This window comes from Streptomyces desertarenae (assembly GCF_042681365.1).
Taxonomy (GTDB): Bacteria; Actinomycetota; Actinomycetes; order Streptomycetales; family Streptomycetaceae; genus Streptomyces; species Streptomyces desertarenae.
Genome location: NZ_JBHUFU010000020.1, coordinates 1 through 56,087, shown reverse-complemented (window position 1 = coordinate 56,087; position 56,087 = coordinate 1). Strand labels below are relative to the sequence as shown.

At 72.8% G+C, this 56,087-nt stretch carries 54 protein-coding genes and 1 pseudogene (1 of these 55 running past the window's edge); 13 read left to right on the top strand and 42 right to left on the bottom strand.

Annotation, left to right across the window (positions count from 1 at the left end; genetic code table 11):
* Positions 1–461, top strand: partial view of a TSUP family transporter gene (locus tag ACFSJS_RS24880; RefSeq protein WP_380904166.1) — the 3' portion only. It extends 319 nt beyond the left edge of the window; the window shows 461 of its 780 coding nt (coding positions 320–780); its start codon lies beyond the left edge, outside the window; the stop codon is at positions 459–461.
* Positions 462–509: 48 nt separating this feature from the next.
* Here ACFSJS_RS24880 and ACFSJS_RS24875 read toward each other — a convergent pair whose 3' ends face one another.
* From ACFSJS_RS24875 to ACFSJS_RS24830, 10 genes and pseudogenes are all read right to left on the bottom strand, one after another.
* Entirely contained in the window at positions 510–1,829 is a 1,320-nt protein-coding gene (locus ACFSJS_RS24875; protein WP_380904164.1) for a geranylgeranyl reductase family protein, read from the bottom strand.
* A 457-nt stretch (positions 1,830–2,286) separates the two neighbouring features.
* On the bottom strand, positions 2,287–2,979 hold the full coding sequence (locus tag ACFSJS_RS24870) for a demethylmenaquinone methyltransferase (RefSeq protein ID WP_380904162.1): 693 nt from the start codon (positions 2,977–2,979) through the stop codon (positions 2,287–2,289).
* Between the two features lie 486 nt (positions 2,980–3,465).
* Positions 3,466–4,065 (bottom strand): hypothetical protein, encoded by a 600-nt coding sequence (locus ACFSJS_RS24865; protein WP_380904160.1) that lies wholly within the window; start codon positions 4,063–4,065, stop codon positions 3,466–3,468.
* On the bottom strand, positions 4,058–5,776 hold the full coding sequence (locus ACFSJS_RS24860) for an alpha/beta hydrolase (protein ID WP_380904158.1): 1,719 nt from the start codon (positions 5,774–5,776) through the stop codon (positions 4,058–4,060). The genes ACFSJS_RS24865 and ACFSJS_RS24860 overlap by 8 nt, the downstream gene beginning before the upstream one ends.
* A gap of 112 nt (positions 5,777–5,888) precedes the next feature.
* Positions 5,889–6,233, bottom strand: coding sequence for a hypothetical protein (locus ACFSJS_RS24855; RefSeq protein WP_380904156.1), 345 nt, complete (start codon positions 6,231–6,233; stop codon positions 5,889–5,891).
* A 209-nt stretch (positions 6,234–6,442) separates the two neighbouring features.
* Positions 6,443–6,610: pseudogene (locus ACFSJS_RS24850) on the bottom strand (methyltransferase domain-containing protein); the annotation flags it as partial.
* 24 nt (positions 6,611–6,634) lie between these two features.
* The gene (locus ACFSJS_RS24845; protein ID WP_380904154.1) at positions 6,635–7,183 is read right to left on the bottom strand and encodes an imidazolonepropionase-like domain-containing protein; all 549 of its coding nucleotides are present in this window, start codon (positions 7,181–7,183) and stop codon (positions 6,635–6,637) included.
* 7 nt (positions 7,184–7,190) lie between these two features.
* Positions 7,191–8,390, bottom strand: coding sequence for a cyclic dehypoxanthinyl futalosine synthase (gene mqnC / locus ACFSJS_RS24840; RefSeq protein ID WP_380904152.1), 1,200 nt, complete (start codon positions 8,388–8,390; stop codon positions 7,191–7,193).
* Between the two features lie 87 nt (positions 8,391–8,477).
* Positions 8,478–8,630, bottom strand: a complete 153-nt coding sequence (locus ACFSJS_RS24835; protein WP_380904150.1) for a hypothetical protein — start codon at positions 8,628–8,630, stop codon at positions 8,478–8,480.
* A gap of 162 nt (positions 8,631–8,792) precedes the next feature.
* Positions 8,793–9,227 carry an Rrf2 family transcriptional regulator gene (locus tag ACFSJS_RS24830; RefSeq protein ID WP_380904148.1) on the bottom strand — a complete coding sequence of 145 codons (435 nt, stop codon included), beginning with the start codon at positions 9,225–9,227 and terminating at the stop codon, positions 8,793–8,795.
* Between the two features lie 128 nt (positions 9,228–9,355).
* Here ACFSJS_RS24830 and ACFSJS_RS24825 point away from each other — a divergent pair, with 128 nt between their 5' ends.
* Positions 9,356–10,105: an SDR family NAD(P)-dependent oxidoreductase gene (locus tag ACFSJS_RS24825; protein WP_380904146.1), complete on the top strand. Its 750-nt coding sequence runs from the start codon at positions 9,356–9,358 to the stop codon at positions 10,103–10,105.
* Between the two features lie 763 nt (positions 10,106–10,868).
* On the opposite strand, the gene ACFSJS_RS24820 is transcribed toward ACFSJS_RS24825, so the two are convergent.
* Complete coding sequence (locus tag ACFSJS_RS24820; protein WP_380904144.1) at positions 10,869–11,744, bottom strand: menaquinone biosynthetic enzyme MqnA/MqnD family protein; 876 nt, start codon at positions 11,742–11,744, stop codon at positions 10,869–10,871.
* A 318-nt stretch (positions 11,745–12,062) separates the two neighbouring features.
* Between ACFSJS_RS24820 and ACFSJS_RS24815 the strand changes: the two genes are divergently transcribed.
* Entirely contained in the window at positions 12,063–12,266 is a 204-nt protein-coding gene (locus ACFSJS_RS24815; protein ID WP_093660436.1) for a cold-shock protein, read from the top strand.
* Positions 12,267–12,602: 336 nt separating this feature from the next.
* Here ACFSJS_RS24815 and ACFSJS_RS24810 read toward each other — a convergent pair whose 3' ends face one another.
* The 6 genes from ACFSJS_RS24810 to ACFSJS_RS24785 form a co-directional block, all read right to left on the bottom strand.
* Positions 12,603–14,021, bottom strand: coding sequence for a dicarboxylate/amino acid:cation symporter (locus ACFSJS_RS24810; protein ID WP_380904141.1), 1,419 nt, complete (start codon positions 14,019–14,021; stop codon positions 12,603–12,605).
* Positions 14,022–14,424: 403 nt separating this feature from the next.
* Positions 14,425–14,817 carry a DUF4229 domain-containing protein gene (locus tag ACFSJS_RS24805; RefSeq protein WP_380904139.1) on the bottom strand — a complete coding sequence of 131 codons (393 nt, stop codon included), beginning with the start codon at positions 14,815–14,817 and terminating at the stop codon, positions 14,425–14,427.
* A 27-nt stretch (positions 14,818–14,844) separates the two neighbouring features.
* Positions 14,845–15,369: a GNAT family N-acetyltransferase gene (locus ACFSJS_RS24800; RefSeq protein WP_380904137.1), complete on the bottom strand. Its 525-nt coding sequence runs from the start codon at positions 15,367–15,369 to the stop codon at positions 14,845–14,847.
* A gap of 31 nt (positions 15,370–15,400) precedes the next feature.
* Positions 15,401–16,564, bottom strand: a complete 1,164-nt coding sequence (gene mqnE / locus ACFSJS_RS24795) for an aminofutalosine synthase MqnE (RefSeq protein ID WP_380904135.1) — start codon at positions 16,562–16,564, stop codon at positions 15,401–15,403.
* A gap of 123 nt (positions 16,565–16,687) precedes the next feature.
* Positions 16,688–17,155, bottom strand: a complete 468-nt coding sequence (locus ACFSJS_RS24790) for an Lrp/AsnC family transcriptional regulator (protein ID WP_380904133.1) — start codon at positions 17,153–17,155, stop codon at positions 16,688–16,690.
* Positions 17,156–17,291: 136 nt separating this feature from the next.
* Positions 17,292–18,029, bottom strand: a complete 738-nt coding sequence (locus ACFSJS_RS24785) for a UbiX family flavin prenyltransferase (protein ID WP_380904131.1) — start codon at positions 18,027–18,029, stop codon at positions 17,292–17,294.
* A gap of 101 nt (positions 18,030–18,130) precedes the next feature.
* Between ACFSJS_RS24785 and ACFSJS_RS24780 the strand changes: the two genes are divergently transcribed.
* Both ACFSJS_RS24780 and ACFSJS_RS24775 read left to right on the top strand, forming a co-directional pair.
* A complete protein-coding gene (locus ACFSJS_RS24780; RefSeq protein ID WP_380904129.1) occupies positions 18,131–19,222 on the top strand; it encodes a hypothetical protein in 1,092 nt (363 codons plus the stop codon).
* 142 nt (positions 19,223–19,364) lie between these two features.
* Positions 19,365–19,985 carry a rhomboid family intramembrane serine protease gene (locus ACFSJS_RS24775; protein WP_380904127.1) on the top strand — a complete coding sequence of 207 codons (621 nt, stop codon included), beginning with the start codon at positions 19,365–19,367 and terminating at the stop codon, positions 19,983–19,985.
* Between the two features lie 34 nt (positions 19,986–20,019).
* Here the strand turns inward: ACFSJS_RS24775 and mqnP are convergent, their stop codons facing one another.
* Positions 20,020–20,940: a menaquinone biosynthesis prenyltransferase MqnP gene (mqnP, locus tag ACFSJS_RS24770; protein WP_380904125.1), complete on the bottom strand. Its 921-nt coding sequence runs from the start codon at positions 20,938–20,940 to the stop codon at positions 20,020–20,022.
* The gene (locus tag ACFSJS_RS24765; protein ID WP_380904123.1) at positions 20,937–22,388 is read right to left on the bottom strand and encodes a menaquinone biosynthesis decarboxylase; all 1,452 of its coding nucleotides are present in this window, start codon (positions 22,386–22,388) and stop codon (positions 20,937–20,939) included. Before ACFSJS_RS24765 ends, mqnP begins: the two co-directional genes overlap by 4 nt.
* Before the next feature lie 130 nt (positions 22,389–22,518).
* Between ACFSJS_RS24765 and ACFSJS_RS24760 the strand changes: the two genes are divergently transcribed.
* Complete coding sequence (locus tag ACFSJS_RS24760; RefSeq protein WP_380904121.1) at positions 22,519–22,971, top strand: PLD nuclease N-terminal domain-containing protein; 453 nt, start codon at positions 22,519–22,521, stop codon at positions 22,969–22,971.
* A gap of 31 nt (positions 22,972–23,002) precedes the next feature.
* Here the strand turns inward: ACFSJS_RS24760 and ccsB are convergent, their stop codons facing one another.
* From ccsB to hemL, 6 genes are all read right to left on the bottom strand, one after another.
* Positions 23,003–24,121: a c-type cytochrome biogenesis protein CcsB gene (gene ccsB / locus ACFSJS_RS24755; RefSeq protein WP_380904119.1), complete on the bottom strand. Its 1,119-nt coding sequence runs from the start codon at positions 24,119–24,121 to the stop codon at positions 23,003–23,005.
* Positions 24,118–25,962, bottom strand: a complete 1,845-nt coding sequence (gene resB / locus ACFSJS_RS24750) for a cytochrome c biogenesis protein ResB (protein ID WP_380904117.1) — start codon at positions 25,960–25,962, stop codon at positions 24,118–24,120. Before resB ends, ccsB begins: the two co-directional genes overlap by 4 nt.
* 1 nt (position 25,963) lies before the next feature.
* Positions 25,964–26,728 (bottom strand): cytochrome c biogenesis CcdA family protein, encoded by a 765-nt coding sequence (locus ACFSJS_RS24745; protein ID WP_380904115.1) that lies wholly within the window; start codon positions 26,726–26,728, stop codon positions 25,964–25,966.
* Positions 26,729–26,733: 5 nt separating this feature from the next.
* The gene (locus tag ACFSJS_RS24740) at positions 26,734–27,348 is read right to left on the bottom strand and encodes a TlpA family protein disulfide reductase (RefSeq protein ID WP_380904113.1); all 615 of its coding nucleotides are present in this window, start codon (positions 27,346–27,348) and stop codon (positions 26,734–26,736) included.
* Positions 27,349–27,525: 177 nt separating this feature from the next.
* The gene (locus tag ACFSJS_RS24735; RefSeq protein ID WP_380904199.1) at positions 27,526–28,173 is read right to left on the bottom strand and encodes a histidine phosphatase family protein; all 648 of its coding nucleotides are present in this window, start codon (positions 28,171–28,173) and stop codon (positions 27,526–27,528) included.
* 134 nt (positions 28,174–28,307) lie between these two features.
* Positions 28,308–29,642 (bottom strand): glutamate-1-semialdehyde 2,1-aminomutase, encoded by a 1,335-nt coding sequence (hemL, locus tag ACFSJS_RS24730; protein ID WP_380904111.1) that lies wholly within the window; start codon positions 29,640–29,642, stop codon positions 28,308–28,310.
* A gap of 126 nt (positions 29,643–29,768) precedes the next feature.
* Here hemL and ACFSJS_RS24725 point away from each other — a divergent pair, with 126 nt between their 5' ends.
* Both ACFSJS_RS24725 and ACFSJS_RS24720 read left to right on the top strand, forming a co-directional pair.
* The gene (locus ACFSJS_RS24725) at positions 29,769–30,362 is read left to right on the top strand and encodes a hypothetical protein (RefSeq protein WP_380904109.1); all 594 of its coding nucleotides are present in this window, start codon (positions 29,769–29,771) and stop codon (positions 30,360–30,362) included.
* A gap of 160 nt (positions 30,363–30,522) precedes the next feature.
* Positions 30,523–31,320, top strand: coding sequence for an SDR family NAD(P)-dependent oxidoreductase (locus ACFSJS_RS24720; RefSeq protein ID WP_380904107.1), 798 nt, complete (start codon positions 30,523–30,525; stop codon positions 31,318–31,320).
* Positions 31,321–31,411: 91 nt separating this feature from the next.
* On the opposite strand, the gene argS is transcribed toward ACFSJS_RS24720, so the two are convergent.
* A complete protein-coding gene (gene argS / locus ACFSJS_RS24715; protein ID WP_380904105.1) occupies positions 31,412–33,193 on the bottom strand; it encodes an arginine--tRNA ligase in 1,782 nt (593 codons plus the stop codon).
* Positions 33,194–33,376: 183 nt separating this feature from the next.
* Here argS and lysS point away from each other — a divergent pair, with 183 nt between their 5' ends.
* Complete coding sequence (lysS, locus tag ACFSJS_RS24710) at positions 33,377–35,119, top strand: lysine--tRNA ligase (RefSeq protein WP_380904103.1); 1,743 nt, start codon at positions 33,377–33,379, stop codon at positions 35,117–35,119.
* An 84-nt stretch (positions 35,120–35,203) separates the two neighbouring features.
* Here the strand turns inward: lysS and ACFSJS_RS24705 are convergent, their stop codons facing one another.
* From ACFSJS_RS24705 to ACFSJS_RS24695, 3 genes are all read right to left on the bottom strand, one after another.
* Complete coding sequence (locus tag ACFSJS_RS24705) at positions 35,204–36,649, bottom strand: DUF2637 domain-containing protein (protein ID WP_380904197.1); 1,446 nt, start codon at positions 36,647–36,649, stop codon at positions 35,204–35,206.
* 156 nt (positions 36,650–36,805) lie between these two features.
* Entirely contained in the window at positions 36,806–37,495 is a 690-nt protein-coding gene (locus ACFSJS_RS24700; protein ID WP_380904101.1) for a DUF3558 family protein, read from the bottom strand.
* A gap of 170 nt (positions 37,496–37,665) precedes the next feature.
* Positions 37,666–38,595, bottom strand: a complete 930-nt coding sequence (locus ACFSJS_RS24695; protein WP_380904099.1) for a hypothetical protein — start codon at positions 38,593–38,595, stop codon at positions 37,666–37,668.
* 235 nt (positions 38,596–38,830) lie between these two features.
* Between ACFSJS_RS24695 and ACFSJS_RS24690 the strand changes: the two genes are divergently transcribed.
* The gene (locus ACFSJS_RS24690) at positions 38,831–40,024 is read left to right on the top strand and encodes an RtcB family protein (RefSeq protein ID WP_380904097.1); all 1,194 of its coding nucleotides are present in this window, start codon (positions 38,831–38,833) and stop codon (positions 40,022–40,024) included.
* A gap of 33 nt (positions 40,025–40,057) precedes the next feature.
* On the opposite strand, the gene hemB is transcribed toward ACFSJS_RS24690, so the two are convergent.
* The 6 genes from hemB to ACFSJS_RS24660 form a co-directional block, all read right to left on the bottom strand.
* Positions 40,058–41,086: a porphobilinogen synthase gene (gene hemB, locus ACFSJS_RS24685; RefSeq protein WP_380904095.1), complete on the bottom strand. Its 1,029-nt coding sequence runs from the start codon at positions 41,084–41,086 to the stop codon at positions 40,058–40,060.
* On the bottom strand, positions 41,083–42,729 hold the full coding sequence (locus tag ACFSJS_RS24680; protein WP_380904093.1) for a bifunctional uroporphyrinogen-III C-methyltransferase/uroporphyrinogen-III synthase: 1,647 nt from the start codon (positions 42,727–42,729) through the stop codon (positions 41,083–41,085). The genes hemB and ACFSJS_RS24680 overlap by 4 nt, the downstream gene beginning before the upstream one ends.
* Positions 42,726–43,706 (bottom strand): hydroxymethylbilane synthase, encoded by a 981-nt coding sequence (hemC, locus tag ACFSJS_RS24675; RefSeq protein WP_380904091.1) that lies wholly within the window; start codon positions 43,704–43,706, stop codon positions 42,726–42,728. Before hemC ends, ACFSJS_RS24680 begins: the two co-directional genes overlap by 4 nt.
* Complete coding sequence (locus ACFSJS_RS24670; protein WP_380904089.1) at positions 43,703–45,046, bottom strand: glutamyl-tRNA reductase; 1,344 nt, start codon at positions 45,044–45,046, stop codon at positions 43,703–43,705. Before ACFSJS_RS24670 ends, hemC begins: the two co-directional genes overlap by 4 nt.
* A gap of 73 nt (positions 45,047–45,119) precedes the next feature.
* Entirely contained in the window at positions 45,120–45,914 is a 795-nt protein-coding gene (locus tag ACFSJS_RS24665; RefSeq protein WP_380904087.1) for a redox-sensing transcriptional repressor Rex, read from the bottom strand.
* 244 nt (positions 45,915–46,158) lie between these two features.
* Positions 46,159–46,404: a glutaredoxin family protein gene (locus ACFSJS_RS24660; RefSeq protein WP_380904086.1), complete on the bottom strand. Its 246-nt coding sequence runs from the start codon at positions 46,402–46,404 to the stop codon at positions 46,159–46,161.
* A gap of 178 nt (positions 46,405–46,582) precedes the next feature.
* Here ACFSJS_RS24660 and ACFSJS_RS24655 point away from each other — a divergent pair, with 178 nt between their 5' ends.
* The 3 genes from ACFSJS_RS24655 to ACFSJS_RS24645 all read left to right on the top strand — a co-directional run bounded on the left by ACFSJS_RS24655 (position 46,583) and on the right by ACFSJS_RS24645 (position 50,063).
* Positions 46,583–47,527 (top strand): HAD family hydrolase, encoded by a 945-nt coding sequence (locus ACFSJS_RS24655; protein WP_380904084.1) that lies wholly within the window; start codon positions 46,583–46,585, stop codon positions 47,525–47,527.
* Positions 47,528–47,799: 272 nt separating this feature from the next.
* Positions 47,800–48,582, top strand: coding sequence for an ECF subfamily RNA polymerase sigma factor, BldN family (locus tag ACFSJS_RS24650; protein WP_380904082.1), 783 nt, complete (start codon positions 47,800–47,802; stop codon positions 48,580–48,582).
* Between the two features lie 209 nt (positions 48,583–48,791).
* Positions 48,792–50,063, top strand: coding sequence for a DUF5667 domain-containing protein (locus ACFSJS_RS24645; protein WP_380904080.1), 1,272 nt, complete (start codon positions 48,792–48,794; stop codon positions 50,061–50,063).
* A 100-nt stretch (positions 50,064–50,163) separates the two neighbouring features.
* Here ACFSJS_RS24645 and ACFSJS_RS24640 read toward each other — a convergent pair whose 3' ends face one another.
* From ACFSJS_RS24640 to ACFSJS_RS24610, 7 genes are all read right to left on the bottom strand, one after another.
* The gene (locus tag ACFSJS_RS24640; RefSeq protein WP_380904078.1) at positions 50,164–51,294 is read right to left on the bottom strand and encodes a lysophospholipid acyltransferase family protein; all 1,131 of its coding nucleotides are present in this window, start codon (positions 51,292–51,294) and stop codon (positions 50,164–50,166) included.
* Entirely contained in the window at positions 51,287–52,318 is a 1,032-nt protein-coding gene (locus ACFSJS_RS24635; protein ID WP_380904076.1) for an NAD-dependent epimerase/dehydratase family protein, read from the bottom strand. The genes ACFSJS_RS24640 and ACFSJS_RS24635 overlap by 8 nt, the downstream gene beginning before the upstream one ends.
* A gap of 243 nt (positions 52,319–52,561) precedes the next feature.
* Positions 52,562–52,660, bottom strand: coding sequence for a 30S ribosomal protein bS22 (locus ACFSJS_RS24630; protein WP_003948845.1), 99 nt, complete (start codon positions 52,658–52,660; stop codon positions 52,562–52,564).
* A gap of 128 nt (positions 52,661–52,788) precedes the next feature.
* Positions 52,789–53,001: a helix-turn-helix domain-containing protein gene (locus ACFSJS_RS24625; RefSeq protein ID WP_158239648.1), complete on the bottom strand. Its 213-nt coding sequence runs from the start codon at positions 52,999–53,001 to the stop codon at positions 52,789–52,791.
* Between the two features lie 129 nt (positions 53,002–53,130).
* A complete protein-coding gene (locus ACFSJS_RS24620; RefSeq protein ID WP_380904195.1) occupies positions 53,131–53,946 on the bottom strand; it encodes a phosphatase in 816 nt (271 codons plus the stop codon).
* 139 nt (positions 53,947–54,085) lie between these two features.
* Positions 54,086–55,261 carry an acetoin utilization protein AcuC gene (locus tag ACFSJS_RS24615; protein ID WP_380904074.1) on the bottom strand — a complete coding sequence of 392 codons (1,176 nt, stop codon included), beginning with the start codon at positions 55,259–55,261 and terminating at the stop codon, positions 54,086–54,088.
* Between the two features lie 83 nt (positions 55,262–55,344).
* Positions 55,345–55,989: an HAD family hydrolase gene (locus tag ACFSJS_RS24610; protein ID WP_380904072.1), complete on the bottom strand. Its 645-nt coding sequence runs from the start codon at positions 55,987–55,989 to the stop codon at positions 55,345–55,347.
* Positions 55,990–56,087: the final 98 nt, after the last annotated feature.

Below are 56,087 nucleotides of genomic sequence, written 5' to 3'. Positions count from 1 at the left end.
CCGTGATCATGGTCCTGCTGCTGGCGGTGGCGGCCTTCGTCGTGCTGAGGCCGCAGTTCGGGCAGAACGCGGACGGCGGCGCGGCCACCCGGCAGCGGGTCGTCACGGCGATCGTGGTCGTCGGCGCCGGCATCGGCTTCTACGACGGGCTGCTCGGCCCGGGCACCGGGACCTTCCTGGTGATAGGGCTGGTCGCCCTGCTCTCGATGGACATGGTGACGGCGTCGGCGACCGCCAAGGTGGTCAACGTCGGCACGAACCTGGGCGCGCTCGCGATGTTCACCTGGCAGGGAACGGTGCTGTGGGCCCTCGCGCCGTTCATGGCGCTGTTCAACCTGGCGGGCGGCACCGTGGGAGCGCGCATGGCCCTCAGACGCGGCAGCGGCTTCGTGCGGGTCGTGATGCTCGTCGTCGTGGTCGCACTCGTCGGCAAGCTCGCCCACGACCAGTGGGGAAGCTGAGCCCCCCGTGCCCGGGCCGGCGCGCGCCGGCCCGGACACGGGACGGATTCAGGCCCTGGGCGCCACCTTCGCCAGACCGTTGATGATGCGGTCCATCGCGTCACCGCCCGTCGGGTCCGTCAGGTTGGCCAGCAGCTTCAGCGTGAAGCGCATCAGCAGCGGGTGCGTCAGACCGCGCTCGGCCGCCAGCTTCATGATCTTCGGGTTGCCGATCAGCTTCACGAAGGCGCGGCCCAGCGTGTAGTAACCGCCGTAGGTGTCCTTGAGGATCCTCGGGTAGCGGCGCAGCACCATCTCCCGCTGCGCCGGGGTCTGCCGCGCGTGCGCCTGGACGATGACGTCGGCCGCGATCTGCCCGGACTCCATGGCGTACGCGATGCCCTCGCCGTTGAACGGGTTGACCATGCCGCCCGCGTCACCGACCAGCAGCAGCCCCCGCGTGTAGTGCGGCTGCCGGTTGAACGCCATCGGCAGCGCCGCGCCGCGGATCGGGCCCGTCATGTTCTCCGGCGTGTAGCCCCAGTCCTCGGGCATGGAGGCGCACCACGCCTTGAGGACCTCCCGCCAGTCCAGCTCCTTGAAGGACGACGAGGTGTTGAGCACGCCCAGACCGACGTTGGAGGTGCCGTCGCCCATGCCGAAGATCCAGCCGTAGCCGGGCAGCAGCCGGTCCTCGGACCCCCGCCGGTCCCACAGCTCCAGCCAGGACTCCAGGTAGTCGTCGTCGTGGCGCGGCGAGGTGAAGTAGGTGCGCACGGCCACGCCCATCGGGCGGTCCTCGCGCCGGTGCAGGCCCATCGCCACCGACAGCCGCGTGGAGTTGCCGTCGGCCGCGACGACCAGCGGCGCGTGGAAGGTGACGGGCTTCTTCTCCTCGCCCAGCTTCGCCTCGACGCCGGTGATCCGCCCCGTGCGCTCGTCGAGGATCGGCGCACCGACGGTGCACCGCTCGTACAGCCGCGCCCCGGCCTTCTCGGCCTGCCGGGCCAGCTGCTCGTCGAAGTCGTCGCGCCTGCGGACCAGTCCGTAGTCCGGGAAGCTCGCCAGCTCCGGCCAGTCGAGCTGGAGCCGCACCCCGCCGCCGATGATCCGCAGTCCCTTGTTGCGCAGCCAGCCCGCCTCCTCGGAGACGTCGATGCCCATCGCGACGAGCTGCTTGACCGCGCGCGGCGTCAGACCGTCGCCGCAGACCTTCTCCCGCGGGAAGGCCGTCTTCTCCAGCAGCAGCACGTCGAGCCCGGAGCGGGCCAGGTGGTAGGCGGTGGTGGAGCCGGCCGGCCCGGCACCGACCACGATCACGTCGGCGCTGTACTCGGACGCTGCCTTGGAGGGGGCCTTCGAGGGGGACTTCGAGGAGGACTCGGCCACGACGGACTCCCGCGGGTCTCGGTGTTCAACGTGCCGGTCGCGCCGGGCACTGGACACGGGCAGTCTATGGGGGGTGGCCGATCGCCCATCCGGAAGGGATGCCCGTGCAGCCGGCTCCTCCCCCGCCGTCCCTGCGCGCACCGGCCCCCGGGGACGCCGCCGCCCGGCACCGCCTCCGCGGCGATCCGGCCGGGCTGGAGTTCCCCGGCGGAGCCTCCCCGCCGAAGGAGGAGCAGGGGGAGTACACGAGCGGCAGCGGCGGCCCGTCGGACCCTGGAGCGACTGCGCGCGCGGCCGGGGTACGGCACCGCCGTCGCCGTGGTCGAGGAGGGCAGCGAACGCCCCGCCGCGGTCGCCCGCCGCCCGGGCGTGCGTCCGGCCGGGACCTGCGCCGCGCCCGTGCCGAAGGTGGCGGCGGTCCGCCACCGCCTCGGCCTGTGGCCGCCTCCGCGTCGCCCTAGGCGGCGAACCCCCGGTGCAGGGCGACGATCCCGCCCGTCAGGTTCCGCCAGGCCACCCTCGTCCAGCCCGCGTCCTGGAGCCGGCGGGCCAGGGCGGGCTGGTCCGGCCAGGCGCGGATGGACTCGGCGAGGTAGACGTAGGCGTCCGGGTTGCTGGACACGGCGGTCGCCAGCGGCGGCAGGGCCTGCATCAGGTACTCGGTGTAGGCGGTGCGCAGCGGTGCCCAGACGGGATGGCTGAACTCGCAGATCACCACGCGTCCGCCGGGCTTGGTCACCCGCAGCATCTCGCGCAGCGCGGCGTCGGTGTCGTGGACGTTCCGCAGCCCGAAGGAGATGGTGACGGCGTCGAACACGTCGTCCGCGAACGGCAGTCGCGTCGCGTCGCCTGCGGTGAACGGCATCCACGGCTCGCGCCTCTTCCCCTCCCGCAGCATCCCGAGGGAGAAGTCGCACGGCACGGTGTACGCCCCGGAGAGGGCGAACGGCACGGACGACGTCCCCGTCCCGGCCGCCAGGTCCAGCACCCGCTCCCCCGGCCGCGCGTCCACGGCACGGGCGACCGCCCGCCGCCACAGGCGCGTCTGCCCCAGGGACAGCACGTCGTTGGTGAGGTCGTACCGGGCCGCCACCTTGTCGAACATCGCGGCGACTTCGTGGGGCTGCTTGTCCAGCGAGGCTCGCGTCACCCGGCCATTGTGGCAGGGTCTCGCCGTACCCCCCGGAGCGCCCCGGTACGGGCCGGCCCGAGCTCCTCCGCCCCGGCGGAGGGCGCCCTGCGGATCGGGCCGCCTCCGGCTACCGCTCCCGGACCGTCGACGACGGACTCAGCTCCGGCCCCGTGCGCACGAGTCCCGCTTCACGCACTTCCCGTAAAACCCTCCGAGAAGAACTGTTTCCGGCGGGCCCACGGAGAGGCCGTCCGCTGGGAACAGGAACAGCGTCGCAGGGCGCTCGAACCGGCCCTGAACGGCACCGACATCGGACCGACCGCCGTCCGCGGGAAGCGGGCGGTGACGCGAGCGGCATCCGTACCTCGTCCCGCGAGCACGACGACGCCCGCTGTGCCGGCGTGGTCCAGACCACGCCCCATGCCGCGGTTTGCCCTAGATTTTTCGTCCACCCCACCCATGTGCAGAACCCGACATCAGCGCCTTGGCGGCACTGGGCGCAGGTCACCCGCCATGAGGGCTGACTCCCTCGGGAGACTTGTAGGTGGGAGACATCACGGTGAAAGACAAAAGGTCTTCCCTGGGGCGCCCGGATGCAGTGTGTTTATCCCCTCTTTCGCTCCTGATAAGCTCCTCGACCTGCATCAGGTATTTCCGGTCTTCATGGAAGACTTCGAGTTGAAGCTGCCGGGCCTTGGAGTTCGCTCTCCCGTACTTCTCGATGGACCAGCCTTCTTCGGGTAGTTTTCTGCGCAATTCCTCCATGCCTTCCTTAATGGCGGCCGGAGAGGCTCCGGCGACCGACCAGGCATGATGCACGTAGTAGTTTCCCTCATGCTGCCCGTCGGTCCTCACGATAGGACCGGCCGGACTTACCTTCCCCCTGACCCCGGATACATCCAAAGCTCTGCTCGAAATTTCCTTGGCCTCCTCAACGGCGGATTCGGGATGCATCACCGAACGACTCGACTTCGGCGGTTCAACGGCACCCTCTCTTTCCCTCACATTCCCACATCCATTCAGAGCCAAGACGACAGTGAGGAATCCGACGAGACCAACTGGAAAACTTTTGCCCCGACGAAACGAAGGCGATGCCTCAGTCATAAGTCACCTCATTGTAATTTCCGGAGATCACTCGCGCTTGATTGAGGAGACTCTCCGAGGACCGCTTGCTATCGTCGTTGTAGTCCCAATAACCGCTATGCCCCTCCGTATCGGTCGCCATGCGGTTCGCCCCGAACAACTCATCACTCGGGGTGATGAAAGCGCCGCCACCCAACCTCACATCGTGTCCACCGTGACCCCAGCGGCCGATTTCCACCACCATGTCATCTTCATCGGCTCGCTGGCTCCACACATGCCCCTCGGGTACGTCCATTTCGGATGCCTTGCCGACTTGAACGCCAGGGCTTCCGGCAAATATCACGTCGTCCGTGTTCAGTTCCCCTTGACGTGCCGCAGAGCCCACAACCGTGGTGCCGTAGCTGTGACTCACCACTGTGGTGTGGCTTTCTGAATCTCTGGCATGAGAGGCATCGAGCCCATTCATAAATTGGTTCAACCTGGGGGCGGCGTCGTCGGCGTAGCGACTGAGAGGCGATTCTGTAATCACGTTCTGCGGAGCATCGTATCCATACCAGGCGATGGTGGATACATCCTCCTCCGGAGCCAGCTTGGAACTTTCGGTCCATAGTGCGCTGGAACGATCCATCCCGGTTTGGATGTCCCCCAAGCGCGCCCCTGTCCCCGGCACGAACACGGCTGTGTGGTCGGCGGTGTCGGGGTTGCCGTTGGCGATGACAGCGTGGCCCAGGTTCTTTGTGTCGAATCCGAGGAGGTAGGCCTCGGGCAGGCCGTTCTTGCCCGTCTGGTCGAAACGGTTCTCGATGGCCCTCATACCCTTGCCCAGCTCGTCCAGCCGCTTTCGCTCCTCTTCCCACTCCCGCCAGTCGGAGTTCTCCACCCTCGCCGTCTCACCCTTCACCGAGACGGAGCGGTACCTTTCCGGCTCCCGGGTCAGGTGCTTGGCCAGCGCGTCGGCGGTGCGGGCCTGTTCCTCGTTGAGCACCACACGGTTGGCACTGTCGCGAACCTCGGCCGGGAGGCCGTCGAGGGCGCCGACGCTCGCCGGATACAGGGACACGTAGGCATCCCGCTCATCGGCGGAAAGCGCCTTCCACCACTTGGCGTTCTCTTCCGGGGACTTGCCCTGAGGGATGCCGTTCTTCTCGTAGTTGTCGCCAACGGCCTTGTGAACCACCCGGCGGTCGGATCCGGCATCCGCCCACTGGGCGCTTCCGACCTTCAGTCCTCGCTCGGCGGTGAGCTTGGACAAGATCTTCGCGTACTGCTCGTCGATTCGCCGGGCGTCGTCCAGCGCGCCGAGGACAGCCGCGCTGATGTCCTCGGCCAGGCGCTTCTTCGGGTTCGCTCCGACCTCGAGCCGTCCGGCGTTGGGCATGGCCGGGGTGACCGGGCGGGTGCGCTCCTCGAACAGGTCGCTGGTCCGCCCGCGGACCGTGCCGCCCGGCACCTCCTTGCCGTCCAGTCCCTTGGCCGCCGGGTAGGCGACCGAGCCGTCGTCGCCGACGGTCAGCCCGTTCGCCTCGGCGTCGCCCAACGCTCGCTTCAACTTCCGCTGCGGCTCGCCGAGGTCATCGGCCAGACCGTTCAGGGCCGTCTGGATCAGCCCGCACTCCACCTGGATGTACTGGTAGTTGCGGCTGAGTCTCTCCAGAGCCTTGAAGGCCGCGTCCTTGGTATTGCCCTCCTGCGCCCGGATTTTGGCGAGCATCTGCTGGTCCGCCCAGTCCATGTCCGCCTTGGCCTGGTCACTGATCTTCTTCCAGCCGTCGGCCGCCTTCTCTTACTGCGACCGCTTCAAGTCCCGCAACTGGGCGACCGTCACCATCCCCGCGTCACTCTTCTCACGAGAAGTCCGCGATGGGGGATCTGGGGCGACCGTCGTGCCAGGAGGGCTTCGCCGACTGCGGGGCCATCTTCTCCTTGATGTCGGCCTCGTTGCCGTCGTGGGCCCCCGCCGCGTTGGCGAAGGCCGTCCTCAGGCGCGCGCACTCGCTGCGCACGTCCCGCAGCCGACCCTCCCAACTGCTGCGCACTTTCCCCAGTGTTCCCGTGCAGGTGAAGCCTTCGGTCGCAGCGGCCAGCCCGGCGTGCGCCTTTTCCAACCCGGCGAGAGCGGTGGTCATCCGCCCGTGCAGCGTCCCCGTCTTCTTCGCGAGGTCCCGCAACGCCGCCGTGTCGATGTCCAAGTCGGGTACGCCACCGCCACCCGTCGGTGTCCCGCCCCTCGTCTGCGCCCCGTTCAAGCGCGTCCCGACGGTCGTCCATTCGTCCGCGAACCCCACGGTCTCCGTCCCCCTGACAGTACGGCGGTCGATCCGCAGGGAACGTAGCAGCGCGGATGCGCTCCGTGCCTGAGTACGCCCGCCTATGTTTTCCGGCCACGCATTCTGGCCATGACCAGGTCGAACACGTCGTCCGCGAACGGCAGCCGCGTCGCGTCGCCTGCGGTGAACGGCATCCACGGCTCGCGCCTCTTCCCCTCCCGCAGCATCCCGAGGGAGAAGTCGCACGGCACGGTGTACGCCCCGGAGAGGGCGAACGGCACGGACGGCCGCCCGCCGCCGCACTGGGTGCGGAAGTGAACCGCTCAGGCGCGGCGGTGGAGCAGGCGGCCGGCGAGGGACGTGGCCAGGCAGAGGCCGTCGGCGTCGTGGACGGCGAAGTCCGCGCGGCCGCCCGGGGAGAGGACGGACGGGCGGGGGGACGGGAGGACGGTCAGGCCCGAGCGCCGGACGGCCGTGCGGACGGCGGGGCGGGTGAAGGGGCCGACGAGGGACGTGGCGCCCTCGCTCAGCAGGCGCTGAAGGCCGCGGCGGGCGCTGGCGCCCCAGCGGGTCTCGTCCATGTCCAGAGCGGCCAGGGCGGCACCGGTCAGCGGTTCCGTGCCGAGGGCGCCGGCCTCGCGCGGATCGGGGTGGTAGGCGGCTTCCAGCCACGCCGCCGCGTCGGCCGCGCAGCGGCCGGGACCCAGGGTGCCGGGCCAGCGGCGGATCCGGGCCCCCGGGTGTGCCGCTTCCAGTTCGTCCAGGGGTCCGATCGCCGTGACGTGGTTGCCCTCGACCGCCACCGCGTGCCCGGGCAGCGGCTCGCCGTCCTCGGTGAGGCGGACGGCGAGCGGGGCGTGGAGGGTGGGCACGGCCGGGTCAGTCGGCGCCGAGGAGCCTGAGCTCCGGGTGGGCCGTGCCGCCCTCGATGGCGGTGGAGGACAGGTGGGAGACGACACGGTCGTCCACCGGGTCGTTCGCCGGGTCGTCGTGGACCACCAGGTGCTCGTACGTCGTCGAGCGCTGCGCCGGGACGCGGCCGGCCTTGCGGATGAGGTCGATCAGCTCCATGCGGTTGGAGCGGTGCTTCGCCCCGGCGGAGGAGACGACGTTCTCCTCCAGCATCACCGAGCCCAGGTCGTCCGCGCCGTAGTGCAGGGAGAGCTGGCCGACCTCCTTGCCCGTCGTCAGCCACGAGCCCTGGATGTGGGCGACGTTGTCCAGGAAGAGCCGGGCGACGGCCAGGATGCGCAGGTACTCGAAGATCGTCGCCTGGGTGCGGCCCTTGAGGTGGTTGTTCTCCGGCTGGTAGGTGTACGGGATGAAGGCGCGGAAGCCGCCGGTGCGGTCCTGCACGTCGCGGATCATCCGCAGGTGCTCGATCCGCTCGGCGTTGGTCTCGCCGGTGCCCATCAGCATCGTGGAGGTGGACTCCACACCCAGCCGGTGGGCGGTCTCCATGATCTCCAGCCAGCGTTCGCCGGACTCCTTCAGCGGCGCGATCGCCTTGCGCGGGCGCTCCGGCAGCAGTTCGGCGCCGGCCCCGGCGAAGGAGTCCAGGCCCGCGTCGCGGATGCGGGTGATGGCCTCCTCGACCGTCACGCCCGAGACCCGGGCCATGTGCTCGACCTCGGAGGCGCCCAGCGAGTGGATCACCAGCTCCGGGAAGCGCTTCTTGATCGCCGAGAAGTGCTCCTCGTAGTACTCCACGCCGAAGTCGGGGTGGTGCCCGCCCTGGAACATGATCTGGGTGCCGCCGAGGGCCACCGTCTCCTCGCAGCGGCGCAGGATGTCGTCCAGGTCGCGCGTCCAGCCCTTGGCGGTGTCCTTGGGGGCGGCGTAGAACGCGCAGAACCTGCAGGCGGTCACGCAGACGTTGGTGTAGTTGATGTTCCGCTCGATGATGTACGTGGCGATGTGCTCGGTGCCCGCGTACCGGCGGCGGCGCGCCGCGTCGGCGGCCCGGCCCAGCGCGTGCAGCGGGGCGTGCCGGTAGAGCTCCAACGCCTCTTCCGCACTGATCCGCCCGCCTCCGGCGGCGTGGTCGAGTACGGACGTCAGGTCGGCGTTCTCGGTCACCGGGGAGGTCCTTTCGGGTCGGTCCGGCGCGTCCTGGCACAGCGCCCGACCCAGCGTACGCCAGGGGTCCGGCGGTACTCCGACCGGTCAGGCCCGTCCGCCCGGACGGTCATTCCACCCTGGTGAGCTCCCCTTCGGGGTGGCCCGCGCCTCCGCCGGCTGCTTGGCCGGCTGTTCTTCGAGTTCGTCCGGCTCCGCGCGCCGCGTGGTGATCCGTTCCAGCAGCTCGGGATCCAGCATGCATCGGATCCTGGAAGGCCGTCCGGTCACGGTGAGTGCGAACCGACAAGATGGTCCTGGAGCGAGAGATGGCGCAACCGTCATCGGCGTGACTGGTTGCCAGGCTGTTCACTGGCTTGGGCGTCGATGGGGATCTTGGTGATGTCAAGGCGTAACGGGGGGCTAGCGAGGTGCCGCGAGTACGCCCCGGAGTACGTCCTCGAGCGTGACGCGGGCCAGCTCGTGTCTCAGGGTCTCCTCGATGCCCTCGTAGATGCTCTGCATCGCCGGCTGGATGCCGTAACCCACCACGCATCCCTGGTCCGGGGTGGCGCGGTGCATCGCGAACAGCGGGCCGGGTTCCACTGCCTCGTACACGTCGAGCAGGGTTATCGACTCCAGCTCGCGCGCCAGCGACCAGCCCGCGCCCACGCCCCGCCGGGACTCCACGAGCCCGGCCCTGCGCAGCTCGCCGAGCAGCCGCCTGATCACCACGGGGTTGGTGTTCGCGCTGGTCGCGATCTGCTCGGAGGTGGCGACCTCATGGCCCTGGCGCTGGTAGAGACCGATCCAGGCCAGCGCGTGGGCGGCAATGGTCAACCTGCTGTTGGCACTCATGAAGCCCTCCTCTCGGCCGCAACGCTTTATGTTACGACGGTGCGGTCGTAACAACAAAGGTTGCAACACCTTGTCGTAACAATTAGTGTTGCGACCGCCGGGAAGGGTCAATCAACGAGGTGAGAAGAATGAGCAAGCCACTCATGGGCAAGGTCGCCTTGGTCACCGGGGGGTCGCGCGGACTGGGAGCCGCGACCGTACGGCTGCTGGCCGAGCAGGGCGCCGACGTCGCCTTCACCTACGTCAGCTCCGAGAAGCAGGCGCAGGCCGTCGTCGACGAGGTGCATGGCAAGGGAGCCAAGGCCGTCGCCTTCCAGTCCGACCAGGCAGACACGAGCCGGGCGCCGGCGCTGATCGACGACGTGGTCGCGCACTTCGGCGGCCTGGACATCCTCGTCAACAACGCGGCGATCTCCGTGGCCGGCACGGTGGACGACCCGGACGCCGACACCGCCGCACTGGACCGGATGCACGCCACCAACTACCTCGGCGTGATCGCCGTCATCCGGGCCGCCTCCCGAGTGCTGCGCGAGGGCGGCCGCATCATCACGGTGAGTTCCGGACTGGGCTCCCGGGTCGGCGCCCCCGGTCTTGCCGACTACGCGGCGACCAAGTCCGGGATCGAGAGGTACACCATGGGCGTCGCACGCGACCTCGGACCCCGGAACATCACGGCCAACGTCGTGGAGGCCGGGCTGATGGAGGGCGGCATGCAACCGCCGGACCCCGAGACCCTCGATGCCCTGGTCAGCTCGCTGTCTCTGCAACGCATGGGGCACCCCGGCGAAATCGCCGCGGCGATCGCCTTCCTGGCGAGCCCCGCCGCGTCGTACGTCACGGGCGCGGTACTGGACGCCCACGGCGGCTACAACGCCTGAACCCGAACCCCTGCCGCGCGCCCCGAAGGACATCGCGCCTTCGGGGCGCGCACGGCCGGCGAACCGCGACAAGGCGTACGTCTCGAAGGCTGTGCGCGTGAGCTGCGACGCCGCTGCATCCAGGCGCCGATCCCCCGCAAGGGCTCCCCGAACATCAAGGGCCCAGGCAGGCTCCGCCAGTCGCCGAGTGGACCTTCGCCCTGCTCCACCGGTTCAAACGCCTCGCGGTCCGCTGGAACAACGTGTCGAACTCCACGGCGCCCTCCTCTCGTTGACTTGCAGCCTCGTCTGCTCCACACGCCTCGAGAAGACCGGATCGTGATCGCGTTACGAGCTCCAAGGGGAGCGGCTCCCCACGAACGGTCTTCTCCGCGGACTGCCGGCCACGACCGGAGTGAGTCCCCCGAGCACGGGTCACACCGGCCCTTCGGCCTGCGCCTTCAAGTCGGTGGAGGCTCAGTGCCCCGGCGCCGCCGAGGCAGGTACGGGGGAGGGGGCCGGGGCGCATGGGCCCGGCGGGCGGCGGCTCCTGCTCGGCCTCCAGCCGGGGGCTTGGCGTCCCGGTGCACCAGGCCGAGCCCGTGGGCGGCGGCCAGGGCCTCGGCGAGCCCGGCGCCCAGCGGCCAGCGCCCAGCGCCCGCACGGTGCGCTCGGGCAGCGGCCCGTGTCCGTCGACGGCCCAGCAGCCGGTACGCGCCGACGGTTCGGGGGTCGTCCGCCTCCAGCGGCTGCGTGTCCTCGTCCTCCCCGTCGAACCGCGGCCTCAGCTCAGGAGTTCGACGCGCACGTCGGCCGGGTATCCGGTGGCGGGCCCGGTGCGGCGGGCGAATTCGGCTATGCCGCCGAGCTGCTCCCGGCCCAGCCGGAAGTCCAGCGTGGTGAAGTAGCGTTCCAGCAGCTCGGCGTCGAACGCCTCCCAGCGGGCCGCCTGCTCGGCCACCTTGCCGACCTCCTCCAGGGACAGGTCGCGGGAGGCGAGGAAGGCCCGGTGGACCTCGCGGACGGTCTCCGGCTCGCGCTCCAGGTAGTCGCGGCGGACCGCCCAGACCGCGAAGACGAAGGGCAGGCCCGTCCACTCCTTCCACATCTGGCCCAGGTCGTGGACCCGGAGTCCGAGCCGGGGCGCGTCGTGGAGGGAGGCGCGCAGGGCGGCGTCGCCGATCAGCACGGCGGCCTGGGCCTCCTGCATCATCAGGCCGAGGTCGGGCGGGCAGGTGTAGTAGTCGGGGGCCAGGCCGTACCGCTCGGCGAGGAGCAGCTGGGCCAGCCGCACCGAGGTGCGGGAGGTGGAGCCCAGGGCGACGCGCTCGCCGTCGAGGGCCTCCAGCGGCCCCTTGGAGACGATGACGCAGGACATCACCGGGCCGTCGCAGCCCACCGCGATGTCGGGCAGGGCGACCAGCCGGCCGGCGTTGCGGAGGAATTCCACCAGGGTCACGGGACCGATGTCGAGTGTCCCGTCCACCAGCTGTTCGCTCAGTTTCTCCGGGGTGTCCTTGGTGAGTTCCAGGTCGAGCAGGGTGCCGGTGCGGGCCAGGCCCCAGTACAGGGGCAGGCAGTTGAGGAACTGGATGTGCCCGACACGGGGCCGCCTGCGGAGGGGGTCGGCGACGGGCTGGTCCGAGGCAGTTGTTTCCACCCGGCGAGGCTATCCCCGCGGCCCGGAGGCGTCCGCCGCGGGGCTCGGACGGGGCGTCCCGCGGGTCGGGAGGGTGGGTCCGGTGCAGGCCGGAGGGCCCTGACCGGGGACTTCGCCGGGTACTCACCCGGACGGGTGCACCACTTCCCGATCTCCCTTCCGCTCCCGGGGGCACCGTGCTAAAGTCGAAGCAAGTTGCAGTTTGGTTTCCCTTGCAGTACAGAGCCTGCGGAGCATGTGACCGCGGGCTCTCGTCGTTTTCAGAGTTCTTTACGGGGTTCTGGAGCAGGGCAACCCTTATAGGCCCAAGGAGGGCTTATGGCTACCGGAACCGTCAAGTGGTTCAACGCCGAAAAGGGCTTTGGTTTCATCGCCCAGGACGGCGGCGGTCCCGATGTGTTCGTTCACTACTCCGCGATCAACGCGAACGGTTTCCGTTCCCTGGAGGAGAACCAGGCGGTCACCTTCGACGTGACGCAGGGCCCGAAGGGTCCGCAGGCGGAGAACGTCACCGCGGCCTGAGTTGCCCCGGCTCGGCCAGAACCCTGGCCGTGTCGGCGCCCGCCTCGCCGAGGCGGCACGGCGCCGGCAGACGACCGGATAAGAAGTACCCAAGGAGCCCCCGCCCCCGGCGGGGGCTCCTGCCTTTGCCCGGACGCGCGGGGGGACGGGCACCCGCGGGGGCGGGCCGTCCGTCCGGCCGCACCGGCGGGCTCCTGCCTGCGGCCCTCCGGGCGCCGCGGGTGCCGGAACGCCGGCGGGCCCCGCCCCTCCCGGTCCCCGTGCGGGGTCGGGAGGGGCGGGGCCCGTCGTGCCGGGGCCGGCGGAACCGGTGGGACCGGTTGCGCGGCCGGCGGATCAGGCGGTGGCGGTGGCCGGGCCGCCGCGGCGGCGGCCGGCGCCGTCGGCGCCCTCCGGCCCGGGGCCGGCGTCGCTGTCGGCCTCGTCGATGTCGAAGCTCCGGGCGCTGTGGAAGGCGTCCAGGTCGAGGATCTTCTCGCGGGCCGAGACCAGGACGGGGACGACGGCCTGGCCGGCGACGTTGGTGGCGGTCCGGATCATGTCCAGGATCGGGTCGATCGCCAGCAGCAGACCCACGCCCTCCAGCGGCAGGCCGAGGGTGGAGAGGGTCAGCGTGGTCATCACCGTGGCGCCGGTCAGGCCCGCGGTGGCGGCCGAGCCGATGACCGAGACGAACGCGATCAGCAGGTAGTCGCCGATGCCCAGGGTGACCCCGAAGATCTCCGCGACGAAGATCGCGGCGAGCGCGGGGTAGACCGCGGCGCAGCCGTCCATCTTGGTCGTGGCGCCGAACGGGACGGCGAACGAGGCGTACTCCTTCGGCACGCCCAGCCGCTCGGTGACCTTCTGGGTCAGCGGCATGGTGCCGACCGAGGAACGGGAGACGAAGGCGAGCTGGATGGCCGGCCAGGCGCCGCGGAAGAACTGCAGCGGGTTGACCCGGGCGACCGTCGCCAGCAGCAGCGGGTAGACGCCGAACATCACCAGCAGGGAGCCGACGTAGACGTCGGCGGTGAAGGTCGCGTACTGGCCGATCAGGTTCCAGCCGTACTCGTTGATCGCACGGCCGATCAGGCCGAGGGTGCCCAGCGGGGCGAGCCGGATGACCCACCACAGGGCCTTCTGGAGCAGGGCGAGCGCGGCCTCGGCGAAGGAGAGCAGCGGCTCGGCCTTCTCACCGATGCGCAGCGCGGCGATGCCGGCGACGGCGGCCATGAAGACGATCTGCAGGACGTTCAGCTCGGTGAACGGTGTGATCACGTCCTTGGGGACGATCCCGGTCAGGAAGTCCAGCCAGGAGCCGGAGCTCTCGGGCCGGGCGCCGTCCTTCGGGGAGAGGCCGGTGCCCTGGCCGGGGTCGGTCAGCAGGCCGATGCCCAGGCCGATCGCGACGGCGATCAGCGAAGTGGCCATGAACCACAGCAGGGTGCGGGTGGCCAGCCGGGCGGCGCCCGAGACGTTCCGCAGGTTGGTGATCGAGACGGTGATCGCGAAGAACACCAGCGGGCCGACGGCCAGCTTCAGCAGCTGGACGAAGGTGCCGCCGATCCTGTCCAGGGCGGTGCCCAGCCAGGCGATGTCGCCGCTGCGGGCGGCCCAGCCGAGCAGGGCGCCGAGCACCAGGCCCAGCAGGATCTGGGCCCAGAACGGCACTCTGGGCAGGCGTATTCGGCTCTTCTGCGGGGCCTGCGCGCCGGGGTTGCCGGCCGTGCTGGATGACGCGTTGGAGGACACGGACACACTCCGGTGAGACATCGGGGGACGGAGTTCTCGGCGTTCTCGGTTCGTGCCGAGAACTCGACGGTCCCGGAAAACTCGGAAAGGGGGAAGAGCGCGCCGGAGGACCGTCCGGCCGCGGGCGGGGCGCCGACTCAGCGGCGACAGGCCGCCGACAGACAGCGGCAGAGGTCGACGTGCAGCCGGGCCACGAGCATGGTGCTCCTGGCCTGGGAAGGGGTGCGGGCTGCTGTCGTCACGGTCCTCAACGCTAGCACTGGGCTGGTGGTGCCCTACCGGAACCTCCCGGGAGAGCGGCGTACGCCGACGCACAACGCCCCGCCGGGGAAGGGCATTCCCGGCGGGGCGCACGCGAGGGGCGTGATACGGATCACGGGGGGGCGCACGGACCGGGGGCGGGCCCCGGCCGTGGCCGGCGGGCTCAGGCGGCCCCGTCCTCCTGGCTCTGGTTGGCGGCCAGCCGCTGCTTGGCGCGGTCCACGCGCTCGGCGATCTGCACGGACATCTCGTCGCGCTGCCGGCGCAGCAGCACGAGGCTGAGCGGCGCGGAGACGACCATGGCGAGCATCAGCAGCCACAGCGGGTTGGCCCTGCCGATCGCCTCGGGCAGGACACCGACGTAGGCGAGCACCGCGACGACCACGAAGCAGGCGGCGAAGACGCCCAGCCGCAGGGCCGTGTAGCGGAGCGCGGCGTGCGGGGTGCGGCGGACCGGCGCGGTGTCCGCCGCGGTGGCGGCCGCGGCGCCCTCGACGGCCTTCGGTGCCGTGTCCGGCGCGTCCTTCGGGGTGCCGGTCTCCGGAGTGCTGGTCACGGTTGTGGTCCTTTCGGTGCGGCCCGGTCAGCGGAGCTGGAGCCACATGGTGATGTCGTCCCGGAAGTCGTCGTCCGCGACCCTGATGGCGCCGGGAACCCTGCCGACCTCCTTGTAGCCGCACGACTCGTAGAAGCGCTCCAGCCCGAGCCCGCCGCGGCAGGTGAGCCGGATGCCCCGGACGCCCTCCAGGCCCGCGGCGGCGTCGGCCGCGGCGGCCATCAGCGCCCGGCCCTCGCCCCGGCCCTGGCGGTCGGGGTGCAGCATCACGGTGTACAGCCACACCCAGTGTCGCATCAACCGGTGTGAATTCAGCGTGAGGAAGGCGGTGCCCGCCAACCTCCCGTCCTCGTCGAGCGCCGCCAGCAGCCGCGCCCGCCCCTCGGCCATCGCCACCAGGTGCCGGACGGCCTCGGGGCGGACGTCCCCGGCGGTGACGGGCGGCACGAAGCCGACGGCGCCGCCGGCGTTGACCACGTCCGCCCACAGAGCGCACACGTCCTCGGTCAGCCGCCGGTCGACCGGCGGGTCGAGTACGTACCGCAGTGCCACCGTGCCGCCTCCCGTCTCCTCGCCCGCCCGCTCAGATCCGCATCGGCTGCGGGGACTCGCGCCGCGCCGGGTCGGGGCCGTCGTACTCGCGGATGACCTCATAGCGGGTGTTGCGCTCGACGGGGCGGAACCCGGCGTCGCGGATCAGCTCCAGCAGGTCCTCGCGGGTGAGCTTGTCGGGGGTGCCGTAGTTGTCCGCGTCGTGCGTGATCTTGTACTCGACGACCGAGCCGTCCATGTCGTCCGCGCCGTGCTGGAGGGCGAGCTGGGCGGTCTGCACGCCGTGCATCACCCAGAACACCTTCACGTGGGGCACGTTGTCGAACAGCAGCCGGGAGACGGCGAAGGTCTTCAGCGCCTCCGCGCCGGTGGCCATCGTGGTGCGGGCCTGGAGGCGGTTGCGGATCTTGCCGTCCTTCATGTCGACGAAGTCGTGCTGGTAGCGCAGCGGGATGAAGACCTGGAAGCCGCCGGTCTCGTCCTGGAGCTCGCGCAGCCGCAGCACGTGGTCCACCCGGTGGCGGGGCTCCTCGATGTGCCCGTACAGCATCGTGCAGGGCGTCTTGAGGCCCTTCTCGTGCGCCAGGCGGTGGATGCGCGACCAGTCCTCCCAGTGGGTGCGGTGGTCGACGATGTGCTGCCGCACCTCCCAGTCGAAGATCTCCGCGCCGCCGCCGGTCAGCGACTCCAGGCCGGCGTCGATCAGCTCGTCGAGGATCTCCGACGCCGACAGGCCCGAGATCGTCTCGAAGTGGTGGATCTCGGTGGCGGTGAACGCCTTCAGCGACACCTGCGGCAGGGCCTTCTTCAGCTCCCGCAGCGAGCGCGGGTAGTACCGCCAGGGCAGGGTGGGGTGCAGGCCGTTGACGATGTGGAGCTCGGTGAGGTTCTCGCCCTCCATCGCCTTGGCCAGCCGCACGGCCTCCTCGATGCGCATGGTGTACGCGTCCTTCTCCCCCGGCTTGCGCTGGAAGGAGCAGTAGGCGCACGAGGCCGTGCACACGTTGGTCATGTTCAGGTGGCGGTTGATGTTGAAGTGGACGACGTCGCCGTTGAGCCTGGTGCGCACCTCGTGGGCGAGACCGCCCAGCCAGGCCAGGTCGTCGGACTCGTACAGGGCGATGCCGTCCTCGCGGGTCAGCCGTTCGCCCGCACGGACCTTCTCCTCCAGCTCACGCTTGAGCCCAGCGTCCATGCGTCGCCGCCTCCTTGTTCCTGTGTGCGGGGGTTGCGGGTCCTGCGGCCGTCCGCGGGGGGCGGCCCGACGAGCCTACGCCTGCCCCCTCCGGCCGTGGGCCGGGACCCCGTCCGGTGTGGGTCAGCGGCCGTCGCCCTCGGTCTCGGGGAGCTCGCCGACGCGGTTCTCCCACTTGGTGGAGAGCACGATGGTGGTGCGGGTCCGGGAGACGCCCTTGGTGCCCGAGAGGCGGCGGATCGTCCGCTCCAGGCCGTCCACGTCGGTGGCGCGGACCTTGAGCATGAAGGAGTCGTCCCCGGCGATGAACCAGCAGTCCTCGATCTCGGCCAGGTCCCGCAGCCGGTCCACCACGTCCTCGTGGTCCACGGCGTCCGAGAGCTGGATGCCGATCAGCGCGGTGACGCCCAGGCCCAGCGAGGGCGCGTCCACCGTCGCCCGGTAGCCGGTGATCACCCCGGCCGCCTCCAGGCGGTTGATGCGGTCGGTCACGCTGGGGCCGGAGAGGCCGACGAGCCGGCCCAGTTCGGCGTAGGAGGCCCTGCCGTTCTCGCGCAGCGCCTGGATGAGCTGCCTGTCCACCGCGTCCATGCGTCTGGTGCCTTCCGTCTTCCGCGCCGCCGGTGCCGTCGGGGGCCGCCGGTGCCGTCGCCAGTGCCGTCGATGTGCCGGTGCCGTCGTCTTCCGAGTTTCCCTGATCGAATCTAAGGCATACGGGGATACGGCCCTACGACTGACCCTGTGCGGCCCCCAACTCGCCTTTCCATCGGCGGTAGAGCGTGTGGGGGACATCCATCGCGTCCAGCACCCGGCCCGCCACGAAGTCCACCAGGTCCCGGATGTGGACCGCGCCCGCGTAGAACGCCGGGGAGGCGGGCAGCACCACGGCGCCGGCCTCGTCGAGGGCGACCATGTGCCGGAGCGTCTGACCGTTCAGGGGCGTCTCGCGGACGGCGACGACCAGCGGGCGGCGCTCCTTGAGGGTGACGCTCGCGGTGCGCTGGAGCAGGTCCTTGGACAGGCCCAGGGCGATCCCCGCGACGGAGGCGGTGGAGGCCGGGACGACGGCCATGCCCCTGGCCGGATACGAGCCCGACGACGGCCCGGCGGCCAGGTCGCCGGCCGGCCAGTACCGCACGGTGCCGCCGGCCGCGCCGCCGTCGAGGCCGGGGCCGCGGACGGTGAGGGCGAGGACGTCCGCGCCGGGCTCCCCGGCCGCCACCTCGTAGGCGTCGGGGCTGCCGTCCGCGCCGCGGGACAGCCAGCGGCGCAGGTCGTCGCGCCAGTGGGCGTCGCGGAAGGGGTGCCCGGTCTCGTCCAGCAGCGTCAGCCGGGAGGCCCGGCTGACCACCAGGTCCACGTCCTCCCCGGCCGCCAGCAGCGCCCGCAGCACCGAGGCGGCGTACGGCGTCCCGGACGCCCCGGACACACCGACGATCCACGGCCGTCGCACACTGTCTCCCACGGCACCGAGCCTAACGGCCGCCGCGCCGCCCCCCGCCCCCGCACCTACCGGTGCACCCTGGACCCTGGCCGTTCCCGCCCTCCGAGTAGTTGGATCGTCGTATGACCGTCATCCGCAAGAGCCTGGCCGCCGCCGGCTGCGCCCTCCTGCTCGCCGTCTCCGCCGCCTGCGGCGGCTCCGGGAAGGCCGACGCGGAGACCCGGGCGCGGCAGTCCCTCGACCGGCTCGGGGAGTGGGAGGCGGTGTCGGTGACCGCGCGCATCGAGGCTCCGGCCGGGCGGATACACGAGTTCCTCCGCCGCGGCCACGGACGCGGCACCCGGCCCGCCGTCTCCCGCGCCGACGCCCGGCTGCTGGCCCGCGCCGAGGTGGCGCTCTCCGTCGGCGCCGACCGCCCTCTGAAGGACGTCGGCGACGGGGACCGCCTCGACACCGCCGCGTCCCTGGGCTTCGGCGGCCCGGACCTGGCCGGCTGCCGGTCGATAGGCACCGACTTCTACGTCCGCGCCGACTGGACCGGGCTGGCCGGCGAGACCGGCGGCCGCCACGACACCGTGGTGCAGGCCGCCTCGCTGGCCGCGTCGGCGGACGGTCTGCCGCCCTCCCTCGCCGCGGCCCGCGACCTGTTCCGGGGCCGGTGGGTGCAGATCGACCCCGAGGAGTTCGACCACTTCGCCCGCGCGGTGGGCGGCAAGTACGGCGAGCGCGCCCAGCGGCTGGCCAACAGCGTGGACCTGCTCCAGAGCGCCGAGGCCCAGCACCGCCTGATCCGTTCGGTGCGCCGCGCCCTGGACCGGCACGCGGGGTTCCGCGACGCCGGGCGTGCGGACGGCGCCGAGCGCATCGCCGTCTCCCTGCCCGCCCGCGCGGTGGCCGGCGACCTCTCCGCGGCGCTGGAACCGCTGGAGGAGCGCGCGGGCGGCATCGGCTTCGCCTGGCTGGAGGAGGCCCCGGACCGCGAGGTCACCGTCGTGCTGGAGCTGCGCGGCGGCACCCTGACGGGAATGGTGGTGGACCTGGGGCAGTTCCTGCGGGAGGAGGACTCCGGCGGCCTCGGGGAGCTGCCGCTGGCCCTGGACATCGCGCCCGGCGAGGCCGTCGCGGTGAAGGCACCCGAGGGCGCCCGGTGGCTGGATCCGCAGGACGTGATGGCCGCCGTGCTCTACGGGGAACTGGGCTCCCGGGCCCGCTGACGGCCCCGGCGGCCGGGACCGGTGGAACTCCGGCGGCGGTCCGCGGCGTTCCCCTGTCGTACGGGACGGAGAAAGCGGGCAGATCACCGACGGGACGGCGGGAACGGCCCGCCGGACCGGCGACCGACCGGGAGAGGACCGGATGGTGTACGGATCGACGACCGGGGCGGCCCGCCCCTCACGCGCCTCCAGGGCGGTGACCGCGGGCGTGCTGATGCTCTCCTGGGTGGCGCTGCTGTGGCTGCTGGAGGCGTTCGACGTCGCCACCGGCCACTCCCTGGACACCTACGGCGTCTCGCCGCGCGAGACCGGCGAACTGGCCGACGTCGTGCCGGCGGCGTTCCTGCACTTCGGCTGGGACCACGTCGCGGCCAACAGCCTGCCGCTGCTGGTGCTGGGCTTCCTGGCGGCCCTGCGGGGCATCGCCCGCTTCCTGGCCGTCTGCCTGACGATCGTCGTCGTCAGCGGCGTCGGCGTCTGGCTGACCGCGCCGGAGAACTCCCTCACCGCGGGCGCCTCGGGCGTGGTGTTCGGCCTCTTCGGCTATCTGCTGGTGCGCGGGTTCGTCGACCGGGACGCGCTGGACATAACGGTCGGCATCACCGTCGTGCTGCTCTACGGCTCGATCCTGTGGGGCGTGCTGCCCACCGCCCAGGGCGTCTCCTGGCAGGGCCACCTCTTCGGGCTGATCGGCGGGGTGCTGGCGGCCTTCTGGTTCCGCCGCTCGGCGCCGGCCGGGCGGGTCCGGCGGCCGGTGCCCTGAGCCGCGCCCGGCCCCGTCCCGGCGCGCTCCGCCCTCACACCGTCAGGCCGCGGACGACCAGGTCGGCCAGCGCGCACACGAACAGGGCTATCCCGATGAAGCCGTTGACGGAGAAGAACGCCCGGTTCAGCCGGGAGAGGTCGCCGGGCCGCACGATGGAGTGCTCGTAGACGAAGGCCGCCGCCACGACGGCCAGGCCCGCCCAGAAGGCCGCCCCGGCGCCCGTCAGCGCCCCGTACCAGGCCAGCAGCGCCACGGTGGCCACGTGGCAGGCCCGCGCCCCGTACAGCGCCCCGGCGATGCCGAAGCGCGCCGGCACGGACCGCACCCCGTGCGCCCGGTCGGCGGCCACGTCCTGGCAGGCGTAGATCAGGTCGAAGCCGCCGATCCAGATCCCGACCGCCAGCCCGAGGACCACCGCCTCCCACGACCACGCCCCGGTGACCGCGATCCAGGCGCCGACGGGCCCCACGGCCTGGGCGATCCCGAGAATGGCGTGCGGGAAGTCGGTGAACCGCTTCCCGTACGGATAGACCACCATCGGCACCGCGGCGAGCGGCGCCAGCGCCAGGCACAGCGGGTTGAGCAGCGCCGCGGCGCCCAGGAAGACGGCCAGGGCGATCAGGGCGCCCGTCCACGCGGTGCGCACCGACACCGCCCCGGTGACGAGCTCCCGGCCCGCGGTGCGCGGGTTGCGGGCGTCGATCTCCCGGTCGATGATCCGGTTGGCGGCCATGGCGAAGGTGCGCATGCTCACCATCGCGACGGTGACCAGCAGCAGCTCCCACCAGTGGACGCCGCCGTCGTCCAGGAGCATCGCGGTGAGCGAGGCCATGTAGGCGAACGGCAGGGCGAAGACCGAGTGCTCGATCATCACCATCCGCAGGAACGCCCTGACCCGGCCCGCGCCGGAGGCCGGCTGGGGACCGGTGACGCCCTCCGCGGCGGCGCTCACAGCCCGTACTCCCGCCAGCGCCGGGTGACCTTGTCGGCCGTGTCCGGGTCGGAGAGCACCATGTCCGGCCAGCCGCCGTCGCGGGTGTAGCCCTCCTCGGGCCACTTGGCGGTGGCGTCGATCCCCGCCTTGCCGCCCCAGAACTGCTGGTAGGAGGCGTGGTCGAGGTGGTCGACCGGGCCTTCGGTGAGCAGCAGGTCGCGGGAGTAGTCGGTGTTGCCCAGGGCCCGCCAGGCGACCTCGTGCAGGTCGTGGACGTCGCAGTCGGAGTCCACCACGATGATCAGCTTGGTCAGCGACATCATGTGCGCGCCCCAGATGGCGGACATCACCTTCTGCGCGTGCTTGGGGTACTTCTTGTCGATCGAGACGATCGCGCAGTTGTGGAAGCCGCCCGCCTCGGGGAGGTGGTAGTCCACGATGTCCGGGACGATGATCTTCAGCAGCGGCAGGAAGAAGCGTTCCGTGGCCCGCCCCAGCGGTCCGTCCTCCGTCGGCGGGCGGCCGACGACGATCGACTGGAAGACCGGCCGCCTGCGCATGGTGACGCAGTCGACGGTCAGCGCCGGGAAGTCCTCCTGGGGGGTGTAGAACCCGGTGTGGTCGCCGAAGGGCCCCTCCGGCAGCGTCTTCCCCGGCTCCAGCCAGCCCTCCAGCACCACCTCGGCGCGGGCCGGGACCTGGAGCGGCACCGTCTTGCAGTCCACCATCTCCACCCGCCTGCCCTGGAGGAAGCCGGCGAGCAGGTACTCGTCGATGTCGCCGGGCAGCGGCGCGGTGGAGGCGTAGGTGACCGCGGGCGGGCAGCCGAAGGCGATGGCCACTGGCAGCCGCTCGCCGCGCCGGGCGGCGACCTGGTAGTGGTTGCGGCTGTCCTTGTGGATCTGCCAGTGCATGCCGATGGTGCGCCGGTCGTGGCGCTGGAGCCGGTACAGGCCCAGGTTGCGGATGCCGGTCTCCGGGTCCTTGGTGTGGGTCAGGCCCAGGTTGAAGAAGGAGCCGCCGTCCTTCGGCCAGGTGAACAGCGCGGGCAGCTTCTCCAGGTCGACGTCGTCGCCGGTGAGCACCACGTCCTGGACGGGTCCCTCCTTGACCTTCTTCGGCGGCACGTGCGCCATCGCGCCCAGCTTGCCGAACGCCTCGCGCATCCCGACGAACCCCTGCGGCAGCTCCGGCCTGAGCAGCCCGCCGATCTTCTCGGTGATCTCGTCGTAGGAGGCCAGGCCCAGCGCCTTGAGCAGCCGGCGGTCGGTGCCGTACACGTTCATCGCCAGCGGGAGGTCGGTGCCGCGGACGTTCTCGAAGAGCAGGGCCGGTCCGCCGGACTTCTGGACCCGGTCGACGATCTCCCCCACCTCCAGGTGGGGATCCACCTCGGCCTTGACCCGGACGAGGTCGCCGTCGCGCTCCAGGGCCCGCAGCAGCGAGCGGAGATCGTCGTATGCCATACGGGCAAGTATCCGACACCCATTACGCTGGGCGTGTCACGGGGCCGCACTCCGGCCCGGACCGGCGGCCCCGGGCCGTGGGCCACGGGGCCGGCACCCGCCGCACTACCGCTTCCAGGGAGCGTTGCCCATGCTCAGGCTTCTTCCGACCGTCCTGCTCCTGGCGGTGTGGGTCTACGCCTTCATCGACTGCCTGAACACGCCCGAGAACGAGACCCGCAAACTGCCCAAGCTGGCGTGGGTGTTCGTCATCCTGCTCTTCGGCTCGGTGCTGGTCGGCCCCATCGCCTGGTTCGCGGTCGGACGTCCGCGCAGGAACGCCCCCTACGGCGCCGTGCGGCCCGCCGAGCGCCGCTGGGTGGCGCCGGACGACAACCCCGACTTCCTGAAGTCCATCAACGAGCGCGGCCGGCGCCCCGAGCGGCCGGAGTCCGAGCCGGAGCGGAAGGAGCGGGAGCCGGAGGCCGGGGACGACGGCGGCGAGCACGACGGCGGGGAGCGGAAGCGGGACGGGGACGGCGGACGCGGACCGGGCGGGAAGGAGGGCGGCGGGCCGGACGACGTCCCGCCCACCGCCTCCTGAGGGGTGCCCCTCCCGCGGCCGGGCCCTTCGGTCACACCCCGCCGTAGGAGTGCAGGCCGTCGAAGAAGACGTTGACGCCGTAGTAGTTGAACAGGAAGCACAGGAACGAGATCAGCGCCAGGTAGGCCGCCCGGCGCCCCTTCCAGCCCGCCGTGGCGCGGGCGTGCAGGTAGCAGGCGTAGCCGACCCAGGTGATGAACGACCAGGTCTCCTTGGGGTCCCAGCCCCAGTAGCGGCCCCAGGCGTTCTCGGCCCAGATCGCGCCCGCGATGATGGTGAAGGTCCACAGCGGGAAGACGGCGGCGTTGATGCGGTAGGCGAAGCCGTCCAGGGAGGCCGCGCTGGGCAGCCGCTCCAGCACCGAGGTGGCGAAGGCGCCCGGCTTCCCGCCGGCCTCCAGCTTGGCCTCGTAGCGGTCCCGGAACAGGTACAGCAGCGTGGAGACCGCGCCGAGGTAGAACAGCGCGCCGCAGACGATCGCCAGCGAGACGTGGATCCAGATCCAGTACGAGTCGAGCGCCGGGACGAGCTGGTCGCTCTCGGTGTAGAAGACGACGATGGCCAGGCCGAGGTCGAGCAGCACGGTGGTGACCAGCGGCAGGCCGATCCAGCGGACGTTCTTCCGGGCGACCAGGAAGCCGAGGTAGGCGCCGACGGCGACCATGGAGAAGGTCGTCGAGAACTCGTACATGTTGCCCCAGGGCGCCCGCTGCACCGACAGGGCGCGGGTGAGCACCGCGCCGAAGTGCAGCAGGAACGCCAGGACGGTGAGGGAGACGGCGATCCGGCCGTACAGGTCGCCCTGGGCGTCCCCGCCCGCCGCGCCCGGGCCGTCCGGCACGCCGTCCCGGCGGCCCGGACCGGAGCGGGTGACGACCTTCGGCCGTTCCAGCACCCCGGTGCCGCCGGAGCCCCGCACGGTGACGGAGACCCCGCCGGGGGCGGCCCCCCGGGCGGCCCCCTTCGCGGTGCCCTTCCCGGTCCCGTCGGCGGTGAGCGCGGCGGCCGTGCGGGCCACCCTGCTGCGGCTGCCGAACACCCACTCCACGATGTGCGCGACGAAGGCCAGGGCGTAGACGGCCATCGCCGACCTGATCAGCAGGTTGCTGAACTCGGCGAGGCTCTCGTTCGCTGCGACGGCGATGTTCACTCGGTCTCTCCTCGTGACGAGGGTCCGGCGCCTTCCGTGGCGGCCGGTGCGTCTGTGGTCTCCCCCGCCGGGTCTCCGGCGGCCGGTGCGGCCCGGTCCGTCCCGGACCCGTCCCCCCCGGCCCGGTCCCGGTCCCCGGGGTCCGGTTCCCGGGCGGGCGGCTCCGCCGCGGGCGGCGCGTCGTCCTGGAGCGCGAGGGCCAGCTCCCCCAGTTCCTCGGGGAGCCGCGCGGACTCGCTGCGGCCCAGGCCGGCCATCTCCACCACCGTGGTGCCGTCCGCGCCGCGCCGGGCGCGGACCCACACCCGGCGGCGCCGGACGAACAGCGAGCCCGCCAGGCCGAGCACGGCGGCGATGGCGCCGCCCAGCGCCCACCCCTCGCCCGGCTCCTGGGAGATCTGGAAGCTGGCCCACTCCTCGACGCGCTCGAACGTCAGCGTGCCCGCGCCGTCGGGCAGGTCGACGGACTCGCCGGGGCGCAGGTCGGCGCGGAACAGGTCGCCGTCCTCGGCCTTGAACTGCTCCATCTTGTCGGTGTCGAGCTGGTAGACGTTCTGCGGCAGGCCCGCGTCGACGCCCAGGTCACCGTGGAAGGCGTTGAGGGAGAGCACCGGGTAGTCCAGCTCGGGGAAGGTCGAGTGCGGCCCGCGCCGGGCGTCGATCCCGTAGGTGGGCGTGAAGATGCCCTGGAAGCCGAGCTGCTCCCGCTCGCCGTCCTTGTTCCGGTAGTCGGTGACCTTGATGACGCCCGTGGAGGTCAGGCCCAGGCTCTCCTGAGGCAGGAACGGGACCGGGCCCCGGTACGCCACCTCGCCCTGCCCGTCGGTGACGGTGACGACCGGCGCGTAGCCGTGGCCGACGAGGAAGACCTTGGAGTCGCCGACCTTCAGCGGGTGGTTGACCTCGATGGCGGTCTTCTTCTCCGCGCCGTCCGCGCCCTCCCAGTACGAGACGTCGGCGCGGAAGGTGCGCGCGGTGCCGCGCTGCGGGCCGGTGCGCTCGAAGGTGGCGTCGAACTCCTCCAGCCGGAACCCGAAGACGTCCAGGTCGTCGGTGTCGTACAGCGAGCCGGAGGTGAAGTCGTCGTAGTGGACGAGCGTGTTGGAGAACCCGTCGCCCTCCACGATGAGCTTGCCGCCCTCGGAGTTCCACAGCTGGCCCGCCGCGAAGGCGAGCAGCATCACGATCAGCGAGATGTGGAAGACCAGGTTGCCGGCCTCGCGCAGGTACCCCTTCTCGGCGGCGACCGAGCCGCCGGGGCCGGTCCCGTCCGGGCCGCCGGGCTCCTCGGTCAGGTCCGTGCGGAAGCGGCGCCCGCCCAGCAGCGCCCGCGCCGCCTCCAGCACCCGCTCCGGTTCGGCGCCGGTGCGCCAGGTGGTGTGGGCGGGCATCCGGGTCAGCCGGCGCGGGGCGCGCGGCGGCCGGGAGCGGAGCTGGCCGACGAACTGCCAGCTCCGCGGCACGATGCAGCCGATGAGCGAGACGAACAGCAGGATGTAGACCGCGGAGAACCACACCGAGCTGTAGACGTCGAAGAGCTGGAGCTTGTCGTAGACCTCGGCCAGGGTCCCGTTGCGCCGCTTGAAGTCCCGCACGGCGAAGGGGTCCGCGCCGTTCTGCGGGATCAGCGAGCCGGGGACGGCCGCGAGCGAGAGCAGGAAGAGCAGGATCAGCGCGACCCGCATCGAGGTGAGCTGCCGCCAGAACCAGCGGGCCCAGCCCACCGGGCCCAGGGCGGGGACGTCGACCGCGGAGTCCTCGCGGGGGGCCGTGGAGATCCGGGTGCCGGCCTCCTGGTCCTCGGCGTTCTCGACGGCGTTCTCAGCATTGGCAGTGGGCATGTCAGATCCCTACGGTGAAGCTGCCGGTCCAGCCACGGATTTCGGTGAGCACCAGGTCCCAGACCCCGGTGAGCATCAGGACGCCCAGGGCGATCAGCATGCCCCCGCCGGTCCTCATGACCCACACGTAGTGCCGCTTGACCCAGGAGAAGGCGCCGAGCGCCCGCCGGAAGGCGACGGCGGTCAGCACCAGCGGCAGCCCCAGCCCCAGGCAGTAGACGGTGGTCAGCAGCGCGCCCCTGGCCGCGCTCGCCTCGTTGACGGCCAGGAAGCTGACGGCGGACAGCGTGGGCCCCAGGCAGGGCGTCCAGCCGACCCCGAAGAGCACGCCGAGCAGGGGGGCGCCGGCCAGGCCCACGGCCGGTCTGCGGTGGAACCGGAACTCGCGTTGCCCCACGCCCCCGAGCAGCCCCATGAAGAGCAGGCCCATCACGACCAGCAGCACACCCAGGATCCGCCCCAGCACCTCCTGGTGGGCCAGGAGCGTCTGCCCGAAGTACCCGAAGAGCGCGCCGCCCGAGACGAACACCGCGGTGAAGCCCACGACGAACAGGGAGGAGCCGAGCACCATCCGCCACCGCCGGGCCTCCGCCAGGTCGGCTCCGCCGATCCCCGTGACGTACGACAGGTATCCGGGGATCAGGGGCAGCACGCAGGGCGAGAAGAACGACACCAGTCCGGCCAGCAGCGCGACGGGAACCGCCAGGAGCAGCCCGCCGGAGAGGACGGTGTCGGTGGCGCCCGGGACGGAGGCGAGGTGGCGCATCCGCCTCACTTCTCCTTGATCAGGGGGTCGAGGAGGGAGCGGAGCTCCTCCTCGCCGAGCGGCTTGAGGGCCCGCGCGGCGATCCTGCCGTCACGGTCGATGAAGATCGTCGAAGGGATCGCCTGCGGGTTGAGGCTGCCCTTGGGGAAGCGCAGGAGGAGCTTCCCGGAGGGGTCGTACAGGCTGGGGTAGGGGACCTCGTACTCCTTCTCGAACCGCTGGGCCGGGACCCGGTCCAGGTCGCGGGTGTTGATCCCGACGAACCGCACCCCCTGGTCCTCGGTCTCCTCCGCCACCTTCACCAGGTGCGGCATCTCGGCGCGGCAGGGCGGGCACCACGATCCCCACACGTTGACGACCAGGACGTCGCCCCGGTAGTCGGCCGTGCTCAGGTGCCCGCCGTCCACCGTCTCGCCGGAGAGCTCCGGAGCGGGCCGGCGCTCCTCCGGCGCCACCTTGTCGACGGCGCCCTTCCCCTCGACGTAGTTCTTGCCGGAGCCGCTGCTCTGCGTCTGGCCGTCCCCGCCGCACCCCGACAGGAACAGCACGCCCGCCGCGGCGGCGGCCACGGCCGCGGACAGCCGGGAGCGGCGGCGGGGTCCGGTAGCGCGAAGAATCATGTGAAAAGTTTCCCATGCTCCGTCCGCGGTCCTTCCTCCGCCCCCGGCCGGTACCGCGCGCCCCGCCCCGGACCTGCTGCTTCACCGGGCGGACGTGACGGGGTTCACCGCTGCGGCGCACCCGGCGCACCGCCCCGCTGGCCGCGTCCCCGGCGGTCCCGGGCCGGCCTGCCGCGGTCAGGCCCCGAACCCCCTGCTCTTCCCCCTGACCCGCCTCGCCCCGGCCCGCAGGTGGGGCGGGACGAGGTCGCGGGCCGGCTCGGTGTAGCCGACCGAGACGATCCGGTCGCCGACGAAGGTGAAGGTCGTCAGCGACGCCAGGGTGCACTGCCGCCTGCGCGGGTCGTGCCACAGGCGGCGGCGCTCGACGAAGCTGCGCACGATCCAGATCGGGAGCTGGTGGCTGACGCAGACCGCCTCGTGGCCGCGGGCGGCGTCGCGGGCGGCCTGGAGCGCGGCCATCATCCGCACCACCTGGTCGATGTACGGCTCGCCCCACGACGGCCGGAAGGGGTTGCGCAGGTGCGGCCAGTTGGTGATCCGCCGCAGGGCGCCGTCCCCGACGCCGAAGGTCTTGCCCTGGAAGATGTTGTCCGCCTCGATCAGCCGCGCGTCGGCGGCCACGTCCAGGCCGTGGAGCTTGGCGATCGGGGCGGCGGTCTCCTGGGCGCGCTCCAGCGGGGAGGCCACGACGTGGGTGATGTCGCGTCCGGCCAGGTGCTCGGCGACCCGCTCGGCCATCCGGCGGCCCAGCTCGGAGAGGTGGTAGCCGGGGAGGCGGCCGTAGAGGATGCCCTTGGGGTTCTCCACCTCGCCGTGCCGCATCAGGTGGACGACGGTGCGCTGCCCGCCGGCGTGCTGCTCCCGCTCCCCCGCGCTCTCCCGGGTGACCGTCACGTCCGCCGGATCCGTCGTCTCCGACGGGTCCGGCGCGCCCGTGCTCCTCCGCGCGTCCGCCGTCATGCCCCGGCCTCCGCGGACTCGCCGGCCCGGGCGGCGGCGCGCGCGGCGGCGGGCAGGGCGGCGGCGATGCGCTCGACCGCCGTGTCGTCGAGCGCGGTGGAGACGAACCACGCCTCGAAGGCCGACGGGGGCAGGTAGACGCCCCGGGCGAGCATCTCGTGGAAGAAGGCGGTGAAGCGGAACGACTCCTGCCGCCGGGCGGCGGCGTAGTCCACCACCTCCTCGTCGGTGAAGAAGACGGAGAACATGTTGCCCGCGGTCTGGATGCGGTGCGCCACGCCCTCCCCGGCCAGCGCCTCGGCCACCAGGGAGCGGACCTCGGCGGAGACGGCGTCCAGCCTCTCGTACGCCGCGTCGTCCAGCAGCCTCAGCTGGGCGAGGCCGGCGGCGGTGGCCACCGGGTTCCCCGAGAGGGTGCCGGCCTGGTAGACGGGGCCGGCGGGGGCGAGGTGGGCCATCACGTCGGCCCGGCCGCCGAAGGCCGCGGCCGGGAAGCCGCCGCCCATCACCTTGCCGAAGGTCATCAGGTCCGGCACGACGCCGTCGATGCCGTACCAGCCCGCCTTCGAGACGCGGAAGCCGGTCATCACCTCGTCGGAGATGTACAGGGCGCCGTGGCGCTCGCACAGCTCCTTCAGCCCGGCGTTGAAGCCCTCGCGCGGCGGCACCACGCCCATGTTGCCCGGCGACGCCTCGGTGATCACGCAGGCGATCTCGCCGGGGTGCGCCTCGAAGGCGGCGGCCACGGCCGCCAGGTCGTTGTACGGCAGCACCAGGGTGTCCCCGGCCTGCGCACCCGTCACACCGGGGGTGTCGGGCAGGCCGAAGGTGGCCACGCCCGAGCCGGCGGCGGCCAGCAGGGCGTCGACGTGGCCGTGGTAGCAGCCGGCGAACTTGACCACCTTGGCGCGGCCGGTGAAGCCGCGCGCCAGCCGGATCGCGGACATCGTGGCCTCGGTCCCGGAGGAGACCAGCCGCACCTGGTCCACGGGGGCGATGCGGGCGACGATCTCCTCGGCCAGCTCCACCTCTCCCGGGCCGGGGGTACCGAAGGACGTGCCGCGCGAGACCGCCGCCCGGACCGCGTCGGTCACGGCGGGGTGGGCGTGCCCCAGGATCATCGGACCCCACGAGCACACCAGGTCGACGTACTCGCGGCCGTCGGCGTCGGTGAGGTACGGACCGGCACCGGACACCATGAAGCGGGGCGTACCGCCCACGGCCCGGAAGGCTCGCACCGGAGAGTTCACGCCTCCCGGCGTCACGACGGCGGCGCGGTCGTACAGCGACTGCGATACTGGGGCTTCGTACGGATAGCTCACGCAAGCCATGGTCTCAGAGCTTCGCGCGCATGTGCGGCCGGGCGTTTCGCGGCCCGTCAGACGGGGAGGTCTCTGGAAGTCTCTGAGACGATGATCTGGTTGCGCGGCGGGGGCCGCAAATGGTCGGGTGGTGACATGCAGCGCGGTGGCGGACTTGGCGAGGGCACGGGGGACCTGGGGCCGGGCCCCAGGCGCGCGCGGGGCCGGCACCGGCGGGAGGCGGCCCGCGAGGTGCCCCACGAGGCGCCCGGGACGCCCGAGGCGGCGGAGACGAGGAGCGTCAAGGGTGGCCGGGTGGCCGTGACCTACAAGTACTTCGGCGCGCCGGACGGCGCCACCGCCGCCCGCGTGCCCATCTCGATGCGCCCGGAGGAACTCGGCGGCGACGAGCTGGGGCACGGCATGTTCACCAGGATCAAGCCCGAGACGATGGCCGCGATGGTCCTCACCGGCATAGAGGGCATACCCCTGCACAAGGTGCCTCCGCTGGAGCTGGTCGTGCTCCGCTCCGACTACGCGGTGGTCAAGCTCCCCATGGCCGTCGTCGACCCGCTGCGCGGGATCGGCGAGGAGTCGGTGGGCGCCGCCGCCTTCATCTGGTCCACCGTCCCCGACCGCGGCGGCCCGCGCGACGCGTTCGACGTCTACCGGCTCCTGCACGAGTGGCAGGACTTCTCCCACCGGCTCCACGAGGCGGGCCACCAGCCGTACTGCCTGGTCTGGCCCTGACCCCCAAGATCCGGCTCCCGGCCCGAGCGGGCCGGGCGGGCCGGAGGCGGTCCCGGCCCGCCGCGCACGGCCGCACCCCGGGGAGGGCGACCCGGCTCCCCGGCCCCGAGCCCTATCCTGCGAGCGGCAACGACACGTCCACCACCGGGAGGGCCCGCCCATGTCCCCGTCCACCGAGCGGTCCGCCGACCGGTCCGCCGCGCCCACCGCCGTCGTCACCGGCGCCAGCAGCGGGATCGGCGCCGCGACCGCGCGGCGGCTGGCCGCCGAGGGCTACCGGACCGTGCTCACCGCCCGCCGCGCCGAGCGGATCGAGGCGCTGGCCGCCGAGCTGACCGCCGCCGGACACCAGGCCCTGGCCCACGTCCTGGACGTCACCGACCGTCCGGCCGTGGACGCCTTCGCCGACCGGCTCGGCCCCCTCGCCCCCGGCAGCGTGCTGGTCAACAACGCGGGCGGCGCCCTGGGCCTGGACCCGGTGGCCACCGGCGACCCGGCCGACTGGCGGGCGATGTACGAGGTCAACGTCCTGGGCGTGCTCAACGTGACGCAGGCGCTGCTCCCGGCGCTGGTCGCCTCCGGCGACGGCACCGTGCTCGTGCTCACCTCCACCGCCGGCCACGGCACCTACGAGGGCGGGGCGGGCTACGTCGCCGCCAAGCACGGCGCCCACGTCCTGGCCGAGACCCTGCGCCTGGAGGTGTGCGGGCAGCCCGTGCGGGTCGTCGAGATCGCGCCGGGCATGGTGCGCACCGAGGAGTTCTCCCTCACCCGCTTCCGCGGGGACGCCGAGAGGGCCGACGCGGTCTACGCGGGCGTCGCCGAGCCGCTGACCGCCGAGGACGTGGCCGACACCGTCGCCTGGGCCGTCACCCGCCCGCCGCACGTCAACGTCGACCTGCTGGTCGTCCGGCCCCGCGCCCAGGCCTCCAACACCAAGGTGCACCGCGAGCGCTGAACCGCCGCGGCCCGCGGACGCGCGAGCGCCCGCCCCCTCTTCCCGGGGGCGGGCGCTCGCCACGTTCACCGGCCGCCGCGGCGGCGCGGGGTCACAGCCGCTCGGGCGTGCGGATGCCCAGCAGCGCCATGCCCTGGCGCAGGGTCCGGGCGGTCAGGTCGCACAGGAACAGCCGGTTCTCCACCGTCGCCGCGTCCCCGGCCTTCAGCACCGGGCACTGGTCGTAGAACGCCGTGTAGCGCGAGGCCAGCCCGTACAGGTAGGCGGCCAGCTTGTGGGGCTCGTACGTCTCGGCCACGGCCTCCAGCGTCTCGGCGAACTCGTCCAGGTGCAGGCCCAGCGCCCGCTCGGCCGGCTCCAGCCGCAGCTCCGGGTGCGCGGCCGGCCTCGTGTCGCCCGCCTTGCGCAGGATGGACTGGATCCGGGCGTAGGCGTACTGCAGGTAGACGCTGGTGTCGCCGTTGAGGGAGACCATCCGGTCCAGGTCGAAGACGTAGTCGCGGGACATCGACGTCGACAGGTCGGCGTACTTCACCGCGCCGATGCCCACCTGGGCGCCGCGCTCGGCGATCTCCTCCGCGGTGAGGTCCAGCCCGCCCTGCTCGGCCTTCTCCCGCACCACGGCCGTGGCCCGCTCGACGGCCTCGCCCAGCAGGTCGACCAGCCGGACCGTCTCGCCCTCACGGGTCTTGAACGGCTTGCCGTCCCTGCCCAGCACCGTGCCGAACGCCAGCTGCCGCGCGGCGCCCTCGGGCAGCCAGCCGGCCCGGCGCGCGGTCTCGAAGACCATCTTGAAGTGCAGCGCCTGCCGGGCGTCCACCACGTACAGCAGGGTGTCGGCGCCCAGCCTCCCCACCCGGTCGCGGATGGCGGCCAGGTCGGTGGCGGCGTAGCCGAAGCCGCCGTTGGACTTCTGCACGATCAGCGGGACGGGCTTGCCGTCGGGGCCCTTGACGTCGTCGAAGAACACGCACAGCGCGCCCTCGGAGCGGACGGCGACCCCGCTCTCCTCCAACTCCTTCACGACCTGCTGGAGGTCGTCGTTGTAGGCGCTCTCGCCGACCACGTCCTCGTCGCGGACCTCCACGTCGAGCTGGTCGTAGACCGCGTGGAAGTAGATCATCGACTCGCCGACGATCCTCCGCCACGTCTCCAGCGTGCGCTCGTCGCCGCTCTGGAGCAGCACCACCCGGTCCCGGGCCCGCTGCTTGAACTCCTCGTCGGAGTCGAACAGCACCCGCGACGCCTTGTAGAGCCGGTTCAGCCGGGACATCGCGGCCTCGCCGGACTCCCCGGCGGTGCCCGGGGCGTCCCCGCCGTGGTCCAGCTCGTGCGGGTGCTCCTCCAGGTACTGGATGAGCATGCCGAACTGGGTGCCCCAGTCGCCGATGTGGTGGCGCCGGATCACCTTCTCGCCCCGGTGCTCCAGGATCTTCACGACCGCGTCGCCGATCACCGTGGAGCGCAGGTGCCCGACGTGCATCTCCTTGGCCACGTTGGGCTGGGAGTAGTCGATCACCGTGGTGCCCGGGTCCTCCGCGTACGGCACGCCCAGCCGCTCGTCGGCCGCCCGCGCCGCCAGGGTCCGCACGATCGCGCCGTCGGCGACCGTGATGTTGACGAAGCCCGGACCGGAGACCTCGATCTGCGCGATCTCCTCCGACTCCGGCAGCTCCCCGACGACCTTCGCCGCCAGCTCCCGCGGGTTGCCCTTGAGCTTCTTGGCCAGCGCCAGCATCCCGTTGGCCTGGAAGTCCGCCCGGTCGCTGCGTCGCAGCAGCGGATCGGCGGAGGCGGCCTCCGGCAGGGCTGCCGAGAGGGCGTCCGCGACACGCTGGTGGACGGTGGCGGCGAGGGAGGTGACCGAGGCCATGGAGGGATGCCGTTCCTCTGAGTGGGGGTTTCCGGATCGGTCCAGTATCCCACGCGGGGGGCCGCCGTCTCCCGCGGATATCACGGACGCGGAGGCCGCGGCACGTCTGAAAGAATGGAACCGTCATCCCGGACACCGCCACCCGGGCGCCGGGGACCAGGAACCCACAGCCAGGAGAGGGACGTGCCGACCGTGGCTCAGAGCACAGAGACCGACTGGGTCTCCCGCATCGCGGACGAGGTCATCGCCGAGGCGGAGCGCCGCGCCCCCGGCAAACCCGTCGTCTGCGCCTCGGGCCTGAGCCCCTCCGGCCCGATCCACCTCGGCAACCTCCGCGAGGTCATGGTGCCGCACCTGGTCGCCGACGAGATCAGGCGGCGCGGCGTGGCCTGCGAGCACATCCTGTCCTGGGACGACTACGACCGCTTCCGCAAGGTCCCCGCGGGCATCGACGGCGTCGACGCCTCGTGGTCCGAGCACATCGGCAAGCCCCTCACCTCCGTGCCCGCGCCGCCCGGCAGCGAGCACCCCAACTGGGCCGAGCACTTCCGGGCCGCCATGGTGCGGGCGCTGGACGAGCTGGGCGTCGAGGTGCGCGGCATCAGCCAGACGCAGATGTACACCTCCGGCGCCTACACCGAGCAGATCCTGTACGCCATGCGCGAGCGCGAGCGCATCGACGCCGTCCTGGACCGCTACCGCACCAAGGTGACGCCGGAGGGCGCCGCCAAGGCCGCGAAGCAGCAGAAGCCGATGGACGACGCCGAGATCGAGGCCGCCGAGGGCTCGGGCGCCGCGGGCGAGGACGACGGCAGCTCGGGCGGCGCCGGGTACTTCCCGTACAAGCCGTACTGCTCCGTCTGCGACCGCGACCTGACGACGATCACCGCGTACGACGACGAGAGCACCGAGCTGACCTACGTGTGCCGGTGCGGCCACGAGGAGACGGTGCTGCTCTCCGAGCACCGCCGCGGCAAGCTGGTGTGGAAGGTCGACTGGCCGATGCGCTGGAAGTACGAGGGCGTGGTCTTCGAGCCCTCCGGCGTCGACCACCAGTCGCCCGGTTCCTCGTTCGTCGTCGGCGGCCAGCTGGTGAAGGAGGTCTTCGGGGGCGAGCAGCCGATCGGCCCGATGTACGCCTTCGTCGGCATCAGCGGCATGGCGAAGATGTCCAGCTCCAAGGGCGGGGTGCCCACCCCGGCCGACGCGCTGGAGATCATGGAGGCGCCGCTGCTGCGCTGGCTGTACGCCCGCCGCCGGCCCAACCAGTCCTTCAAGGTCGCCTTCGACCAGGAGATCCAGCGGCTCTACGACGAGTGGGACGCGCTGGAGCGCAAGGTCGCCGACGGCACCGCGCAGCCCGCGGACGCCGCCGCCCACCGCCGCGCCACCTCCACGGCCTCCGGCGAGCTGCCCCGCACCCCGCGTCCGCTGCCGTACCGCACCCTGGCCTCGGTGGTGGACGTCACCACCGGGGACGAGGAGCAGACCCTGCGCATCCTGAGCGAACTGGACCCGGACAACCCGGTCCGCGCCCTGGACGAGACGCGCCCGCGCCTGGACTGCGCGCAGCGGTGGATCAGCACCCAGGTCCCGGCCGAGCAGCGCACCCGGGTCCGCGAGGAGCCGGACGCCGAACTGCTGGCCTCGCTCGACGACACCCAGCGCGAGTCCCTGCGGCTGCTGCTGGAGGGCCTGGACGAGCACTGGTCGCTGGACGGGCTCACCGCCCTCGTCTACGGCGTGCCCAAGGTGCAGGCGGGCCTGGCGCCGGACGCCAAGCCGACGCCGGAGCTGAAGGTCGCCCAGCGCGCCTTCTTCGCGCTGCTGTACAGGCTGCTGGTGGGACGCGACACCGGTCCGCGGCTGCCCACGCTGCTGCTGGCGGTGGGCGCCGGCCGGGTCCGCAAGCTGCTGGGCGCCTGAGGGCCCCGCCGGCCGGCACCGGAAGCCGGCCCGGCCCGTGCACGAACGGGCCGGGCCGACTTCCGGCGTTTCCGGGGGCCGGCCTCAGCCCGCCAGGCCCATCTCGGCGTTGTAGCGGTGCTTGAACTCCCGCAGGTACATGCGGAGGTGACCCTCGCTCAGCAGGCCGCCGTCGGCGTTGGTCACGCCGTGCTCGTCGTAGAGGGCCCGGGCCAGCTGCCGGGCGTTGGGGCGGTCGCCGTGGTCGGCGATGTACTGCTGGTAGGCCCGGTAGTAGACCTCCGTGTAGACCATGCCCTCCGGGATGCCGGCCGGCACGGAGTCGTCCGGTTCCGGCGGCGCGGCCGGGGTCCGGGCCGGCGCCGCCTCGCGCGGGGCGGGCACGGGCGCGGGCCGCGCGCCGTCGGGCCGCCCCATCGGCCGGCGGCGGCCCCCCTCGGTCACCGGCACGGTCGGGGTCCCGGTGGCGGGGCCGGCGGGGGCCGGGGCGGCCGCCGCGTACGCGGGCTCGGGCCGGGGCTCCGGCCCTGGCGCCGGAGCCGGCTCCGGGAGGGCGCCCTCCGGGGCCGGGACCGCCCCCGGGTCCGGCTCCGCGGCGGACTCCGGGGCCGGGTCCGGGTCGGGCCGCGCCTCCCAGTCGGGCGGGATGACCCTGTCCGGCCGCCGGTCCGCCGGGCCCTGCGGCCCCCGCGCGGGCGCCTCCAGTTCGGGCACGGGCGCCTCCCGTGCCGCCGCCACCGCACCGTCCGGGACCGGGGTGCCCGCCACCGCCGCGTTCCCCGCGGCCACGGCGCCCTCCGCCGTCACCGCACCGTCCGCCGCCGCGCCGCCCGTGCCCGCCGAGGGGACGAGGCGCGGCTCGATGCCGGCGGCAGCCAGCCCGGCCGGGGCGGTCTCCGACAGCGGCACCCCGTACCGCGCCAGCCGCAGCGGCATCAGCGCCTCCACCGGTGCCCGCCGCTTCCAGCCGCGCCCGTAGCGGGCCCGCAGCCGCGCCTCGTAGATCAGGCGGTCCTGCTCCATGCGGATGACCTGGTCGTAGGAGCGCAGCTCCCACAGCTTCATCCGGCGCCACAGCCGGAAGGTGGAGGGGAAGGCCAGCAGCCAGCGGGAGATGCGCACGCCCTCCATGTGGCGGTCGGCGGTGATGTCGGCGATCCTGCCGACCGCGTGCCGGGCGGCCTCGACGGCCACGACGAACAGCACGGGGATCACCGCGTGCATGCCGACGCCCAGCGGGTCCGGCCAGGCGGCGGCGCCGTTGAAGGCGATGGTGGCGGCCGTCAGCAGCCAGGCGGTCTGCCGCAGCAGCGGGAAGGGGATGCGGATCCAGGTCAGCAGCAGGTCCAGGGCCAGCAGCACCACGATCCCGGCGTCGATGCCGATGGGGAAGAACGGGGCGAAGCCCCCGAAGCCCTTCTTCTCGGCGAGGTCGCGGACGGCGGCGTAGGACCCGGCGAAGCCGATCGCCGCGATCACCACCGCTCCGGCCACGACCACGCCGACGAGTATGCGGTGAGTCCGTGTCAGTTGCACTGCTGTGTCCTCGGGAGGTCGTCGGGCGGATGCCCCGCCGGGGACGCGGACCGGGCCGGGACGGGCGGGGCCGGGATCGCGCCGGGGAGCCGGGGAACGCGGGGAGGGGAGGGGAGCGCCGGGAGGGGGCCTCCCGCCGTCCGGCCGCCGCTACTTGACGGCCTTCACCGCGTCCTTGGCGGCCCGCTCGGCGCCCTTGCGGATGTCGTCGGCCTTCGGCGTCCTGTCCTCCTCCAGGCCGGCGCCCTCGTAGTCCACGACCACCACGACGTTGCCGGTGACGGCGACGACCCGCTGCTCGCGGTACTCCTCGGTCTTCTTCCCGCTCTTCCGCTCCGTCTCGAAGGATATGGTCGTCGCCTGGTCCCCGACCCCGTCCAGCGGGGCCTCCTCCACCTTCTGGTTCTCCTTGTCCTCGCCGACCGCCGCGACCTGCTGCCCGGCGTACTCGGCGGCCCGCTCGGCGCCGCTGCCGAGGGTCAGGTCGGAGTCGAACCGCTTGAGGGAGACGGTGAGCGCGCGGTACTGGTATCCGTCCAGGCCGCTCCACAGGCAGGTGCCGTAGCCGTCGGCGTCCTTGGACCCCAGGTTCTTGCCGCCCCCCTCGGCCTCGGGGACCACGTCCTCGACCGTCTTCTCGGGGAGCGTCTTGCAGGGGTCGGGCAGCGTGGTGAACTTCACCGGCGCCGGGCTCGGGGGCGCGCTGGAGGAGGGGGCGCTGGGCGTGGGCCGGGCCTTGTCCCCGCCGTCGGAGCCGGAGGAGCAGCCCGCGGCCAGCAGCATGGGAACGGCGGCGCAGGCGAGCGTACGGACGGCTGTGCGCGTGGCGTTACGGTGCATGGTTCCTTCGCTTCCGATGTGCTGGGCGACCGGGGCACGCCCTGTCGGACGGCACGGTACGCCCCCCGGGGACGACACCGCAGAAGCCTAGGACGGCCGCGGACCCGCCCGGGCCGCGCGGCCGCGGGGTGTGGCCGGTCTCTCAGCCCGCGGACGGGCGGCCCGGCGCCTCAGTCCTCGAACTCCCCGGCGAGCCGTTCGGCCAGCTCGCGGGCCCTCTTCTGGAGCTCCGCGCTGTCGGGAAGCCTCCGCTTGTCCGTCACCCACTGCTCGTACTCGACGGTGACGATGACGTTCCCGGTCCGGAAGACCAGGGTGATGTCGCGGTGGACGCCCGAGGCGGCCGTCACCAACTCGTCGTCGAGGTAGGCGGCGTCGCCGATGCCCTCCAGGGGGCGCGGCGCCAGTTCCGCGGCGTCCGGCGGGCCGGACGCCCCGCCGTCGCCCTCGCCGCCGTCGCCCCCGCTCTCCCCGGTGGAGGGGCTCGCCGACCCCCGCGGCTCCTCCGGCTCCCCGGACCGCCCGTCCTCCCCGGACTCCTCCGGGCTCCGCGTCTCCCCCGGTCCGTCCGTCCCGGCGCCCCCGGCCGGCTCCCCGCCGCCGTCCCCGGCGCCCGCGCCACCGTCGTCGTCCTCGGGGGCCGAGGGCGGGATGCCCGCCTCCAGCGCCATGTCCTCGTAGAGGAGCTCGGCCCGCCGGTCGTCGCTGACGGCCGGGTCGTAGGAGACGACCCGCTCGAAGTCGACCAGCAGGTGGTGGCTGCCCGGACCGGCCGAGCTCTTCCAGCGGCAGCCGACCCGGCGGTCGTTGTCGTAGGTGACGGTCTGGTCGCCCTCGTACGCCTCCGGGTCGCCCTCCCCGGCGGAACCGCCCCCCGCGCCGGGCAGCATCGCCTTCAGGACGCCGGCGTCGACCGCGCCGCAGGGCTCGGGCAGGCTCCGGTAGGTGCCGGGCGGGGCGGTGGCGGCCTCGGCGCTGACCGCGCCGGGCTTGCTGTCGGCCGCGGCGCCGCCCTCGCCCGTGCCGCCGGTGCAGCCGACGGCCCCTACGGCCAGCACGGCGGCGACCGCCGCGCCGGTGGCGTACGCCTTCCGCTGCACTGCCGCCCAACTCCCTCGTCCGTGGGAACGCTCGAAAACACGTTGCCGCCGCGGGGAGGCGGCGGAACACAATGTCTACCGCACGATGCCCGGAGCCCGCGCCGCGGGACCTCCCTCCACTGCGGCATATGCAGTATTACGTCCGTCTTTTGTGGATGGATGGACGCGATGTGACCGCATCGTGTGCGCAGATGTCGCGCACCTTTCACGTTTCTTCGCAAGGGGATGAACGAACGTGTCCTACACCGAGGTTCCCGGGGCCAGGGTCCCGATCCGCATGTGGGCCGATCCGGCGTCGGTCGAGGACGGTGCGATGCGGCAGCTCCGCAACGTCTCCACGCTCCCCTGGATCGAGGGGCTGGCGGTCATGCCGGACGTCCACTACGGCAAGGGCGCGACGGTCGGCTCGGTGATCGCCATGCGCGGCGCGGTCTGCCCGGCGGCGGTCGGCGTGGACATCGGCTGCGGCATGTCGGCGGTGCGCACCTCCCTGACCGCCGGCGACCTGCCCGGCGACCTCTCCGGGCTGCGCTCGCGGATCGAGCGGGCCATCCCGGTCGGCTTCGGCCTGCACGACGACCCGGTGGACCCGGGCCGCCTGCACGGCGTCCCCGCCTCCGGCTGGGACGACTTCTGGTCCCGCTTCGGCCGCCTCGCCGAGGCGGTCCGCTTCCGCCGGGAGCGGGCCGCGCGGCAGATGGGGACGCTCGGCGGCGGCAACCACTTCATCGAGGTGTGCCTGGACGAGGACGGCGCCGTCTGGCTGATGCTGCACTCCGGTTCGCGGAACATCGGCAAGGAGCTGGCCGAGCACCACATCGGCGTGGCCCGGAAGCTGCCGCACAACCAGGACCTGGTCGACCGCGACCTCGCCGTCTTCACCGCCGACACCCCCCAGATGACGGCGTACCGCAACGACCTGTTCTGGGCGCAGGAGTACGCCAGGCGCAACCGCGCGATCATGATGGCCCTGCTGAAGGACGTGATCCGCAGGGAGTTCGGGAAGGCGAGGCCCACCTTCGAGCCCGAGATCTCGTGCCACCACAACTACGTGGCCGAGGAGCGCTACGACGGCGTGGACCTGCTGGTCACCCGCAAGGGCGCGATCCGCGCAGGCCGCGGCGAGTACGGCATCATCCCCGGCTCGATGGGCACCGGCTCGTACATCGTCCGCGGTCTGGGCAACGCCGCCTCCTTCAACTCCGCCTCCCACGGCGCGGGGCGGCGGATGAGCCGCAACGCGGCGAAGAAGCGGTTCACCGCCCGGGACCTGGCCGAGCAGACGCAGGGCGTGGAGTGCCGTAAGGACTCCGGCGTGGTGGACGAGATCCCGGCGGCGTACAAGCCGATCGAGCAGGTCATCGACCGGCAGCGCGACCTGGTCGAGGTGGTCGCGAAGCTGCGGCAGGTCGTCTGCGTCAAGGGCTGACGCGGGCGCCGGTGCCGGGCACCGGCGCCCGGCTCAGGACAGCCGCCGGGCCACCTCGGTCGCCCAGTAGGTCAGGATCATGTTCGCGCCCGCGCGCTTGATGCCCGTCAGCGTCTCCATGATCGCCCGGTCCCGCTCGATCCAGCCGCGCTCCGCGGCGGCCTCGATCATCGAGTACTCGCCGGAGATCTGGTACGCGGCGACGGGGACGTCCACGGCGTCCGCCACCCGGCGCAGCACGTCCAGGTAGGGCAGCGCGGGCTTGACCATCACCATGTCCGCGCCCTCGGCCAGGTCGAGCGCCAGTTCGCGCATCGCCTCCCGCCCGTTGGCCGGGTCCTGCTGGTAGGTCTTGCGGTCGCCCTGGAGCGAGGAGCCCACGGCCTCCCGGAAGGGACCGTAGAACGCGGAGGCGTACTTGGCGGTGTAGGCGAGCAGCGACACGTCCTGGTGCCCGGCCTCGTCCAGGGCCCGGCGGACGAAGGCAACCTGCCCGTCCATCATGCCGCTGGGCCCCAGCACGTGCGCCCCGGCCTCCGCCTGGACGCACGCCATCTCCGCGTACCGCTCCAGCGTGGCGTCGTTGTCCACCCGGCCGCGCTCGTCCAGGACGCCGCAGTGGCCGTGGTCGGTGGACTCGTCCAGGCACAGGTCGGACATGACCACCAGGTCGTCGCCGACCTCGGCGCGCACGTCGCGCAGCGCCACCTGGAGGATGCCCTCGGGGTCGGTGCCCGGGGAGCCGACGGCGTCCTTCCGCTCCTCCTCGGGCACGCCGAAGAGCATGATGCCGCCCACGCCCGCCGCCACCGCGTCGGCCGCGGCCTTGCGCAGGGTGTCGCGCGTGTGCTGGTACACGCCCGGCATGGAGGAGATCTCCACCGGCTCGGTGATGCCCTCCCGGACGAAGGCGGGCAGGATCAGCTCGGCCGGGTGGAGGCGGTGCTCGGCGACCATCCGGCGCATGGCCGGGGTGGTGCGCAGCCTCCGGGGGCGCACCACGGGGAAGTCCCCGTACCCGCCCCCGCGCGCACCGTCGTAGGTGCCCTTGCCGATCGTCACGACGTCCTCGCCCTCCTCCTGGCCGGTCGCTTCTCGCTCGGCCGCTGCACCGCCTCGCCGGCCTCGATCGCGGCGGCCCGCCGCTTGGCCCCGAACTCGGCCAGCGCCTCGGCCAGCTTGTGCACCGACGGCTCGGGGGCCATGACGTCCACGCGCAGGCCGTGCTCCTCGGCGGTCTTCGCCGTCGCCGGGCCGATGCAGGCGATCACCGTCACGTTGTGCGGCTTGCCCGCGATGCCGACGAGGTTGCGCACGGTGCTCGACGAGGTGAACAGCACCGCGTCGAACCCGCCGCCCTTGATCGCCTCGCGCGTCGCGGCCGGCGGCGGCGACGCGCGCACCGTCCGGTAGGCGGTGACGTCGTCGACCTCCCAGCCCAGCTCGATCAGGCCCGCCACCAGCGTCTCGGTGGCGATGTCGGCGCGCGGCAGGAAGACGCGGTCGATCGGGTCGAAGACCGGGTCGTAGGGCGGCCAGTCCTCCAGCAGCCCGGCCGCGGACTGCTCGCCGCTGGGCACCAGGTCCGGCTTGACGCCGAACTCCACCAGCGCCCTGGCGGTCTGCTCGCCGACGGCGGCGACCTTGATCCCGGCGAAGGCGCGGGCGTCCAGGCCGTACTCCTCGAACTTCTCGCGCACCGCCTTGACCGCGTTGACCGAGGTGAAGGCGATCCACTCGTAGCGGCCGGTCACCAGGCCCTTGACCGCGCGCTCCATCTGCTGCGGGGTGCGCGGCGGCTCCACGGCGATGGTGGGCACCTCGCTGGGCACCGCACCGTAGGAGCGCAGCTGCTCCGAGAGGGAGGCGGCCTGCTCCTTGGTGCGCGGCACCAGCACCTGCCAGCCGAACAGCGGCTTGGACTCGAACCAGGCGAGCCGCTCGCGCTGCTCCGCGGCACCGCGGTCGCCGACCACGGCTATCGCGGGCCGCTCGCCGCCGGCCGAGGGCAGCACCTTGGCGGCCTTGAGGGTCTGGGCGATGGAGCCCAGGGTCGCCGTCCAGGTGCGCTGCCGGGTGGTGGTCCCGTCGATGGTGACGGTCAGCGGGGTGTCGGGCTTGCGGCCCGCCGTGACCAGTTCCGCGGCGGTGGCGGCGACCGCCTCCAGGGTCGTGGAGACCACGAGGGTGGCGTCGCTGGCGCCCGCCTCGTTCCACGCCCTGGGGTCGGCGCTGCGGGCGTCGAGGAACCGTACGTCCGCGCCGTGGCCGTTGCGCAGCGGCACACCGGCGTAGGCGGGGACGCCCACGGCGGTGGCGACGCCCGGCACGACCTCGAAGGTGATGCCCTCCGAGGCGCAGGCGAGCATCTCGTCGGCGGCGTCGGCGTCCAGCCCGGGATCGCCCGCGACCGCACGGACGACCCGCTTGCCGCCCCGCGCGGCACGCATGACAAGATTTACGGCATCGTCGGCACCCGCGGAGGCTGTTGACGTGTCGTCACCTGCTGCCTGGAGCGGGGTGTCGACACCTGCCCGCACGTGCGCCCGCACGACGTCGTACACCTGCGGATCGGCGACCAGTACATCGGCCTGCGCCAGCGCCTCGACGGCGCGCAGCGTCAGCAGTCCCGGGTCTCCGGGCCCGGCACCGAGGAAGGTGACGTGCCCGTGGGCGCCGTACGAGTGGGTGGTGGTGGGGCTCAATGTACTCGCTCCCCCATCAGACCGGCCGCGCCCTTGGCGAGCATCTCGTCGGCGAGCTCGCGCCCCATGGCCTGGGCCGTGGAGAGCGCCTCGCCGGCGGACGCCGGTACGTGGCCGGTGGTGGACAGCTGCACCAGCGTGGTGCCGTCGGCGGTGCCGACGACGCCCCGCAGGCGCAGTTCGGTGACATCCTGCCCTGCTCCCGGCATGTCGGCCAGTGCGCCGACCGGGGCGCTGCAGCCGGCCTCCAGGGCGGAGAGCAGGGTTCGCTCGGCGGTCACGGCGATCCGCGTGCGCGGGTCGTCGAGTTCGGCGAGCCGGTCCGCGAGGTCGGTGCGCGCCGCGGCGCACTCGACCGCCAGCGCTCCCTGGCCGGGGGCGGGCAGCACCGTGTCGGGGTCGAGGAGCTCGGTGGCCTCCCCGATCCGCCCGGTGCGCCGCAGGCCGGCGGCGGCCAGGACGACCGCGTCCAGCTCGCCGGAGCGCACGTATCCGATGCGGGTGTCGATGTTGCCCCGGATCGGCACCGCCTCGATGTCCCTGCCGAGCGTGCGGGCCCAGGCGTTGAGCTGTGCCATGCGGCGCGGCGAGCCGGTGCCGACCCGCGCGCCGTCGGGCAGCCGCGCGAAGGTGAGCCCGTCGCGGGCGACCAGCGCGTCGCGGGGGTCCTCGCGCGCGGGTACGGCCGCCAGCGCCAGCTGCTCCGGCTGCGCGGTGGGGAGGTCCTTGAGGGAGTGGACGGCGAGGTCGATCTCGCCGCCGAGCAGCGCGTCGCGCAGTGCGGAGACGAAGACCCCGGTGCCGCCGATCTGCGCCAGGTGCTCGCGGGACACGTCGCCGAAGGTGGTGATCTCCACCAGTTCGACGGGCCGCCCGGTGATCTTGCGGACCCGCTCGGCCACCTGGCCGGACTGGGCCATGGCGAGCCGGCTGCGGCGGGTGCCCAGCCTCAGGGGCCGGGCCGGGTTGGTGCTCATTGCCGCTCCTGTTCGGGGTTGCTTACGGCGGCGACGGTCTGCGGGTCCAGGTCGAACAGCTCACGCAGGGCGTCGGCGTATCCGGCACCGCCCGGCTCGCCGGCGAGCTGCTTGACGCGCACGGTCGGCGCGTGCAGCAGCTTGTCGACGACCCGTCGTACGGTCTGGGTGATCTCGGCGCGCTGCCGGTCGTCGAGCCCGGGGAGACGGCCCTCCAGCCGGGCCATCTCCGCCGTGACGACGTCGGCGGCCATGGCGCGCAGCGCGACCACGGTGGGAGTGATCCGGGCGGCTCGCTGGGCGGCGCCGAAGGCGGCCACCTCGTCGGCCACGATGCCGCGCACCTTGTCCACGTCGGCGGCCATGGGGGCGTCGGCCGCGGCTTCGGCGAGCGTCTCGATGTCCACCAACCGTACGCCGTCCAGGCGGTGCACGGCGGCGTCCACGTCGCGGGGCATGGCCAGGTCGAGCAGGGCCAGGGGCTCGTCGCCGGCGCCGTCCGGGCCGCCGCGCGCGGCCAGGGCCGCCGCGACGTCGTCGGCCGTCAGCACCAGGCCGGTGGCGCCGGTGCAGGAGACGACGACGTCCGCGTGCGGGAGCTCGTCGAGGGTGGCCGCGGCGGGCACGGCGCGGGCGGTCAGGCCGTCCCCGCCGAGTCCGTCGGCCAGCCGGCGGGCCCGTTCCAGCGTCCTGTTGGCGATCACCAGTTCGGTGACGCCGGCGCGGGCCAGCACCGTGGCGGCCAGCGAGGACATCGATCCGGCGCCGATCACCAGCGCGCGCCTGCCGCGCACCCACTCGGCGACCGGGCGGCCGGCGGCGAGCTGCTCCAGGCCGAAGGTGACCAGGGACTGGCCCGCCCGGTCGATGCCCGTCTCGCTGTGGGCCCGCTTGCCGACCCGCAGCGCCTGCTGGAACAGGTCGTTCAGCAGCCGTCCGGCGGTGTGCTGCTCCTGCGCGACGGCCAGCGCGTCCTTGATCTGCCCGAGGATCTGCCCCTCGCCCACGACCATCGAGTCCAGCCCGCAGCCCACCGAGAACAGGTGGTGGACGGCCCGGTCCTCGTAGTGGACGTAGAGGTAGGGGGTCAGCTCCTCCAGGTCGACGCCGCTGTGCGCGGCGAGCAGGGACGACAGCTCGGCCACGCCGGCGTGGAACTTGTCCACGTCGGCGTAGAGCTCGATGCGGTTGCAGGTGGAGAGCACCGCCGCCTCCGCGGTGGGCTCGGCGCCCACCGCGTCCTGGAGGAGCTTGCCCCGCGCCTCGGGCGCCAGGGCGGCGCGCTCCAGCACGCTCACCGGTGCGGTGCGGTGGCTCAATCCGACGACCAGCAGGCTCATGCGCACCCTCCGTTGCGCTCGGGACGTCCCCCGCGGGCGGCGGGGATGACGCGCGTCACACGCTCCGGCCCCTTCATGCGGGCATCACGGCGGGCACGTCCCCGTCGGGTCCCGGCTCGGTCCCGTCGTCGGCGCGGCGGCGCACGGCGGCGGCGGGGGGCACCGCGGGCGCGGCGGTGTCGGCGCCGGTGTCGCCCGGGGTCTCCTCGCCGGCCTTGCGCTGCTCGTGGAAGGCGAGGATCTGCAGCTCTATGGAGAGGTCGACCTTGCGCACGTCCACGCCCTCGGGCACGGACAGCACGGTCGGCGCGAAGTTGAGGATGGAGGTCACCCCGGCGGCGACGAGGCGGTCGCAGACCTGCTGGGCCGCCCCGGCGGGAGTGGCGATGACGCCGATGGACACGCCGTTCTCCTCGATGATCCGCTCGAGGTCGTCGGAGTGCTGCACGGGTATGCCGGCCACCGGCCTGCCCGCCATCGCCGGATCGGCGTCGATCAGCGCGGCGACGCGGAACCCGCGGGAGGCGAACCCGCCGTAGTTGGCGAGCGCGGCGCCCAGGTTTCCGATCCCGACGATCACGACGGGCCAGTCCTGGGTCAGCCCCAGCTCGCGGGAGATCTGGTAGACGAGGTACTCGACGTCGTAGCCCACCCCGCGCGTACCGTACGAGCCGAGGTAGGAGAAGTCCTTGCGCAGCTTGGCGGAGTTGACGCCGGCCGCGGCGGCCAGCTCCTCCGAGGAGACCGTGGGCACCGAGCGCTCGGAGAGCGCGGTGAGCGCCCGCAGGTACAGCGGAAGCCTGGCGACGGTGGCCTCGGGGATCCCTCGGCTGCGGGTCGCCGGTCGGTGTGTTCGGCCAGTTGCCACGGTGCTCCTGCCGTCTGCGCGAAACAGGTGAGCGGCTCCTCGGACACCCGTTGGACACATGTCCGGACCGCTTCGTCCCGCCCAGGCTATGCCTTTGTGAAAGCGTGCACAAAGACGGTGTCCGTTTTGTCCGGCCAAAGTGACCGGCGCCACACGCCGCGGCGGGAACCGGAGCGACGCCGCCGCGCCTCTCCTCCGGATGTGCCGCTCCGCCCCCGGCGCCGTGGGCGCGGGGCGCGGCCCGTCAGGCGCCCAGCGCCGCGCGCAGCCGGTCCGGGTCCACCCGCCAGAAGTCGTGCTGGGCGCCGTCCACGAGCACCACCGGGATCTGCTCCCAGTACGCGCGGTACAGCTCCTCGTCCTGCGTGATGTCCTTCTCCTCCCAGCGCGCGCCCACCTGGGCGCACACCTCGCTGACCACCTCGCGCGCGTCGTCGCACAGGTGGCAGCCGGGCTTGCCGATGAGAGTGACGGTCCTCATGCCCGCCATTGTGCCGCCCGCGGCCCCCGCGGGGCCGCCCGCCTCCTCCGCGGAACGCCCGGACCGCCGGCCGGGCGCCGCGCGGCCCCGCCCCGGAAAGGGCGCCCCTCCCCCGTTGGCGCGGTCCCCGCCGCCCCGACACCCCTTCGTCACCGGAAGGCCCCGTGCCACTGGTTATGCTCGCCGCATGGCCGGACTCGGATGGCTCCTCTCCCGCAGGCGTTCGGCGACGGCTCGCAGCGTGCTCGCAGGCGAGGCCGCCGCCGAGGCGGCGCGCAAGACCTCGCAGGAGGTCGACGGACTCGCCCCCGGGGAGCCGGGGAAGCCGGCGGAACCGGAGTTCCCGGTCCGCGGGGACGTGCGGGCCGCGGCCTTCTTCGACCTCGACAACACGATCATGCAGGGCGCGGCCCTGTTCCACTTCGGTCGCGGCCTGTACAAGAGGAACTTCTTCGACAAGCGCGAGCTCCTGCGCTTCGCCTGGCAGCAGGCCTACTTCCGGCTGGCCGGCTCCGAGAACGCCGGGCACATGCAGGACGCCCGCGACAGCGCGCTCTCCATCGTCAAGGGCCACCGCGTCTCGGAGCTGATGGAGATCGGCGAGGAGATCTACGACGAGTACATGGCCGGCCGGATCTGGCCGGGGACCCGCGCCCTGGCCCAGGCCCACCTGGACGCCGGGCAGAAGGTGTGGCTGGTCACCGCCGCCCCCGTGGAGACCGCCACGATCATCGCCCGCCGCCTGGGGCTGACCGGTGCGCTGGGCACGGTCGCCGAGTCCGTCGACGGCGTCTACACCGGGCGCCTGGTCGGCGAGCCGCTGCACGGGCCGGCGAAGGCGGAGGCGGTGCGGGCGCTGGCCGCCGCCGAGGAGCTGGACCTCTCGCGCTGCGCCGCCTACAGCGACTCGGCCAACGACATCCCCATGCTCTCCCTGGTCGGCCACCCCTACGCCGTCAACCCCGACAGCAGGCTGCGCGCGCACGCCCGCGAGATGGGCTGGCGGCTGCGCGACTACCGGACCGGCCGCAAGGCCGCGAAGGTGGGCATTCCCGCGGCCGCCGGGGTGGGCGCGGTGGCGGGCGGCGCCGCGGCCGCCGTGGCGATCCAGCGCCGCCGCCGCTGGTCCTGACCCCCGGACGGACCCGACGCTCCGGACGAGCACCAGTGGACCGTGAACCGGTCACAAAGTGACATCAACCGATCAGAGGTTCCCTCCGGTTCACCCTTCGAATCGCCTCAAACACATAACAGAGAAAACCTAACCGGCGATTTCGGCAACTAGGTGTAGCACAGCCTGTACGAAGCGTTATTCTCCTCAGACGCAATCCGGTGTCCACACGCCCTGCGACGGGCGGACGGTCCCGCACTGCACGTGATGGAAGCTCTGCCTCTGGGAGTCCCGTGTACCCACACGTCGGGGTTGACGCCTCGGGCCTGGCTGCGCTGCGCACGATGGTCATCGACCAGCTGCGCACACTCGTCCCCACCGCGCACGCCGTCCCCGCCCTCGCCGCACCTGTCCCCGCAGGCCCCGTCTACGCCCTGGCCGAGGGAGCGGCGGGCACCGCCGCGGTCGGCCGCCGCGGCCGCGCCCGCACGGCCTCGGGCACCGCCCGCCGTCCGGCCGCGGACGGCGACAGCCGCCGCATGATGGACCTCGTCGAACGCGCCCAGGCCGGCGAGGCCGACGCCTTCGGATGCCTCTACGACCAGTACTGCGACACCGTCTACCGCTACATCTACTACCGCGTCGGCGGCCGCGCCACGGCCGAGGACCTCACCAGCGAGACGTTCCTGCGCGCCCTGCGCAGGATCGGCACCTTCACCTGGCAGGGCCGTGACTTCGGCGCCTGGCTGGTCACCATCGCGCGCAACCTCGTCGCGGACCACTTCAAGTCGAGCCGCTTCCGCCTGGAGGTCACCACCGGCGAGATGCTCGACGCCAACGAGGTGGAGCGCAGCCCGGAGGACTCGGTGCTGGAGTCCCTCTCCAACGCCTCCCTCCTGGAGGCCGTGCGCAGGCTCAACCCGCAGCAGCAGGAGTGCGTCACCCTCCGGTTCCTCCAGGGCCTGTCCGTGGCGGAGACGGCCCGGATCATGGGGAAGAACGAGGGCGCGATCAAGACCCTCCAGTACCGGGCCGTCCGGACGCTCGCGCGGCTCCTCCCGGAGGACTCCCGGTAACCCTCCGCGCCCGGCCGGTCCCCCTGGGTCAACCGGGCCGCCGGATCATCCGCGGGGCGTAACCCCGGTGCCCGGTCGTCGTTGTGCGGTTTGCAGACTCCTCACGGCCTGCCGCGGGCGGACGGACACACCGGACGTTCCACCCGGTGCGGGCCCGGCCTTCCAGGGGCACGAGGAGTCGATCGTGCTGACGAGAGGAGGTGCCGCCCGTGATGGGAGCCGTATCGCCGAGCCGGCGGGCAAACGCCTTCGCCCAGGCCCTGGACGAGCACGGGCCCGAGGGCGCGGCGACCGACCGGTCCGGGGACTCCGCGGTCCCGGTCGCACCGGTCGTTCCGGAGGCCCGGGACGGCCGGGACGGAGCGCCGGGGGAGGCGGACGGGCAGGGGGAGCTGCTGTCCCTGGCGGACAGGCTCGCGTCCCTGCCGAGGCCGACACTGGCCCCCGACGTCAGGGCCGCGCAGCGGGCCATGCTCGTCGCCGCCGTGGAGAACGGCGCCGTCGAGGGGACGCGGGTGCCGGAACAGCGCTCCCGCCGTACGGGCGCCCACCGCGCGGCCCCTCTGGGACCGCTGGGCAGGCTCCGCCCCAGGACGCGCCTCACCAAGGGGCTGGCGGCGGGGGGCCTGAGCGTCGGCGTCGCGGCGGGCGCCTTCACCGGAGCCGCCGTGGCCAGCACCGACGCCCTCCCCGGCGACACCCTCTACGGCCTCAAACTGGGCATGGAGGACCTCAGCCTCGACATGGCCGACGGGGACGCCGACCGCGGCCGGGTCCTCCTGGACCACGCCTCGACGCGGTTGAACGAGACGCGCCGGCTGCTGGAGCGCGGCCGGGCGGGCGACCTGGACCACGAGTCCCTCGGCGACATCCGCAGGACGCTCTCCCTCATGCGGGAGGACGTCTCCGAGGGGCACCGGCTGCTCAGCCAGGCGTACGAACGCGAGGGCGCCATCGACCCGATGCGGTCGCTGTCGGCCTTCTCCCGGACGCACGGGGCCGTCTGGGACAAGGTCCGCGCGGACCTCCCCGTCCAGCTCTCGGACGTACGGGACCAGGTCAGTTCCGCCTTCGCCGCCATAGAGGACGACGTCACCCCGCTGCGGTCCCTGCTGGAACCCGAGCCGGAGGAGGGCACGGAGTCCCCCGGCGGCGGTACCGGCGGGGGGCGCACGGAGGACGGGCGCACGGTCCGGCCCTCCTCCCCCGCCGGGAACGGTCAGGACGCCCGAGAGGGCGGACGCGGCGGGAGCGGAGCCCCCAGCCCCTCCGGCTCCGGCTCCGGCACCTCCGAGGAGCCCGGGGTCCTGCCCTCCCCCGGCGACCTGCTGAACCCCCCGCAGGAGGACGGCTCCCCCTCGGCGCCCGACGGCGGCGGTCCGAGGCTCCCCGAACCCGACGTCACCATCCCCCCGATCCTCCCGGACATCCTGCCGGGACTGGGCATCGACACCGGCGGCGGCACCGACGACCGACGGTGACGGACGGGCCGGCGGGCGTGCGGCCCACGGGGAGGGGGCCGGTACCCGTCGTTCGGGTACCGGCCCCCTCCCCGTACGCTCCCGCGCCCGGGCCCTGCCCTCAGAAGAACACCGAACGGCGCCGTACCAGCAGCTTGTACAGGGTGTGCTGGATCGTCTCGCGGACCTGGTCGGTCAGGTTGAACATCAGCACCGGGTCCTCGGCGGCCTCCGGCGGATAGTCGTCCATCGGGACCGGCTCACCGAACTGGATCGTCCACTTCGTCGGCAGCGGCAGCATCCCCAGCGGCCCCAGCCACGGGAAGGTGGGGGTGACCGGGAAGTACGGAAGACCCAGCAGCCTCGCCAGCGTCCTGGAGTTGCCGACCATCGGGTAGATCTCCTCCGCCCCGACGATCGAGCACGGCACGATCGGCGCCCCGGCCCTCAGCGCCGTCGAGACGAAGCCGCCCCGGCCGAACCGCTGGAGCTTGTAGCGCTCCGAGAACGGCTTCCCCAGCCCCTTGAAGCCCTCCGGCATCACCCCGACGACCTCGCCGCGCTCCAGCAGCCGCTGGGCGTCCTCGGCGCACGCCAGGGTGTGCCCGGCCTTGCGGGCCAGCTCGTTGACGACCGGCAGCATGAAGACCAGATCGGCCGCCAGCAGCCGCAGCGCCCGCTGTGCCGGGTGGTGGTCGTGGACCGCCACCTGGAGCATCAGCGCGTCCAGCGGCAGCGTCCCGGAGTGGTTGGCGACCACCAGCGCCCCGCCCTCGGCCGGGATGTTCTCGACGCCGAGCACCTCGACCCTGAAGTACTTCTCGTACAGCGGCCGCAGCAGCGAGACCAGCACCTGGTCGGTGAGCTCCGCGTCGTAGCCGAACTCGTCGACCTCGTACTCCCCGGTGATCCGCCGCCGCAGGAACGCCAGACCGCCCGCGATCCTGCGGTCCCAGTCACCGCGCCCGCCGTTGCCGCCGCGGCCCTCGGACCCGTCGTCCCCGGGGAGGCTCCGACCGCCGCCCGGCTCCCCCCGCGGCCCCGGCCCCGGTTCCGGTTCCGGCGCCCCAGGCTCCGGCGCCTCCGGCACGGCGGCCAGCGGCGTCTGCCGGACGTCCGGCGCCTCCCGGTCCGGTTGCCCGTCCTCGGCCCCCCCACGGCGCCGGCCGCCTGCGGTCCGCCCCTTCCCGGCCCTCGTCGGGCCGCCGCGCGACCGGTCGTCGTCGAAGGGAATGACCTTGGCGTCAGGCATGGCGGACGGCCTCCTCGATGCGGTCGACGGCGTGGGCGAGCCTCTCGGGTGGCAGCAGTCCGGGGCCGTGGCAGCGGGCGAAGTCGGCGAAGGCGCCGGCCGTGGTGTACCGGGGCTCGAAGCCGAGGACCTCGCGCATCTGCGTGGTCTCCACGACCCTGCCGTGCGTCAGCAGCCGGATCTGCTCGGCCGAGAAGTCCGTGACCCCGACCGAGCGCAGCACCGTTCCGGTCCACTTCACGGCCGACGGCAGCAGCGGCAGTGTCGGCTTCCCGAGCCGCCGCGCGGCCTGGGAGAGCAGGAGCACTCCGTCGCCGGCGATGTTGAACGTGCCCGCGTTGAGCGTCCCGCGCCGCGGTTCCCCGGCCGCGATCCGCAGCACCTCCACCACGTCGTCCTCGTGGACGAACTGCAGCCGCGGGTCGTACCCGAGGACGGTCGGCAGTACGGGCAGCCTGAAGTACTCCGCCAGCGGGGTGTCCGCGGTGGGACCGAGGATGTTGGCGAAGCGCAGGAGCGTGACGGCCACGTCGGGACGGCGGCGGGCGAAGCCGCGCACGTACCCTTCGACCTCCACGATGTCCTTGGTGAATCCGCCGCCGGGCAGCGCCTTGGCCGGGGTGGTCTCGTCGAAGACCGCCGGGTCGCGGGACGAGGAGCCGTACACGTTCGTGCTGGACTTCACCACCAGCCGCTGCACGGACGGCGTCTTCTGGCACGCCCCCAGGAGCTGCATCGTGCCGATGACGTTGGTCTCCTTGACCGTGGCCCGGCTGCCGGGCAGCAGCTGGATGCCGCTGACGTCCAGGTGCACGACGGTGTCCACACCGTGTTCGGCCAGGACCCCGGCGACGTCCGGCTGCCGGATGTCGACCCGTACGAAGTCGGCGCCGCCCAGGTGGTGCGCGGGCGGTACGGCGTCCACGCCGACCACCCGGTCCACGCCGGGCTCGCGCAGCATCCGCCGCACGAAGCGCCCGCCGAGCTGCCGGGCGACGCCGGTGACGAGCACGACCCTGCCCAACGGCTTGCTCCCTCTCAGCGTGCGGCGGCCGGCCTGCGCCCGCCGTCCTGCCCTCTGCCTGGCTCCCCGTCCTGCCGCTTCCTCGCCCGGGGCCGGGCGAGGAGGCAGCCGACGGCCTCGGAGTTCCCGCTCCACCGGACCCCACGCCACCGTACCGGGTGGTTTCCGGCCGGGCACGGAACGCCACCGCCCTCCCACCGACATGGCGGTGGGAGGGCGGTGATCAGTGTGCGGCGCGCCCGCTCACTTCTTGTTGCGGCGCTGAACGCGCGTGCGCTTGAGCAGCTTGCGGTGCTTCTTCTTGGCCATCCGCTTGCGCCGCTTCTTGATAACAGAGCCCACGACTTACCCTCGCTCACTTCGTCACTCGGTGCGGGGCGTCCGAGCCCACACGACCTACGTCGGCCCAGCCTACCCGCCCCCGAGTAGTGCTTGTGACACGAGGGGCACACTAGCGCTTCGCCCGGCGGCTACGCGCTCTTCTCCACCCCCACGTAGGATCCGCGGAGGTACTCGTGGACGGCCTGCTCCGGCACCCGGAAGGACCGTCCCACCCGGATCGCCGGCAGATGACCGCTGTGCACCAGGCGGTACACGGTCATCTTGGACACTCGCATCACCGAGGCGACTTCCGCCACGGTCAGGAACACGACCTCGTTCAGAGGCCTCTCGGCAGCAGCCATGTCACACCTGCACCTTCCGCACATGTCGGGCACCGGCTTCCCCTCCGGTGACTCCTGCTCGCATGCGCGCTCCCTCCCCAGACTAGGGGCGGGTGATGCAAGTGGGGAAGAGGAGTAGGTATCAGCCATCTAATGTGACAGATGGGAACGATTAAGCACATAACCAGCAAGCGGAAGGTAGCGGTCCGGAGGCGCTCCGTCATCGACGGGGATCACCACCCGCACCCGTCCCTCGGCCTGCGCGACGAAGGCCGCGGGATCGTCCGCGTCCGCCGGCCCCATCGCCTCGATACCCAGCTGACCTGCTCCGCAGAGCCATCCGTGGTCCCCGACCACCAGTTCCGGCAGCGGCCCCCCGGCCGCCGCCGCGGCGTCGAGGACGGCACGGACCGGAAGGGGGGAATGCGAGTGTGCGCCCGGCGCAGCGGACCCGGTGCGCACTCCCTCCTCATGGATCAGCGCGACCCCCTGTACGTAACGGATGCGATGCGGACGCACCCCGAACCGGGTCGTTATGTCGACACGTCTACCCTGCGCCGGAGTGAGGACAGGGCAGCCGGCCGCCGACAGGGCCCTCGCCAAAGGTGCGTAGAAGCCCAGGAGCCGATCGGGGTGGCCGGTGCCGAGCAGTACCGGGACACGGTCCCGGGCAGCCCTGCCCAGCCGCTCCGCGAACGCCTCCAGGGCCGCGACCGTCCGCTCCGGATCGATCGTCTCCGGGCCGGCGACGCGCCCCGGGTCGGCCGACACCCCGCAGGCCCCGGCCATCAGCCCGAGCAGCCGGGGCACCGTCCACTCCGCCTCCGGCACCAGTCCGAGGAGGACCCGCGGATCGCCCGCGGCGAAAAGCCGGTAGCGCTCCAGGCTCTTCTCCCTGGTGGTCGCGACGGCGCCCGCGAGACGCACGTCCAGCAGGTGCGCACGCAGCGCCCCGGCGCTCAACACGTCCGTCACCCGCGACATCCTCGCCGACCGCGCCCGCCGCCGCGGCGGGATTCCGCGGGGACCACCCCCACGGCTCCCGTCCCGGACGCCTGTACGGCCGACCACCGCCTCGCCGGGGCGGGCCCGCGGATGCGGCGCCCTACGGCAGCAGCCCGTGCGCCGGGTACACCGCCCGCCGCGTGGTGAGCACCGCCTGGTCCAGGGCGCTCGCGGGGTCGTAGCCCGCCTCCCAGCCCGACCACACCGGCCTGCGCCCGTCCGTCATCCGCCTCGGGGCGTCCTGCCGCGTCCGCGCGTACACCCGCTGCCGCCAGTCCTCCGGGATCACCGTCTCCGGGGCGATCGGCTCGCCCGCCGCGATCGCCACCAGATGCGTCCAGGCCCGCGGTACGACGTCGACGACCGCGTACCCTCCGCCGCCGAGCGCCACCCAGCGTCCCTCCGCGTACTCGTGCGCCCAGTCGTGGCAGGCCTCGGCCGCCATCCGCTGGGCGTCCACGGTCACCGCCAGGTGGGCGAGGGGGTCCTCGATGTGGGTGTCCGCACCGTGCTGGGTCACCAGCACCTGCGGACGGAAGGCGGCCAGCAGCTCCGGCACCACCGCGTGCAGGGCCCGCAGCCAGCCGCCGTCGGAGGTGCCGGGCGGGAGGGTGACGTTCACCGCGCTGCCCTCCGCGCCCTCGCCGCCGGTCTCCTCGGGCCATCCGGTGCCGGGGAAGAGCGTGCGGGGGTGCTCGTGCAGGGAGACCGTCAGCACCCGCGGGTCGTCCCAGAAGGCCGTCTGGACGCCGTCCCCGTGGTGGACGTCCACGTCCACGTACGCCACCCGCTCCGCCCCCAGCTCCAGCAGCCTGGCGATGGCCAGTGAGGCGTCGTTGTAGATGCAGAAGCCGGCCGCCGAACCCGGCATCGCGTGGTGCAGTCCGCCCGCCACGTTGACGCCGTGCAACGCCTGTCCGCGCCACACCGCCTCCGCGGCCCCGACCGACTGCCCCGCGATCAGCGCCGACACCTCGTGCATGCCCGCGAACGCCGGGTCGTCCTCGGTCCCGATGCCGTACGTGCCGTCGGCCGAGCCGGGATCGGCGGAGATCCGCCGCACGGTGTCGATGTAGTCGGAGCGGTGCACCAGCCGCAGGACGGAGTCGTCCGCCGGAGGCCCGGCGACCACCTTCAGCCCGGAGGCTCCGGGCAGCCCGAACGCCTCGACCAGGCCCATGGTCAGGTCCAGTCGCACCGGGTCCATCGGATGCCCGGCTCCGAAGTCGTAGCCGGTGACCGCCCCGTCCCACATCAGCTGCGCGCCGCCGCTCATGCCCGCCACCGTATCGGGAAGCGCGGAGAGCCGTGCCACCGCCCACGCCGCGCCGGCGGGCCGACGGGAGCGGCCGGGGACGCTCAGGCCAGCAGCGCCGTCAACTCGTCCATCGTGGAGAACAGCACCGTCGCGCCCGGCAGCTTCTCGCCCGGTGTCATCGCGGTGAACCCGAAGACGTCCATTCCCGCCGCGACCGCCGCCCGCACCCCCAGCGGGCTGTCCTCGACGACGGCGCACCGCTCGGCCGGTACGCCCATCACCCGGGCCGCGTGGAGGAACAGGTCCGGCGCGGGCTTCCCCCGGCCCACGTCCTGCGAGCTGAAGATCCGCTCCTCGCCGAACCGGTCGTACAGCCCGGTCGTCCGGAGGGCCACCCTGATCCGTTCGTGGCTGCCGGACGACGCCACGCAGTAGGGCACTCCCCCGGCGGCCAGTCGTGCCAGCACCTCGTCCACACCGGGCACGGGCAGCAGATCGCTCCGGAAGGCGTCGAAGACGCGGCCGTGGAAGACCTCGTCGAAGTCCTCGGGGAGCCGCCGCCCCGTACGCTCCAGCACCAGGTCGTGGACCCGGTGCATGGCCGATCCCATGTAGTCCCGGATCGAGTCCTCGTACGTGGTCGGGTGCCCCAGCTCGGTCAGATAGGACGCGAGAATCCGGTTGGATATGGGTTCGCTGTCGACGAGTACACCGTCGTTGTCGAAGATCACCAGGTCGTAGCGCATGCGCCACCATAACCCGGTGAAATGGCAGAAGCCCTGTTCCCGGTATCACTACCCGGAACAGGGCTCCCACTCAACAAATCGTTCGGCGGCGTCCTACT

Bases quoted from the DNA above. Each gene is read 5' to 3' on its own strand.
- ACFSJS_RS24865 (WP_380904160.1), bottom strand. From the start codon at position 4,065: ATGACTGAGGCATCGCCTTCGTTTCGTCGGGGCAAAAGTTTTCCAGTT.
- ACFSJS_RS24860 (WP_380904158.1), bottom strand. From the start codon at position 5,776: ATGGACTGGGCGGACCAGCAGATGCTCGCCAAAATCCGGGCGCAGGAG.
- ACFSJS_RS24835 (WP_380904150.1), bottom strand. From the start codon at position 8,630: ATGCTGGATCCCGAGCTGCTGGAACGGATCACCACGCGGCGCGCGGAG.
- ACFSJS_RS24830 (WP_380904148.1), bottom strand. From the start codon at position 9,227: ATGAGTGCCAACAGCAGGTTGACCATTGCCGCCCACGCGCTGGCCTGG.
- ACFSJS_RS24825 (WP_380904146.1), top strand. From the start codon at position 9,356: ATGAGCAAGCCACTCATGGGCAAGGTCGCCTTGGTCACCGGGGGGTCG.
- ACFSJS_RS24815 (WP_093660436.1), top strand. From the start codon at position 12,063: ATGGCTACCGGAACCGTCAAGTGGTTCAACGCCGAAAAGGGCTTTGGT.
- ACFSJS_RS24810 (WP_380904141.1), bottom strand. From the start codon at position 14,021: ATGTCTCACCGGAGTGTGTCCGTGTCCTCCAACGCGTCATCCAGCACG.
- mqnE (WP_380904135.1), bottom strand. From the start codon at position 16,564: ATGGACGCTGGGCTCAAGCGTGAGCTGGAGGAGAAGGTCCGTGCGGGC.
- ACFSJS_RS24790 (WP_380904133.1), bottom strand. From the start codon at position 17,155: ATGGACGCGGTGGACAGGCAGCTCATCCAGGCGCTGCGCGAGAACGGC.
- ACFSJS_RS24780 (WP_380904129.1), top strand. From the start codon at position 18,131: ATGACCGTCATCCGCAAGAGCCTGGCCGCCGCCGGCTGCGCCCTCCTG.
- ACFSJS_RS24775 (WP_380904127.1), top strand. From the start codon at position 19,365: ATGGTGTACGGATCGACGACCGGGGCGGCCCGCCCCTCACGCGCCTCC.
- ACFSJS_RS24765 (WP_380904123.1), bottom strand. From the start codon at position 22,388: ATGGCATACGACGATCTCCGCTCGCTGCTGCGGGCCCTGGAGCGCGAC.
- ACFSJS_RS24760 (WP_380904121.1), top strand. From the start codon at position 22,519: ATGCTCAGGCTTCTTCCGACCGTCCTGCTCCTGGCGGTGTGGGTCTAC.
- resB (WP_380904117.1), bottom strand. From the start codon at position 25,962: ATGCCCACTGCCAATGCTGAGAACGCCGTCGAGAACGCCGAGGACCAG.
- ACFSJS_RS24745 (WP_380904115.1), bottom strand. From the start codon at position 26,728: ATGCGCCACCTCGCCTCCGTCCCGGGCGCCACCGACACCGTCCTCTCC.
- ACFSJS_RS24740 (WP_380904113.1), bottom strand. From the start codon at position 27,348: ATGATTCTTCGCGCTACCGGACCCCGCCGCCGCTCCCGGCTGTCCGCG.
- ACFSJS_RS24735 (WP_380904199.1), bottom strand. From the start codon at position 28,173: ATGCGGCACGGCGAGGTGGAGAACCCCAAGGGCATCCTCTACGGCCGC.
- hemL (WP_380904111.1), bottom strand. From the start codon at position 29,642: ATGGCTTGCGTGAGCTATCCGTACGAAGCCCCAGTATCGCAGTCGCTG.
- ACFSJS_RS24725 (WP_380904109.1), top strand. From the start codon at position 29,769: ATGCAGCGCGGTGGCGGACTTGGCGAGGGCACGGGGGACCTGGGGCCG.
- ACFSJS_RS24720 (WP_380904107.1), top strand. From the start codon at position 30,523: ATGTCCCCGTCCACCGAGCGGTCCGCCGACCGGTCCGCCGCGCCCACC.
- argS (WP_380904105.1), bottom strand. From the start codon at position 33,193: ATGGCCTCGGTCACCTCCCTCGCCGCCACCGTCCACCAGCGTGTCGCG.
- ACFSJS_RS24700 (WP_380904101.1), bottom strand. From the start codon at position 37,495: ATGCACCGTAACGCCACGCGCACAGCCGTCCGTACGCTCGCCTGCGCC.
- hemC (WP_380904091.1), bottom strand. From the start codon at position 43,706: ATGAGCACCAACCCGGCCCGGCCCCTGAGGCTGGGCACCCGCCGCAGC.
- ACFSJS_RS24670 (WP_380904089.1), bottom strand. From the start codon at position 45,046: ATGAGCCTGCTGGTCGTCGGATTGAGCCACCGCACCGCACCGGTGAGC.
- ACFSJS_RS24660 (WP_380904086.1), bottom strand. From the start codon at position 46,404: ATGGCGGGCATGAGGACCGTCACTCTCATCGGCAAGCCCGGCTGCCAC.
- ACFSJS_RS24655 (WP_380904084.1), top strand. From the start codon at position 46,583: ATGGCCGGACTCGGATGGCTCCTCTCCCGCAGGCGTTCGGCGACGGCT.
- ACFSJS_RS24640 (WP_380904078.1), bottom strand. From the start codon at position 51,294: ATGCCTGACGCCAAGGTCATTCCCTTCGACGACGACCGGTCGCGCGGC.
- ACFSJS_RS24625 (WP_158239648.1), bottom strand. From the start codon at position 53,001: ATGGCTGCTGCCGAGAGGCCTCTGAACGAGGTCGTGTTCCTGACCGTG.
- ACFSJS_RS24615 (WP_380904074.1), bottom strand. From the start codon at position 55,261: ATGAGCGGCGGCGCGCAGCTGATGTGGGACGGGGCGGTCACCGGCTAC.
- ACFSJS_RS24610 (WP_380904072.1), bottom strand. From the start codon at position 55,989: ATGCGCTACGACCTGGTGATCTTCGACAACGACGGTGTACTCGTCGAC.